The sequence below is a fragment of the Plantibacter sp. MMLR14_011 genome (assembly GCF_001865025.1).
GTDB classification, from domain to species: Bacteria; Actinomycetota; Actinomycetes; order Actinomycetales; family Microbacteriaceae; genus Plantibacter; species Plantibacter flavus_A.
The window spans coordinates 339,905-396,540 of sequence record NZ_MJGW01000017.1 but is presented as its reverse complement, the minus strand read 5'-3'; the positions used below and the strand labels follow the sequence as shown (position 1 = coordinate 396,540).

General features: G+C 69.3%; 52 protein-coding genes and 1 riboswitch (1 of these 53 cut by a window edge). Of the genes, 24 read left to right on the top strand and 28 right to left on the bottom strand.

The window, feature by feature from the left end:
- Window positions 1-51 precede the first annotated feature (51 nt).
- Window positions 52-564, bottom strand: a complete 513-nt coding sequence (locus BIU99_RS10260) for a hypothetical protein (RefSeq protein WP_071261057.1) — start codon at window positions 562-564, stop codon at window positions 52-54.
- A gap of 136 nt (window positions 565-700) precedes the next feature.
- On the opposite strand from BIU99_RS10260, the gene BIU99_RS10255 reads away from it, so the two are divergent.
- Window positions 701-1,870 carry a hypothetical protein gene (locus BIU99_RS10255; protein ID WP_071261056.1) on the top strand — a complete coding sequence of 390 codons (1,170 nt, stop codon included), beginning with the start codon at window positions 701-703 and terminating at the stop codon, window positions 1,868-1,870.
- 13 nt (window positions 1,871-1,883) lie between these two features.
- Here BIU99_RS10255 and BIU99_RS10250 read toward each other — a convergent pair whose 3' ends face one another.
- Both BIU99_RS10250 and BIU99_RS10245 read right to left on the bottom strand, forming a co-directional pair.
- Complete coding sequence (locus BIU99_RS10250) at window positions 1,884-2,231, bottom strand: LysR family transcriptional regulator (RefSeq protein ID WP_071261055.1); 348 nt, start codon at window positions 2,229-2,231, stop codon at window positions 1,884-1,886.
- Window positions 2,232-2,277: 46 nt separating this feature from the next.
- Window positions 2,278-3,504, bottom strand: a complete 1,227-nt coding sequence (locus BIU99_RS10245) for an ice-binding family protein (protein WP_071261054.1) — start codon at window positions 3,502-3,504, stop codon at window positions 2,278-2,280.
- A 210-nt stretch (window positions 3,505-3,714) separates the two neighbouring features.
- On the opposite strand from BIU99_RS10245, the gene BIU99_RS10240 reads away from it, so the two are divergent.
- The gene (locus tag BIU99_RS10240) at window positions 3,715-5,370 is read left to right on the top strand and encodes an ABC-F family ATP-binding cassette domain-containing protein (RefSeq protein ID WP_071261053.1); all 1,656 of its coding nucleotides are present in this window, start codon (window positions 3,715-3,717) and stop codon (window positions 5,368-5,370) included.
- Between the two features lie 100 nt (window positions 5,371-5,470).
- Here the strand turns inward: BIU99_RS10240 and BIU99_RS10235 are convergent, their stop codons facing one another.
- The 7 genes from BIU99_RS10235 to BIU99_RS10205 all read right to left on the bottom strand — a co-directional run bounded on the left by BIU99_RS10235 (window position 5,471) and on the right by BIU99_RS10205 (window position 11,811).
- Window positions 5,471-5,686, bottom strand: coding sequence for a hypothetical protein (locus BIU99_RS10235; RefSeq protein WP_064296430.1), 216 nt, complete (start codon window positions 5,684-5,686; stop codon window positions 5,471-5,473).
- 116 nt (window positions 5,687-5,802) lie between these two features.
- Window positions 5,803-6,003 carry a hypothetical protein gene (locus BIU99_RS10230; RefSeq protein ID WP_064296429.1) on the bottom strand — a complete coding sequence of 67 codons (201 nt, stop codon included), beginning with the start codon at window positions 6,001-6,003 and terminating at the stop codon, window positions 5,803-5,805.
- 102 nt (window positions 6,004-6,105) lie between these two features.
- The gene (locus tag BIU99_RS10225; protein ID WP_071261052.1) at window positions 6,106-7,248 is read right to left on the bottom strand and encodes a cysteine desulfurase family protein; all 1,143 of its coding nucleotides are present in this window, start codon (window positions 7,246-7,248) and stop codon (window positions 6,106-6,108) included.
- 1 nt (window position 7,249) lies between these two features.
- A complete protein-coding gene (gene nadC, locus BIU99_RS10220; RefSeq protein ID WP_071261051.1) occupies window positions 7,250-8,101 on the bottom strand; it encodes a carboxylating nicotinate-nucleotide diphosphorylase in 852 nt (283 codons plus the stop codon).
- A complete protein-coding gene (gene nadB / locus BIU99_RS10215; protein ID WP_071261050.1) occupies window positions 8,095-9,720 on the bottom strand; it encodes an L-aspartate oxidase in 1,626 nt (541 codons plus the stop codon). Before nadB ends, nadC begins: the two co-directional genes overlap by 7 nt.
- A gap of 1 nt (window position 9,721) precedes the next feature.
- Window positions 9,722-11,029, bottom strand: a complete 1,308-nt coding sequence (gene nadA, locus BIU99_RS10210; RefSeq protein WP_064296425.1) for a quinolinate synthase NadA — start codon at window positions 11,027-11,029, stop codon at window positions 9,722-9,724.
- Window positions 11,026-11,811 carry an NUDIX domain-containing protein gene (locus BIU99_RS10205; RefSeq protein WP_071261049.1) on the bottom strand — a complete coding sequence of 262 codons (786 nt, stop codon included), beginning with the start codon at window positions 11,809-11,811 and terminating at the stop codon, window positions 11,026-11,028. The genes nadA and BIU99_RS10205 overlap by 4 nt, the downstream gene beginning before the upstream one ends.
- A gap of 151 nt (window positions 11,812-11,962) precedes the next feature.
- Window positions 11,963-12,048, top strand: a riboswitch (glycine riboswitch).
- A 161-nt stretch (window positions 12,049-12,209) separates the two neighbouring features.
- On the opposite strand from BIU99_RS10205, the gene gcvT reads away from it, so the two are divergent.
- The 3 genes from gcvT to gcvP are packed head-to-tail and all read left to right on the top strand — an operon-like array spanning window position 12,210 to window position 16,633.
- Window positions 12,210-13,334 (top strand): glycine cleavage system aminomethyltransferase GcvT, encoded by a 1,125-nt coding sequence (gene gcvT, locus BIU99_RS10200; RefSeq protein ID WP_071261048.1) that lies wholly within the window; start codon window positions 12,210-12,212, stop codon window positions 13,332-13,334.
- Window positions 13,335-13,337: 3 nt separating this feature from the next.
- Window positions 13,338-13,712, top strand: a complete 375-nt coding sequence (gcvH, locus tag BIU99_RS10195) for a glycine cleavage system protein GcvH (protein WP_064296422.1) — start codon at window positions 13,338-13,340, stop codon at window positions 13,710-13,712.
- Window positions 13,712-16,633, top strand: a complete 2,922-nt coding sequence (gcvP, locus tag BIU99_RS10190) for an aminomethyl-transferring glycine dehydrogenase (protein WP_071261047.1) — start codon at window positions 13,712-13,714, stop codon at window positions 16,631-16,633. The genes gcvH and gcvP overlap by 1 nt, the downstream gene beginning before the upstream one ends.
- Before the next feature lie 75 nt (window positions 16,634-16,708).
- Here gcvP and BIU99_RS10185 read toward each other — a convergent pair whose 3' ends face one another.
- A complete protein-coding gene (locus tag BIU99_RS10185) occupies window positions 16,709-17,521 on the bottom strand; it encodes a CPBP family intramembrane glutamic endopeptidase (RefSeq protein WP_071261046.1) in 813 nt (270 codons plus the stop codon).
- Window positions 17,522-17,857: 336 nt separating this feature from the next.
- Here BIU99_RS10185 and BIU99_RS10180 point away from each other — a divergent pair, with 336 nt between their 5' ends.
- From BIU99_RS10180 to BIU99_RS10165, 4 genes are all read left to right on the top strand, one after another.
- Entirely contained in the window at window positions 17,858-19,468 is a 1,611-nt protein-coding gene (locus BIU99_RS10180) for an ABC transporter substrate-binding protein (RefSeq protein WP_231884406.1), read from the top strand.
- A 75-nt stretch (window positions 19,469-19,543) separates the two neighbouring features.
- On the top strand, window positions 19,544-20,473 hold the full coding sequence (locus BIU99_RS10175) for an ABC transporter permease (RefSeq protein ID WP_064296418.1): 930 nt from the start codon (window positions 19,544-19,546) through the stop codon (window positions 20,471-20,473).
- Entirely contained in the window at window positions 20,463-21,431 is a 969-nt protein-coding gene (locus tag BIU99_RS10170; protein WP_064296417.1) for an ABC transporter permease, read from the top strand. The genes BIU99_RS10175 and BIU99_RS10170 overlap by 11 nt, the downstream gene beginning before the upstream one ends.
- An 11-nt stretch (window positions 21,432-21,442) precedes the next feature.
- A complete protein-coding gene (locus tag BIU99_RS10165; RefSeq protein WP_064296416.1) occupies window positions 21,443-23,167 on the top strand; it encodes an ABC transporter ATP-binding protein in 1,725 nt (574 codons plus the stop codon).
- An 86-nt stretch (window positions 23,168-23,253) separates the two neighbouring features.
- Here BIU99_RS10165 and BIU99_RS10160 read toward each other — a convergent pair whose 3' ends face one another.
- From BIU99_RS10160 to BIU99_RS10145, 4 genes are read right to left on the bottom strand one after another with little or no spacing between them, the layout of a single operon-like run.
- Window positions 23,254-23,871, bottom strand: a complete 618-nt coding sequence (locus BIU99_RS10160) for a hypothetical protein (RefSeq protein WP_071261044.1) — start codon at window positions 23,869-23,871, stop codon at window positions 23,254-23,256.
- A 48-nt stretch (window positions 23,872-23,919) separates the two neighbouring features.
- Window positions 23,920-26,025: an ABC transporter ATP-binding protein gene (locus tag BIU99_RS10155; protein ID WP_071261043.1), complete on the bottom strand. Its 2,106-nt coding sequence runs from the start codon at window positions 26,023-26,025 to the stop codon at window positions 23,920-23,922.
- Window positions 26,018-26,941, bottom strand: a complete 924-nt coding sequence (locus BIU99_RS10150; RefSeq protein ID WP_079002099.1) for an ABC transporter permease — start codon at window positions 26,939-26,941, stop codon at window positions 26,018-26,020. The genes BIU99_RS10155 and BIU99_RS10150 overlap by 8 nt, the downstream gene beginning before the upstream one ends.
- A gap of 4 nt (window positions 26,942-26,945) precedes the next feature.
- Window positions 26,946-27,929 (bottom strand): ABC transporter permease, encoded by a 984-nt coding sequence (locus BIU99_RS10145; RefSeq protein ID WP_064296413.1) that lies wholly within the window; start codon window positions 27,927-27,929, stop codon window positions 26,946-26,948.
- 297 nt (window positions 27,930-28,226) lie between these two features.
- Between BIU99_RS10145 and BIU99_RS10140 the strand changes: the two genes are divergently transcribed.
- From BIU99_RS10140 to BIU99_RS10130, 3 genes are all read left to right on the top strand, one after another.
- The gene (locus tag BIU99_RS10140) at window positions 28,227-29,951 is read left to right on the top strand and encodes an ABC transporter family substrate-binding protein (RefSeq protein ID WP_158596550.1); all 1,725 of its coding nucleotides are present in this window, start codon (window positions 28,227-28,229) and stop codon (window positions 29,949-29,951) included.
- Window positions 29,952-30,111: 160 nt separating this feature from the next.
- The gene (gene typA, locus BIU99_RS10135; protein ID WP_064296411.1) at window positions 30,112-32,019 is read left to right on the top strand and encodes a translational GTPase TypA; all 1,908 of its coding nucleotides are present in this window, start codon (window positions 30,112-30,114) and stop codon (window positions 32,017-32,019) included.
- Window positions 32,020-32,089: 70 nt separating this feature from the next.
- On the top strand, window positions 32,090-32,521 hold the full coding sequence (locus BIU99_RS10130; RefSeq protein ID WP_071261041.1) for a hypothetical protein: 432 nt from the start codon (window positions 32,090-32,092) through the stop codon (window positions 32,519-32,521).
- 67 nt (window positions 32,522-32,588) lie between these two features.
- Here the strand turns inward: BIU99_RS10130 and efeB are convergent, their stop codons facing one another.
- From efeB to efeU, 3 genes are all read right to left on the bottom strand, one after another.
- Complete coding sequence (gene efeB / locus BIU99_RS10125) at window positions 32,589-33,953, bottom strand: iron uptake transporter deferrochelatase/peroxidase subunit (protein ID WP_071261040.1); 1,365 nt, start codon at window positions 33,951-33,953, stop codon at window positions 32,589-32,591.
- Window positions 33,954-34,066: 113 nt separating this feature from the next.
- Window positions 34,067-35,278 carry an iron uptake system protein EfeO gene (gene efeO / locus BIU99_RS10120; protein WP_071261039.1) on the bottom strand — a complete coding sequence of 404 codons (1,212 nt, stop codon included), beginning with the start codon at window positions 35,276-35,278 and terminating at the stop codon, window positions 34,067-34,069.
- Between the two features lie 83 nt (window positions 35,279-35,361).
- The gene (gene efeU / locus BIU99_RS10115) at window positions 35,362-36,210 is read right to left on the bottom strand and encodes an iron uptake transporter permease EfeU (protein ID WP_071261037.1); all 849 of its coding nucleotides are present in this window, start codon (window positions 36,208-36,210) and stop codon (window positions 35,362-35,364) included.
- Window positions 36,211-36,413: 203 nt separating this feature from the next.
- Here efeU and BIU99_RS10110 point away from each other — a divergent pair, with 203 nt between their 5' ends.
- The 4 genes from BIU99_RS10110 (at window position 36,414) to BIU99_RS10095 (ending at window position 39,875) form a co-directional block, all read left to right on the top strand.
- Window positions 36,414-36,947 (top strand): hypothetical protein, encoded by a 534-nt coding sequence (locus BIU99_RS10110; protein WP_082916169.1) that lies wholly within the window; start codon window positions 36,414-36,416, stop codon window positions 36,945-36,947.
- 39 nt (window positions 36,948-36,986) lie between these two features.
- A complete protein-coding gene (fdxA, locus tag BIU99_RS10105; RefSeq protein ID WP_071261035.1) occupies window positions 36,987-37,310 on the top strand; it encodes a ferredoxin in 324 nt (107 codons plus the stop codon).
- Window positions 37,311-37,314: 4 nt separating this feature from the next.
- Complete coding sequence (dapC, locus tag BIU99_RS10100; RefSeq protein ID WP_071261033.1) at window positions 37,315-38,436, top strand: succinyldiaminopimelate transaminase; 1,122 nt, start codon at window positions 37,315-37,317, stop codon at window positions 38,434-38,436.
- A gap of 179 nt (window positions 38,437-38,615) precedes the next feature.
- Window positions 38,616-39,875 carry a citrate synthase gene (locus BIU99_RS10095; RefSeq protein ID WP_064296340.1) on the top strand — a complete coding sequence of 420 codons (1,260 nt, stop codon included), beginning with the start codon at window positions 38,616-38,618 and terminating at the stop codon, window positions 39,873-39,875.
- A gap of 105 nt (window positions 39,876-39,980) precedes the next feature.
- On the opposite strand, the gene dapD is transcribed toward BIU99_RS10095, so the two are convergent.
- A complete protein-coding gene (gene dapD, locus BIU99_RS10090) occupies window positions 39,981-40,958 on the bottom strand; it encodes a 2,3,4,5-tetrahydropyridine-2,6-dicarboxylate N-succinyltransferase (RefSeq protein ID WP_071261031.1) in 978 nt (325 codons plus the stop codon).
- 51 nt (window positions 40,959-41,009) lie between these two features.
- Here dapD and dapE point away from each other — a divergent pair, with 51 nt between their 5' ends.
- The 3 genes from dapE (at window position 41,010) to BIU99_RS19365 (ending at window position 43,597) form a co-directional block, all read left to right on the top strand.
- Window positions 41,010-42,107 (top strand): succinyl-diaminopimelate desuccinylase, encoded by a 1,098-nt coding sequence (gene dapE, locus BIU99_RS10085; protein ID WP_071261029.1) that lies wholly within the window; start codon window positions 41,010-41,012, stop codon window positions 42,105-42,107.
- On the top strand, window positions 42,097-43,320 hold the full coding sequence (locus BIU99_RS10080) for a hypothetical protein (protein ID WP_254773609.1): 1,224 nt from the start codon (window positions 42,097-42,099) through the stop codon (window positions 43,318-43,320). The genes dapE and BIU99_RS10080 overlap by 11 nt, the downstream gene beginning before the upstream one ends.
- A gap of 103 nt (window positions 43,321-43,423) precedes the next feature.
- Window positions 43,424-43,597, top strand: coding sequence for a DUF3117 domain-containing protein (locus tag BIU99_RS19365; protein ID WP_079002123.1), 174 nt, complete (start codon window positions 43,424-43,426; stop codon window positions 43,595-43,597).
- A gap of 92 nt (window positions 43,598-43,689) precedes the next feature.
- On the opposite strand, the gene BIU99_RS10075 is transcribed toward BIU99_RS19365, so the two are convergent.
- Complete coding sequence (locus tag BIU99_RS10075; protein ID WP_064296167.1) at window positions 43,690-44,322, bottom strand: O-methyltransferase; 633 nt, start codon at window positions 44,320-44,322, stop codon at window positions 43,690-43,692.
- 71 nt (window positions 44,323-44,393) lie between these two features.
- Between BIU99_RS10075 and BIU99_RS10070 the strand changes: the two genes are divergently transcribed.
- Entirely contained in the window at window positions 44,394-44,828 is a 435-nt protein-coding gene (locus BIU99_RS10070; RefSeq protein WP_064296168.1) for a hypothetical protein, read from the top strand.
- 35 nt (window positions 44,829-44,863) lie between these two features.
- Here the strand turns inward: BIU99_RS10070 and BIU99_RS10065 are convergent, their stop codons facing one another.
- The 3 genes from BIU99_RS10065 to BIU99_RS10055 are packed head-to-tail and all read right to left on the bottom strand — an operon-like array spanning window position 44,864 to window position 47,865.
- Window positions 44,864-46,039 carry an Mrp/NBP35 family ATP-binding protein gene (locus BIU99_RS10065; RefSeq protein ID WP_071261027.1) on the bottom strand — a complete coding sequence of 392 codons (1,176 nt, stop codon included), beginning with the start codon at window positions 46,037-46,039 and terminating at the stop codon, window positions 44,864-44,866.
- Window positions 46,032-46,574, bottom strand: a complete 543-nt coding sequence (locus tag BIU99_RS10060) for a DUF1003 domain-containing protein (protein ID WP_071261025.1) — start codon at window positions 46,572-46,574, stop codon at window positions 46,032-46,034. The genes BIU99_RS10065 and BIU99_RS10060 overlap by 8 nt, the downstream gene beginning before the upstream one ends.
- Complete coding sequence (locus BIU99_RS10055; RefSeq protein ID WP_071261023.1) at window positions 46,552-47,865, bottom strand: magnesium transporter MgtE N-terminal domain-containing protein; 1,314 nt, start codon at window positions 47,863-47,865, stop codon at window positions 46,552-46,554. Before BIU99_RS10055 ends, BIU99_RS10060 begins: the two co-directional genes overlap by 23 nt.
- A gap of 68 nt (window positions 47,866-47,933) precedes the next feature.
- On the opposite strand from BIU99_RS10055, the gene BIU99_RS10050 reads away from it, so the two are divergent.
- Window positions 47,934-48,437, top strand: coding sequence for a general stress protein (locus BIU99_RS10050; RefSeq protein ID WP_071261021.1), 504 nt, complete (start codon window positions 47,934-47,936; stop codon window positions 48,435-48,437).
- A gap of 42 nt (window positions 48,438-48,479) precedes the next feature.
- Here the strand turns inward: BIU99_RS10050 and BIU99_RS10045 are convergent, their stop codons facing one another.
- Window positions 48,480-49,877 carry an aminopeptidase P family protein gene (locus tag BIU99_RS10045; protein WP_064296173.1) on the bottom strand — a complete coding sequence of 466 codons (1,398 nt, stop codon included), beginning with the start codon at window positions 49,875-49,877 and terminating at the stop codon, window positions 48,480-48,482.
- A gap of 41 nt (window positions 49,878-49,918) precedes the next feature.
- A complete protein-coding gene (locus BIU99_RS10040) occupies window positions 49,919-50,956 on the bottom strand; it encodes an endonuclease/exonuclease/phosphatase family protein (RefSeq protein WP_071261019.1) in 1,038 nt (345 codons plus the stop codon).
- 82 nt (window positions 50,957-51,038) lie between these two features.
- Between BIU99_RS10040 and BIU99_RS10035 the strand changes: the two genes are divergently transcribed.
- The gene (locus BIU99_RS10035; RefSeq protein WP_064296175.1) at window positions 51,039-51,893 is read left to right on the top strand and encodes a PHP domain-containing protein; all 855 of its coding nucleotides are present in this window, start codon (window positions 51,039-51,041) and stop codon (window positions 51,891-51,893) included.
- A gap of 217 nt (window positions 51,894-52,110) precedes the next feature.
- Here BIU99_RS10035 and BIU99_RS10030 read toward each other — a convergent pair whose 3' ends face one another.
- On the bottom strand, window positions 52,111-53,670 hold the full coding sequence (locus BIU99_RS10030; protein ID WP_175484377.1) for a DEAD/DEAH box helicase: 1,560 nt from the start codon (window positions 53,668-53,670) through the stop codon (window positions 52,111-52,113).
- A 136-nt stretch (window positions 53,671-53,806) separates the two neighbouring features.
- Here BIU99_RS10030 and BIU99_RS10025 point away from each other — a divergent pair, with 136 nt between their 5' ends.
- Entirely contained in the window at window positions 53,807-54,526 is a 720-nt protein-coding gene (locus BIU99_RS10025; protein ID WP_064296177.1) for a ferritin-like fold-containing protein, read from the top strand.
- A 75-nt stretch (window positions 54,527-54,601) separates the two neighbouring features.
- On the opposite strand, the gene BIU99_RS10020 is transcribed toward BIU99_RS10025, so the two are convergent.
- Both BIU99_RS10020 and BIU99_RS10015 read right to left on the bottom strand, forming a co-directional pair.
- Window positions 54,602-54,901 carry a hypothetical protein gene (locus BIU99_RS10020; protein ID WP_064296178.1) on the bottom strand — a complete coding sequence of 100 codons (300 nt, stop codon included), beginning with the start codon at window positions 54,899-54,901 and terminating at the stop codon, window positions 54,602-54,604.
- Window positions 54,902-54,903: 2 nt separating this feature from the next.
- Window positions 54,904-55,128, bottom strand: coding sequence for a DUF3107 domain-containing protein (locus tag BIU99_RS10015; protein WP_064296179.1), 225 nt, complete (start codon window positions 55,126-55,128; stop codon window positions 54,904-54,906).
- 141 nt (window positions 55,129-55,269) lie between these two features.
- Between BIU99_RS10015 and BIU99_RS10010 the strand changes: the two genes are divergently transcribed.
- On the top strand, window positions 55,270-56,636 hold the start of the coding sequence (locus tag BIU99_RS10010; RefSeq protein WP_083397287.1) for a UrvD/REP family ATP-dependent DNA helicase. Its footprint extends 1,819 nt past the window's final position; only the first 1,367 of its 3,186 coding nucleotides appear in the window; it begins with the start codon at window positions 55,270-55,272; its stop codon lies off the right edge, out of view.

Genomic DNA, 56,636 nt, shown 5'->3' with positions numbered 1-56,636 from the left:
GGGGCTGGGGACAACACGCGCACTCCGGGTCGAGGCGATCGACCGCCACCACTAGCGTCTGGCGCGGGGGACCAGGCCCGCGAGGGCGGCGACCCCGACGAGGGCGCTGACCGCCCCGAGGAAGCCCAGAGGGGTGTCGCGGGACGGGCCGATGACGAGCAGGGCACCGAGGCCGAGCGCTGCCACGCCGAACCCGGTGCGCCAGCGTCTCCCGGCCTTCGCCGATGGGCGGCGGTCGGGCAGATCGGTGGGTCGCGGGCGCGCGCGGCGGCGTGCGCTCAGCGGCGGTCCGCCGTCGTCTGGCCCGTCGACGGCACGCCCGAACCCGTCGACCCACGGACCGGCACCGACCTCGGGGCAGCGGTCGTGCACGTTCGTCTCGCGGGTCGAGGTATCCGCCGGGTGGGCAGGCATGGCTGCGGCGAGATCCACGTCGAACCAGACGGAACCGTCCGGCAGGAGGGCGTCGTAGCCGACGAACCGCAGCGGCCGTCGGCGCCATCTCGACGTGCCACGGAACGCCGTCGCGCGGACGGCGACGGGTCGATCGGGCGATTCGCGCATGGGTCGATGGTGGCACAGTGGGTCACCGTCGTTCAGCACCCCGGTGGTTCCGACGCCCCCAGCCGCCAGCGGGGTCGTGCTCCGGCGGTACGCTCGATGAGGCGCCACCCGAACGGGCGCCTGGGGGAGGCCACGGGTGACGATCGATCTGGCGAGCATGCTGGTGGTGGCGGTGATCGTCTGCGCCGCGTGCGGTATCTTCTACGGACTCGACAGCGCGCGAACCCTGGCCGGACGCCACCTGGCAGCATGGATGTCGGGATTCGCCACCACCCTGCTCTCGGCGGTCAGCTATCTCGCCGCCACGCTCAACGGCGACTCGGTGTGGATCGTCGCCGTCGCCAACGCCGCCATGGTCGCTTCGATCGCCGCCTTGTGGGTCGGGTGCCGGCTGTTCAACGGTCGACGCAGCCTCGTGCTGCTCGGCACCCTCTCCGTCGGGGTGACGGCGATCTCCGCCGTCCTCGACCCCACCGACGACCCGGAGTGGGCCGGCACCATCGCCCGGCTCATCTCGCTCATCATGCTGTCGCTGCTCGTCGCGTACGAGGCACGGCGGGGGCGCATGCGGACGGCGCCGGCGTCGCTGGTGCTCGTCGTCGTCATGATCCTGCACGCCGTGTTCACCGCCGTGCGCCTCGCGGTCTACCTCGCGGCGGGTCCTCACTCGGAGATCTTCGAGCGGCTGTTCAGCACGCCCATCGTGACCTACATGAACCTCGTGTTCGTCGTCGCGGTCGCCGTCGGCCTCGTCCTCCTGCGCTCCTGGGAGCGCAAGCAGCGCCTCTCCTCGGAGCGGGTGGGCGTCCGCGCGGTGGGGCGCCGCGCGTTCATCGCCGAGGCGACCCGACTCCGCGACGGGCAACAGTCCGATCGTCGCCTCGCGATCCTCGTCGTGGCCATCGACGGCTACGGCGACCTCCGCCGCGCCTACGGGATGGCGACGGCGGGGGAGCTGGAGGCGCTGCTCGCCGCCGCGGTCTTCCGTGAGTTGCCGGCCGGGTCCGTCTGCACCCGCGTGTGGAGTGGGACGATCCTCGTGGCCACGTCGGTCGAACCGGGGCCGACCGGCCTCTCTGGGCTGCACGACCTCGCGGCACCGATCGCCGCCGGCTACCGGGAGGCCGTGACGCAACAGCTCGACGGTTTCGCCGGTGCTGCGAACCTCGGCGTCGTGGTGGATTCGGCCGCGCCGACCCCTGTCGAGACCCTCGTGTCGATCGCACGGACGGCCCGAGCCGACGCGGAGCGGCGAGGCGAATCGGTGCGGGTCGTCGAGTCCGCGTCGGAGACGCAGGACCGCTGACGGCGCGTACCGCTCAGCGACCCTGGCGCTTCTTGTACGGGAGCGGCTCGCCCTTGACCTTGGGCGCGCGACCCTTGCCCTTGTTCGCCTTGGCCTTACCACCCGGCGCGGGAGCCGACTTCGCTGCCGCTGCCGCAGAGGCGTCGAGTTGGCGACGCGCCTCGATGAGGAACGCGTAGCCGGCGTCCGTCAGCTGCGTGGACTCCACGTCACGGGCGAACAGTTCCGCTCCGACGCTCTCCTCGAGCCTCCGGACGTCGGCGACGACGGTGCTCCTCGGCACACCGAGCGCCTTGGCCGCCTTCGCGAAGTGGAGGGTCTCCGCGGAGGCGACGAAGGAGCGCAGCTGCTTGTGGTCCATGCCCTCAGCCTACGGTCACGGCGTCAGGCTGCCGACCAGTGTCGCGTCAGCCACCCAGCTGGTCGCGTCGACGACGTCGCACGATCACCGAGGCGATACCCGCGAGCAGGCCGAGGCCGAGCAGGGAGCCGGCCACGATCGCGAGCGTGGATCCCTGGAACCCGGTGTCGGGGAGCCTCGTGATGTCTCCGGCCGGAACCGCCGGCTGACCGGGGACCTGCGGAGTGCCCGGCGGGACGGCCTCCGTGATGACGATCGTCGATTCGATGGAGTCGTCGGGTGCGGTGCCGTTGCTCGCGGTGATGGTCACCGTGTAGGTCCCGGGCGTCGTCGGCGTACCGGTCACGCCACCGGTCACGCCGTCGAGGACGAGTCCCGGGGGCAGGGCACCCGAGGTGACGGTGTACGTCGCGTCGGGGCTGCCGGTCGAGGTGACCGTGCTGTCGTACGTCGTGCCGACGGTGCCGCCGGGGAGCGGAGCGGAGGTGATCTCCGGGCTCGTGGTCACGGCGGAGCCGCTGCCGTCGTCGCAGCCGGTCGGCCGGTTGATGACGGTGTTGATGAGCGTCACGGCGCCGGTGGAGGCGAGGAGACGTCCTTCGACGACCGTGCCCGCTCCCGTGGAGATGGACGTGTCGGCGAGGATCGTGCCGACGAAGGGCGCGCCTCCGTCGAGCGTGGCCTCGCTGCCGACACGCCAGAACACGTTGCAGGCGCTTGCGCCGCCGACGAGGGTCACCGAGGAACCGGTGGCGGTCTTCAGCGTGCTCGCAGCCTGGAAGACCCAGACCGACTCCGCGGTACCGGTGAGCGTCACGTTCCCGGTGAGGGAGATCTCTCCACCGGCGTAGACACCGGGAGTGAGGTTGAGGTCGGTGAGGTCGCCGACCTGCTGCGGGGCCGGTGTGAGGCTGGAGGCGACGCCCATCGCGGTGAGGAGGTCGTTCTTGGCGAGGGCGGCGGGCTCGTTCGTCACGTTCTGGGTGCCGTTGACGAGGCCCGGGGGGAAGCCGGTCACGGAGCTCCCCGGGCTGAGCCCGAGGTCGCCGTTGATCGTGGTCACGCCGGTGTTGGTGACGGTCGATGCGGCGAGGACGCCGTAGTCGGCTGCCGTGCCGAGGAAGATCGGGCCGTCGATCGAGGTCGCGGCGTTCGCCGGTCCGGCACCGATGGCCAGGAGTCCGACGGTCACGACTGCCGCTGCGGCGAAGAGCCGTGGGCGAGTGCGACCGGGTCTGGCGCTGTGGTCGAGTGGGGAGAGTTCGAGGCGCATCAGGGCCCCTTCCATGTGGGAGGGGCGCGAAGCCAACGAGAATGGCGACATCAACCGCAACTGTTCCCTGTGTACCACCTTCGGGGGGCGTGCGGTCAGCTAGCGCTCCTGACGTAGCCAATCGTTATCTCGGTGCGATACGCTACTCCGCCGACTCGTGGCGCGGAATGAACGTTCGGTGAAGCCTGCTCCGAATGAGACGATTGCAGCATGACTGCAACGCTCGTGGCCCAAGGCCTGGCCGGAGGACACGGCCACCGCACCCTGTTCGACGGCCTCGACCTGACGGTGGCGCCGGGGGACGTCATCGGGGTCGTCGGGATGAACGGCGCGGGGAAGTCGACGCTGCTGCACCTCCTCGGCGGCTCGCTCGAACCGCAGGCCGGCACGATCACGCTGTCGCCCTCCGACGCCTTCGTGGGCGCGCTCCCGCAAGAACACGAGCGCGTCGTCGGCGAGAGCGTCGCCGCCTACATCGCCCGGCGCACCGGCTGTGCTGCGGCGACCGAGGCGATGGACGCGGCCGCCGCAGCGCTCGCCGAACCCCCGCAGACAGGCGCGGACCCCGCGGACGTCTACTCCGCCGCCCTCGACCGCTGGTTGGCGAGCGGCGCGGCCGACCTCGAGGAGCGGATCCCCGCTGTCCTCGCCGACCTCGGGCTGGACCTCGACGCGGATGTCACGACCACGATGATGACCTCACTGTCCGGTGGGCAGGCCGCTCGCGTCGGACTGGCGGCGCTGCTGCTGTCGCGATTCGACATCGTCCTCCTCGACGAACCGACCAACGACCTCGACCTCGACGGTCTGGAGCGGCTCGAACGCTTCGTGCAGGGATTGCGCGGGGGTGTGGTGCTCGTCAGCCACGACCGTGAGTTCCTCGCCCGCTGCGTCACCCGCGTCCTCGAACTCGACCTCGCGCAGCAGAGCAACCGCGTCTTCGGGGGCGGATACGAGGCCTACCTCGAGGAGCGCGAGGTCGCCAGGCGGCACGCCCGCGACGCCTACGACGAGTTCGCCGACAAGAAGGCCGACCTCATCGGTCGTGCCCGGGTGCAGCGGGAGTGGTCCAGCCAGGGCGTGCGGAACGCGATGAAGAAGGCGCCCGACAACGACAAGATCCGGCGGAAGGCCTCGGCGGAGTCCTCGGAGAAGCAGGCCCAGAAGGTCCGGCAGATGGAGAGCCGCATCGCCCGGCTGGACGAGGTGGAGGAACCGCGCAAGGAGTGGCAGCTGCAGTTCACGATCGGCAGCGCACCGCGCTCGAGCACGGTCGTCGCCACGCTCTCCGAGGCCGTCGTCCGGCAGGGCGACTTCCAGCTCGGCCCCCTGTCCCTCCAGGTGAACGTGGGCGATCGCATCGGCATCACGGGGCCCAACGGTGCCGGCAAGTCCACCCTGCTCGCGACGCTGCTCGGTCGCCGTGAACCCGATGCGGGCAGCGCGAGCCTCGGCTCCAGTGTGCGGATCGGCGAGATCGACCAGGCCCGCTCGCTGCTCGTCGGCTCGGAGCCGCTCGCCGACCGCTTCGAGGCGATCGTGCCCGACCTCAGTCCGGGAGAGGTCAGGACGCTGCTGGCGAAGTTCGGGTTGAAGGCCGACCACGTGAACCGGCCCGTCGACGAGCTGTCGCCGGGGGAGCGCACCCGCGCCGGGCTCGCGGTGCTCCAAGCCACCGGGATCAACCTGCTGGTCTTGGACGAGCCGACGAACCACCTCGACCTCGCCGCCATCGAACAGCTCGAGGAGGCGCTCGAGAGCTACGACGGAACACTCCTGCTCGTCACCCACGACCGCCGCATGCTCGACACCGTTCGGATCGAACGGCGGTGGGTCGTCGAGGCCGGCCAGGTCACCGAGCGCTAGCGGTGATCGTCATCCGGGCCGTCGGTGGAGACCCTCGCCGGACATGAGCGAGGACCCCGCGGCGTTCGCCGGGCGGGGTCCTCGTCGTTCAGGGGGCGCGTCAGTCGCGCAGCTGCTCCTTGTAGTCGTTCTTCGCCTCGGTGGTGTCGCGCTCGGCCTCGGCCTTCTTCACGTCGGCCTCCGCCTGCTTCACCTTGGCGTCGGCCTTGGCCTCGTCCAGCTTGTCGCTGATGCGCTCCTTGGTGTCGTCGACGGCCTCGCCGATCTTCTTGCCCGTCGCCTCAGCAGCGTCCTTGGCGTTGTCCAGGAATCCCATCGTCAACTCCGTCTCTGATCCCGACTGTCGGTCACGGTTCCAGCCTCGCGGACCGATGCCTGCGCGGCAACCACTTGTGTTCCGCTGCGTCGGCGGCTAGAGCGTGCGACGGCCCGTCAGGGGGCTGGGGCGCCACCGTCGGTCGGGGTCGCGTGCGGCAGCCAGTCCTTGAGGATGACCTCCTCCGGGTCGACCAGACGCTCCGTGTGGAGGTCGTACTCCGGGTCTCGCTCGGCGAGGAACCGGGTGACGGCGTCAGCGTCCTCATTGTCGTGTCGACGTCGTGCGCGGTCTGCCGCGTCCTGCTCGGTGCTCATGGATCCCACCGTAGCCCAGCCTCCGACGGTGGGCACCGTCAGACACCCGGACACCCGGCACCGAGCGCGCGGCCGGATCCGTCCGGTCGGTCGTCGTGGGGTTCAGCGGAGACCCGCGACGGCCTCCACCGAGGCGACGACGGCGCTCGCCGTCCGGTCCAGATCGGCCGCGGTGACGGCGGCGGTCCAACTGAAGCGCACAGCGGTCTGCGCGACCTCCGGAGCGATGCCGATCGCGAGGAGGACCGGCGACGGCTCGTCGCTGCCGGCGGCGCACGCGGAGCCGCTCGAGGAGACGACGCCGCGCCGTTCGAGTTCGAGGAGGACCGCCTCGCCCGAGGTCCAGGGGAACACGAACGACGCGATACCCGGCAGCCGTCGTTCGGGGTGGCCCGTCAACCGAGCGCGCGGGACCTCGTTCAGGACCCTCGCGATGAACTCGTCACGCAACCCACTGACACGGTCGACCGCTTCCACCCGATCACGCTCGGCGAGCTCCAGCGCCGTCGCGAGCCCGACGGCGGCGGCCACCTGTTCGGTCCCGCTCCGGCGCCCGCGTTCCTGCCCGCCACCGTGCAGGAGCGGTTCCAGGGGCAGCGACCCGCGAACGGCGAGCAGTCCGACCCCCTTCGGCGCCCCGAGCTTGTGACCGGCGAGGCTCAGCGCGTCCACGCCGAGGCGGTCGAGTCCGAGGGGAAGCCACCCTGCCGCCTGCACGGCGTCGGTGTGGAACGGGACGCCTGCGGCGCGCGTGACGGCCCCGAGCGCCGACAGGTCCTGGACCGTGCCGATCTCGTTGTTGGCCGCCATCACTGAGACGAGCACCGTGTCCGGCCGGAGTGCCGCGGCGAGTTCGGCCGGGTCGACCAGGCCGGTCCCGTCCACCGGGAGGATGGTCGCCTCGACCCCGTGGAACCGCGTGAGGTATGCGACCGATTCCGCGACCGCCTCGTGCTCGATCGGCGAGGTGACGACATGGCGTCCGCGTTCGAGGGCCGCCAGAGTGATGCCCTTGACCGCGAGGTTGTCCGCTTCGGTGCCACCCGAGGTGAACACCACGTCGCCAGGTCGGACGCCCAGCACGGTCGCGACGCGTCGCCGGGCGTCCCGCAACGCTCCGGCCGCCGCCTCGCCGACGGTGTGATGGCTCGACGGGTTGCCGAAGGTGCTCGTCAGGTACGGCCACATCGCCTCGAGCACCTCGGGGCGCACCGGCGTCGTCGCCGCGTTGTCGAGGTAGAGCATCTCAGTCGACCGAGACGTCGAGTCCGAGGTCGAGGGAGCGGACACTGTGCGTGAGGGCACCGGAGGAGATGACGTCCACACCGGTCTCCGCGATGGCCCGCACCGTCGACAGCGTCACGTTCCCGCTCGCCTCCACGATGGCGCGGCCGGCGATCAGCGCGACGCCCTCGCGGAGCTCGTCGACGGTGAAGTTGTCGAGCATGATCGTGTCGACGCCCGCCGCGAGTGCCGCCTCGATCTGGTCCAGGCGGTCGACCTCGACCTCGATGGTCGTCGTGTGCGGGAGCTCCTCGCGGGCCCGCAGCAGCGCCTCGGTGACCGTCAGCCCGCGCTCGAGGAGGACAGCCAGGTGGTTGTCCTTGACCATGACGGCGTCGGAGAGCGAATGGCGGTGGTTGTGTCCGCCGCCCGATCGCACCGCGTGGCGCTCGAAGACGCGCAGGCCCGGGGTCGTCTTCCGGGTGTCGACGATGCGGGCGCGGGTGTCCGACACGGCGTCGACGTAGGCCGCGGTGATGGTCGCGATGCCGCTCATCCGCTGCACGAAGTTCAGAGCGACGCGCTCGGCGGTCAGGACGGCACGCGCCGGACCCGACACCATGGCGATGGTGTCGCCCGCGGCGAACCGTTCGCCGTCGGCGACGAGGAACGCGACCGTGATGCGTGGGTCGGTCAGTCGGAACGCCGCCTCGAAGACGGCAGAGCCGCTGAAGACGCCCGCCTCTCGGGCGGCCAGGGAGGCCGAGGCCGTGGCGTCCTCCGGGATGAGGGTCGCCGCCGTGAGGTCACCCCACGGGGCGTCCTCGACGAGGGCCGCGGTGACGGTGGTGTCGATGAGGTGTGGGGTCAGCATGGTGCGAGCACGGTTCCGTTCACGGATGGGTGGGTGGTGGGCTGGGACGCGGCGGCCGAGGTGGCGAGGACGATCGCGATGGGCGACGCCTGATCGGGATCGACACCGGGATGGTCGTCCCTGGCGTGGGCACCGCGCGACTCGGTGCGGGCGAGGGCAGCGGCGACCACGGCCCGGGCGAGCAGCAGGAGGTTGCGGTCCTCGGCGGCCGCGACCGACCGCGGTGCGGTGACGACGTCGTCGAGTTCGGTCGACCACCGGTCCAGGGTCCGGCGCGCGAGCTCGAGACCACGCGCGTCACGGACCAGCCCGGCATCCCGCCACATCACGGCGTGGAGCGCCGATCGGCTGAAGGGCTCGACGGCATCCGCCGGGAGCCCGGGGTCGCCTTCGGCCGCGCGGGGATCCAGGACGACCCGCTGACCGCCGAGCCTCGGGCGACCGGCGATCGGACCCGGTGCCGCATCGATCGCCGCGACGGCGCGGGCCGCGAAGACGGCACCCTCGAGGAGCGAGTTGGAGGCCAGGCGGTTGGCCCCGTGGACGCCAGTGCGTGCGACCTCGCCCACGGCGAGGAGCCCGGGCAGGGTGGTCCGGCCGTCGAGGTCCGTGGCGATGCCGCCCATCCAATAATGTGCGGCCGGGGCGACGGCGACCGGTGTGCGCGACCAGTCCACACCGGAGGCCCGGAGGTGCTCGTCGATCCCCGGGAACCGCGCGGCGAGGCGGTCCGCACCGAGCGCGGTCGCGTCGAGCGTCACCGGGGCACCGCCCTGCGCGGCCATGGTCCGCGCGATCCCGCGGGCGACCACGTCGCGTGGTGCGAGCTCGGCGTCGGGGTGGAGCGCCCGCATGAAGCGTTCTCCGCGCGCGTCACGGAGGACGGCCCCCTCGCCCCGGACGGCCTCGGAGACGAGGAAGCTTCCGGGTGCGGCGAGCGCGGTCGGGTGGAACTGGACGAATTCCACGTCGGCCAGCGCCGCTCCGGCACGGAGTGCTGCAGCGGCGCCGTCGCCGGTCGCCACCGCCGGGTTGGTCGTGAACGGGTAGAGCTGTCCGACACCGCCGGTGGCGAGGATCACCTGGTCGGCGTCGACGGTGAACGCACCGCGCTCGGAGGACCGGAGGTGTGCACCGGTGACCGTCCCTGCCGTGACCACCAGGTCGACGAGAACGGTGTGCTCCAGCACGGTGACCCGCCGGGCTGCGAGCGTCTCGACGAGCGCCGTCTCGATCGCCGCGCCGGTCGCATCGCCGCCGGCGTGCAGCACCCGGGGGTAGGAGTGGGCCGCTTCGAGGCCCTTCGCGAAGGCGTCGCCGTCTCGGTCGAACGCCACACCGAAGGCGATGAGCTCGCGGATCCGTTCGGGCCCCTCGGTGCAGAGCACCCGGACGGCCTCCTCGTCGCACAGCCCCGCGCCGGCCAGCAGCGTGTCCCGGACGTGGTCCTCGACGCGGTCGTCGTCGAACATGACCCCGGCGATCCCGCCCTGCGCGTAGCGCGTGTTGCTCTGGCCGAGGACGTCCTTGGTGACGACCACCACATCGTGCCGTTCGCTCGCGCGGATCGCGGCCACGAGACCGGCGATCCCGCTCCCGACCACGAGCACCGTCGCCATGTCAGCCGGCCTGGGTTCCGGCGGCGACGGGCGGCTTCGCGGCGAGCATGCGCTCGAGCGACAGCCGCGCCGGGACGGCCACGTCGTCGGACACGGTGATGCGGTTGAGCACCTCGCCCGCGACGAGTCCCTCGAGCACCCAGGCCAGGTAGCCGGGGTGGATGCGGTACATCGTCGAGCAGGGGCAGATCACGTCGTCGAGGCAGAAGATCGTGTGCTGCGGGTACTGCGCGGCGAGGCGCTGCACCATGTTGATCTCGGTGCCGATCGCGAACGTGGTGCCGTCGGGTGCCGCCGCGATGGCCTTCTGGATGTAGTCCGTCGACCCCGCTTCGTCTGCCGCGTCGACGACCGCCATCGGGCACTCGGGATGCACGATGACCCGGACGCCGGGGTGCTGCGCCCGGGCGCGGTCGATCTGATCGACGGTGAACCGCTTGTGCACCGAGCAGAAGCCGTGCCACAGGATGACCTCGGCCTGCTCGAGGTCGGTCGCCTCGTTCCCGCCGAGCGGGCGGTTCGGGTTCCACATCGGCATGTGCTCGAGTGGCACCCCCAGCTTCTTGGCGGTGTTCCGACCCAGGTGCTGATCCGGGAAGAACAGCACCCGCTGTCCCCGCTCGAAGGCCCACCGCAAGACCGTCTCCGCGTTGCTGGACGTGCAGACGATCCCGCCGTGCCGACCGCAGAAGCCCTTGAGCGCCGCCGAGGAGTTCATGTAGGTGACGGGGATGACCGGTACCCGGCCGTCGGCGTCCGGCTCGGTCCCGTAGAGCGCCTCGAGGGCCTCCCACGCCTCCTCGACCTGGTCGATGTCCGCCATGTCGGCCATCGAGCATCCGGCGGCGAGGTTCGGGAGGATCACGGCCTGCTCGGGACCGGACAGCAGGTCGGCGGTCTCGGCCATGAAGTGCACGCCGCAGAACACGATCGCCTCGGCCTCGGTGCGGGCCTTGGCCGCGTTCGCGAGCTGGAAGGAGTCGCCGATGTAGTCGGCGTGCTGGACCACCTCGTCGCGCTGGTAGAAGTGTCCGAGGATCACGACGCGGTCTCCGAGCGTCTGCTTCGCGGCCACGATGCGGCGGTGGAGCTCATCGTTCGAGGCGTCGCGGTAGGCGGCCGGGAGCTGGCCTTGCCGAGGCGAACCGGTCGGGATGACGTCGCCCATCGACGCTCCAGGGCCGTAGCTCGGCGGTTGCAGGTCGAACACCCAAGGCCCGGCCGCGAGTTCGGGCGCGCAGGTCGCGCCGTCGGACGCACCCTCGGTGATCTGCTGGATGGTGTCGTCGACGGATGCGGTGATGGTCATGCTGGCTCCTCGGACTGCTGACGGGTGGTGGTCGGGGTGGACGTCGTGGGTCTGCGGCTCGTCGACCGGCCGGGCGACGGGGTCTCCGGTCGGTTGACGGGCTGGGTCCACCGGTAGAGCCGCGCCGGGCGGTGGCGCCCACCGGTACGGAGTTCGTCGGTCTGCAGGACGAGACCGGAGGACTCGACCTGGCGTCGGAAGTTCGCGGGGTCGAGTTGCTTCTGCAACACCGCCTCGTGCACCTCCCGGAGTTCGGAGAGGGTGAAGGTCTCCCCGAGGAAGGCGTGCGCGATGTGGCTGTACTCCAGCTTGTTGCGGAGCCGCCACAGGGCGTATTCGACGATGTCGCGGTGGTCGAACGCCAACGGGGGGAGTGCGTCGGCCGGGAACCAGCGGACGTTCTGGCCGAGCCGCGTGCGCTTCGCCTCGTCGGACCCGACGAGCGCCCAGTAGACGATCGAGACGACCCGCTCGGCGGGGGAGCGGTCGAGGTCGCCGAACGCGTAGAGCTGCTCGAGGTACCGCGGACGGAGGGAGGTGGTCGTCTCCAGGGTCGACGAGGCCGCGTCCGCGAGGGATTCCGCGGCACCGAGCGGGCCACCCGGCAGTGCCCAGAGGCCGTCGTAGGGCTCACGGATGCGCCGGACGAGCGGGAGCCAGATGCCGGGTGCCGGATCGGTCGCGCCGAACCCGTCGTCGGCCCTGAGCGTGAAGATGACGGTCGAGACCGCGAGGCCGACCTGCGGGTCCGTCTGCTCCACGGGAGTCGTCGGTCGCTGCATGGGGGATCTCCGGATTCCGGAGCACCGGCGGCACTTCAGGTAGAAATGACCTGTACTCGATACAGGCTTAGTGTACACCTGACTCGAACAAGGTCCTGCGCCGAGGCGACCACTCGCGATATGCTGGCGGCTCAATCGAACATCGGGCCGCGAACACGATGCGGGAGAGCCGGTACGCCGGCACCGAAGGAGCAAGCCTCCCCGCCAATCTCTCAGGTCCTGTACCGCATCGGACTGGCCACTCTGGAAAGCAGCGCACGTTCGTGGTGCGCTCGCCGACGGTGAAAGCAGTGTCCGCAGCAGCGGCACTCGTGAAGCTCTCAGGCCAATGACAGAGGGGGAGTTCCCAACGGGCACCGTCTGGTGTCCGCAGCGCACCACGCGACCCCGGAGAACTCGTGACCGACCTCGAACGAACCAGCCCGCTCCATGCCGTCCACGAAGCCGCCGGCGCGAGTTTCACGGACTTCGCCGGATGGCAGATGCCCGTACGGTACTCGAGCGATCTCGCCGAGCACCACGCCGTCCGCACCGCCGCCGGTATCTTCGACATCTCCCACATGGCCGAGATCCAGGTCGTGGGCGACGACGCAGCCGACTTCCTCGACCAGGCGCTCGCGGGCAAGCTGTCCGCCATCGACCTGCTCCAGGCCAAGTACTCCCTGCTGCTGAACGAGGCCGGCGGCATCGTCGACGACCTCGTCGTCTACCGCAACGGCGAGCACGAGTACCTCGTCGTCGCGAACGCGGGCAACCACGACGCCGTCGTCGCAGCGCTCACCGAGCGGGCCGCGGGGTTCGAGCACGTGGTCGTCATGGACCGCAGCGACGAGATCGCGCTCATCGCCGTCCAGGGGCCCGCCTCCCGCGCCATCCTCCAGGCGACCGAGGGGCTCCACATCCTGGACGAGCTGCCCTCCCTCGACGAGGTGAAGTACTACCGCGCGACCGGTGCCTCCTTCGAGAACGGCACGGTCTTCATCGGGCGCACCGGCTACACCGGCGAGGACGGGTTCGAGCTGTACGTCGACGCGGCCGACGCCGTCGAGCTGTGGAACGCCATCGTCGCCGCCGGGACACCGCTCGGGCTGGTCCCCGCCGGCCTCGCCAGTCGCGACACGCTCCGTCTCGAAGCCGGCATGCCGCTCTACGGCCACGAGCTCGGTCCGGACATGCTGCCGGTCCAGGCCGGACTCGGTCGCGTCGTCGCGCTCGGGAAGCACGGCACGTTCGTCGGACGCGACGCCGTCGAGGCAGGCCCGGCGGACGGTGCACCGGTCCTCGTCGCCCTCGTCTCCGAGGGGCGTCGCGCCGGTCGTGCCGGTTACCGCGTCCTCGCCGGCGACACGACGGTCGGCGAGGTGACGAGCGGGGCACTGTCGCCCACCCTCGGGCACCCGATCGCCATGGCCTACGTACACCCCGACCACGCCGAGCCGGGCACCGTGCTCGACATCGACGTCCGCGGCACGCGGATCCCCGCGACCGTCACCACGCTCCCCTTCTATTCGAGAGAGAAGTAACCCATGGCCGACAAGACCACCCTCAAGTACACCGCCGAGCACGAGTGGATCCGCGTCGAGGGCGATCTCGCCGTCATCGGGATCACCGACTACGCCGCCGAGAAGCTCGGTGACGTCGTCTTCGTGGACCTCCCCGCCGTCGGCGCGGCGCTCTCGGCCAGCACCGTGGTCGGCGAGATCGAGTCCACGAAGTCCGTCGGCGAGCTCTTCGCCCCGCTCGACGGCGAGGTCGTCGAGGCCAACGACGCCGTCGTCGACGACCCGTCGCTCGTCAACAGCGACCCGTTCGGTGCCGGCTGGCTCGTCTCCGTCCGGTACGACGCGCTGCCCGACACGCTCCTCAGCTGGGACGACTACGCCGCGCTGGTGGGCGAGTGATGGCGGACCGCTTCGCAGAACGGCATATCGGAACCGACACCGCAGCCCAGGCGACGATGCTCGCCGCCGTCGGATACGACAGCGTCGACGCCCTGCTCGCCGCGGCCGTCCCGTTCGCGATCACTGCCGCCGAACTCGCCTCGTCGAGCATCCCCGACGCCGCGACCGAGCGGGCGGCGCTCGCCGAACTCCGAGAGCTCGCCGGCCGCAACGCGGTGAACCGGAGCCTCATCGGTCTCGGCTACTTCGACACGATCACGCCGGCGGTCATCAAGCGGAACGTGCTCGAGAACCCCTCCTGGTACACGGCCTACACGCCGTACCAGCCCGAGATCTCGCAGGGCCGCCTCGAGGCGCTCATCAACTTCCAGACGATGGTCGCCGACCTCACCGGTCTCGACACGGCCAACGCCTCGATGCTCGACGAGAGCACCGCGGTCGTCGAAGGCATGCTCCTCGCGCGCCGGGCCTCGAAGCTCGCCGACGCGACGTTCATCGTCGACGCCGACGCGTACCCGCAGACGAAGGCGCTCCTCCGGAGTCGCGCCGAAGCGGTCGGCATCGACCTCGTCGAACTGCCGTTGTCGACCACCTCGGCCGAGGACCTCCCGGCGGCGTTCGGCGTCTTCGTGCAGTACCCCGGCGCCTCCGGGCTCGTATGGGACCCGTCGGCGGTCCTCGCGGCGGTCAAGGCGGCCGGCGGCGTGTCGGTCGTCGCGGCCGACCTCCTCGCCCTCACGCTCATCTCCTCGCCCGGTTCCCTCGGCGCGGACATCGCGGTCGGGACGAGCCAGCGCTTCGGTGTGCCGATGGGCTTCGGCGGGCCGCATGCAGGGTACCTCGCGGTCCGCAAGGGCCTCGAACGCCAGATGCCCGGTCGCCTCGTCGGCGTCAGCCAGGACGCGGCGGGTCACCCCGCGTACCGGCTCACGCTGCAGACGCGTGAGCAGCACATCCGCCGCGAGAAGGCCACGAGCAACATCTGCACGGCCCAGGTCCTCTTGGCCGTCATGGCCGCGATGTACGCCGTGTACCACGGGCCCGACGGGCTCAAGCGGATCGCACAGTCGGTGCACGCGACCACCGCGAGTGCAGCCCGTCTGCTGGGGTCGGCGGGTGTCGAGGTGCTCACGGAGCACTACTTCGACACCCTGCAGGTGCGGGTCGCCGACAGCGCGGCGGTGGTGGCGGGCGCGCACGACCGCGGCCTCCTGCTGTGGGCCGTCGACGAGACGACCGTCTCGATGAGCTTCGACGAGGTGAGCGCGGTCGAGAGCGTCGTCCCGACGCTCGTCGAGGTGCTCACGACCGCTGGGACCGCCACCGTCGGAGAGCCGTCGGCATACGTCTTCGACGAAGGGTCGTCCGCCTCGGCGTTCGGACCGAGCGCCGTGTCGGAGTACCCGGCCGCGCTCGCCCGCGAGACCGAGTACCTCACGCACCCGGTGTTCAACACGCACCACTCGGAGACCGCCATGATGCGGTACCTCAAGCAGCTGGCCGACCGCGACTACGCGCTCGACCGCGGGATGATCCCGCTCGGTTCGTGCACGATGAAGCTCAACGCCGCCACCGAGATGGAGGCCGTCACCTGGCCCGAGTTCGCCGGGCTGCACCCGTTCGCCCCGCGCGAGGATGTCGCAGGCTCGCTCGAACTCGTCGACCAGCTCGAGACCTGGCTGGCCGAGGTCACCGGTTACGACTCCGTGTCGCTCCAGCCGAACGCCGGCAGCCAGGGTGAGCTCGCCGGTCTCCTCGCCATCCGCGGCTACCACCGCGCGAACGGCGACGAGCAGCGGACGGTCTGCCTCATCCCGTCGAGCGCGCACGGCACGAACGCGGCCTCGGCCGTCCTCGCCGGCATGCGGGTCGTCGTCGTGGCGTGCGACGAGCAGGGCAACGTCGACCTCGACGACCTCCGGGCGAAGATCGAGGCCAACGCCGAGTCCCTCGCCGCGCTCATGATCACCTACCCGTCCACCCACGGCGTGTACGAGCACGAGGTGAAGACGATCACCCAGGCCGTGCACGACGCCGGCGGCCAGGTCTACGTCGACGGTGCGAACCTCAACGCGTTGCTCGGGTACGCGCGGTTCGGGGAGTTCGGCGGCGACGTCTCGCACTTGAACCTGCACAAGACGTTCTGCATCCCGCACGGCGGTGGCGGCCCCGGTGTCGGGCCGGTCGCGGCGAAGGCGCACCTCGCGCCGTTCCTGCCCGGTCACCCGCTGGCGCAGCGCGCCGAGCACCCGCTGCTCGGCGGCGGGACGGTCGTGCACGCCGGCGGTCCGATCTCGGCGGCTCCCTACGGCAGCCCGAGCATCCTGCCGATCTCGTGGGCGTACGTCCGCATGATGGGTTCGGAAGGGCTCCGCGAGGCGACCGGGGCCGCGGTGCTCGCGGCGAACTACATCGCTGCGCGACTGCGCGACCACTATCCCGTCCTGTACACGGGCGACAGCGACCTCGTGGCGCACGAGTGCATCCTCGACCTCCGTCCGCTCAAGGAGGCGACCGGGATCTCCGTCGACGACGTGGCGAAGCGCCTCGTCGACTACGGCTTCCACGCGCCGACGATGTCGTTCCCCGTCGCGGGGACGCTCATGGTCGAGCCGACCGAGAGCGAGGACCTCACGGAGGTCGACCGCTTCGTCGACGCGATGATCGCGATCAAGGCGGAAGCGGACGCCGTCGCGGCGGGCGAATGGCCTGCCGACGACAACCCGCTCGTCGGGGCGCCGCACACGGCCCAGTCGGTCATCGAGGGGGAGTGGACGCACGCGTATTCGCGCGAGCTCGCCGTCTACCCCGTGCACACGCTCGTGCGCACGAAGTACTGGCCGCCGGTGCGTCGCATCGATCAGGCGTACGGCGACCGCAACCTCGTGTGCGCCTGCCCGCCGCCCGAGGCCTTCGCCTAGCCGGTCCATGAGCACTCCCTCGCCCATTCGTGGGCGAGCGAGTGCTCATTCGCCCACAGATCGGCGAAGGGGTCGTCAGGGCGACGGCGTCGCCGCGAAGATCTCCGGCCACCAGGCCACGGCGAGCGGGAAGCCCGCGAACGAGATGATGTCGATGACCGTGTGTGCCACGACCAACGGCATCACCCGACCCCAGCGCTTGTAGCACCAGCCGAACGCGATCCCCATGGCGACGTTGCCGAAGAACGGCCCGATGCCCTGGTACAGGTGGTAGCTCCCGCGGAGGACGGCGGTCGACAGGATGATCGTCCACCACCCCCACCCGATCTCGCGGAGCCTGGTGTACAGGTAACCGATGATGATGACCTCCTCCTGGAGGCCGGCGCGGAGTGCGGAGAAGACGAGCATCGGGATCGTCCACCAGTACATGGTGTCGGGGAACGTCGAGACCGCGACCGTGACGCCGAGGGCGCGTCCCAACGCGTACACACCGATGCCGGGGACACCGATCGCGGCGACGAGGAGCAGACCGCGGCCGAGGTCGCGTCCGGGGGAGCGGAGGTCGAGTCCCATCCGCGCGAAGCCGGTGCGTCCGGGCTGCCAGAGCAGGTAGATGACGAGGGCGACCGGCGCGAGCTGGAAGAAGAGCCCGAGGAACTGGTAGCTGAAGTCGAGCCACTCCCGGGTGGCCTGCGTGGTGTTGATCGCCGCAGATTGATCGGAGAGCGGCGGCCCCGCGGTGAGCTTCGCGATGAGCGAGATGATCGAGTACACCGCCGACGCACCGAGGCTCAGCGCGAGCACGATGACGATCTCCCACCACCGACGGCTGTCTCCGGCGCCCTCGGGGAGGTGAAGTCCCCGCTCGGTGGTGTTCTGCTCGCTCACCGGTCCATTCTGCTGGCTGGTGGCTCCGAGCGCACCGCATAGCATCTGCGCGTCCACTCGGCTGATGACGGGAGCAAAACGGCTTACGATTCGTATCCAGAAGGTGGATGCGACCGCACGAGTTTTCCGATCACGACCGTTCTCGTGCGTGGCAGGCGGGATCCGTGCACGAAAAAGCATCCGTGAGCAACAATCCGTCGATTGGGTTACCGCTGTGTAACGTTTGGCGTCCCAGTTTGCTCGCCGTCCTGCTTCTGCTTATCGTCAGAGTATTCAAAGAGCGATCCAGCGCACACGATGCGCTGGTTTTGCTTGCCCTTTCCCCAAGGAGGAACTGTGAAGTTCAGTCGGTTCGGCTCTGCCGCCGCCATCATCGCAGCCGGGGCTCTCGTCCTCACCGGATGTTCCGGTGGCGGTTCCAGCAGCGAGAGCACCAGCAGCGCATCATCCATCATCACGACCAACGGCTCCGAGCCGGAGTCGGGCCTCATCCCCAGCGACACCAACGAGGTCGGTGGCGGAAAGATCATCGACGAGGTCTTCGCAGGCCTCCGCTACTACGCGGCCGACGGCAAGCCGGTCGACGACCTGGCCGAGTCGATCGACACCGACGACTCGACCACGTTCACGATCAAGATCAAGGCTGATCAGAAGTTCACCAACGGCGACCCCGTCACTTCGGACTCGTTCGTCATGGCTTGGCAGGACGCCGTCGTCAACCTCCGCAAGAACGCCTCGTTCTTCGCGGACGTCGAGGGCTACAACGAGGACGGCCAGCCCCTCACCGGCCTGAGCGTCGTCGACGACACCACCTTCACGGTGAAGCTGTCCGCACCTGCATCCGACTTCCCGCTGCGCCTCGGCTACTCCGCGTTCTACCCGCTGCCCGCTGCAGCGTTCGACGAGGCCGGCAAGGTCACGGACGAGTTCGGCCAGAACCCGATCGGCAACGGCCCGTACAAGGTCGACGGCGACAAGGCGTGGAAGCACAACGAGTCGATCAAGCTCGTCAAGAACGACGAGTACAAGGGTGGCCGCGAAGCCAAGAACGGTGGCCTGACCATCACGTTCTACAAGGACTTCGACAGCGCCTACGCCGACCTGCTGAGCGGCAACCTCGACGTCCTGGACCAGATCCCGGACTCCGCGCTCTCCACCTACCAGGACGACCTGGGCGACCGTGCGGTCAACCAGCCGGCCGCCGTGTTCCAGTCCTTCACGATCCCGTCCCGACTCCCGCACTTCAGCGGTGAAGAGGGCCAGCTGCGTCGTCAGGCGATCTCGTACGCGATCAACCGTGAAGAGATCACCAAGGTCATCTTCAACGGCACCCGCACGCCGGCGACCGACTTCACCTCGCCGGTCATCGACGGCTACTCGAAGGACATCGAGGGTAACGACGTCCTGAAGTACAACGAGAAGAAGGCCAAGGAACTCTGGGCCGAGGCCGACGCCATCTCCCCGTGGGACGGCTCCTTCCAGATCGCGTACAACGCCGACGGGCCGCACCAGGCCTGGGTCGACGCCGTGACCAACGGCATCAAGAACGTCCTGGGCATCGAGTCCTCGGGCGTCCCGGTCGCCGTCTTCGGTGACTTCCGCGCCGGCATCACCAACCGCTCCATCGAGACGGCGTTCCGCTCCGGATGGCAGGCCGACTACCCGGGTCTGTACAACTTCCTCGCTCCGCTCTACGCGACCGGTGCATCCTCGAACGACGGTGACTACTCGAGCCCCGAGTTCGACAAGCTCCTCGCCGAGGGTTCGTCCGAGACCGACCTGGACGCTGCGAACAAGAAGTTCCAGGACGCTCAGGCGGTCCTCTTCAAGGACCTGCCGGCCATCCCGCTCTGGTACCAGAACGTAAGCGGCGGCTTCGGCGAAGGCGTGCAGAACGTCGAGTTCGGTTGGAACTCGGTGCCGCTGTACTACGAGATCACCAAGTAGTCTTGTAGCGGCATAGCTGGGTGGGTCCGGTTCTTCCGGGCCCACCCAGCTTCACGAGTTCAGGAGTCCCACACCATGGGCGGTTACATTCTTCGTCGTGTCCTGCAGGCTATCCCCGTACTGCTCGGCACGACCTTCCTCATCTATTTCATGGTCTTCGCGTTGCCCGGTGATCCCGTGCTCGCATTGTTCGGCGACAAGACGCCGAGCGCCGCGCAGATCGCTCAACTCAACGCCGAGTACAACCTCGACAAGCCGTTCATCGTGCAGTACTTCCTGTACCTCGGCGGTATCTTCACCGGCGACCTTGGAACGTCCTTCTCCGGGCAGCCGGTCAGCGAGATCCTCGCGCAGGCCTTCCCGGTCACGCTGCGGCTCGCCGTCATCGCCGTCTTCTTCGAGATGGTCGCCGGAATCACCATCGGTCTCATCTCCGGCATCCGCAAGGGCGGCATCTTCGACGCCTCGTTCCTCGTCGTGAGCCTGATCCTCATCTCGCTCCCCGTCTTCGTCATCGCGTTCGTCGCGCAGTACGTGTTCGGGATCCAGCTCGGGTGGTTCAGACCGACGGTCGGCCCGGGCGCGCCGATACAAGACCTCTTACTTCCCGCACTGGTCCTCGCCACCATCAGCTTCGCGCAGATCGTGCGGTTGACCCGGTCCTCGGTCATCGAGACGCAGTCGCTCGACTTCGTCCGTACGGCGTACTCGAAGGGCCTGAGCCGTCGCCGGGTCATCCCCGTGCACATCCTGCGCAACTCCCTGATCCCGGTCGTGACCTACCTCGCGGTGGACTTCGGTGTGCTGATCGTCGGCGCCACGGTGACCGAGGGCATCTTCAACGTCCCCGGTGTCGGCCGCACGCTCTACCAGGCCATCCTCCGAGGAGAAGGCCCGACCGTGGTGTCCTTCGTGACGGTGATGGTGTTGTTCTACCTCATCATCAACCTCGTCATCGACCTCTTCTACGCCGTGCTCGACCCAAGGATCCGCTATGTCAAGTAATGATCAGGAGCCGACGATCAAGCGATCCCCGAATCACTTCGTCGCACCGCTCGAAGAGACCCCCCTCGCGGTCATCGACGCCGTCAAGGTCGATGAGAAGGTCAGCAACCTCTGGACCGACGCGTGGGCGTTCATGCGCCGTCGTCCCATGTTCTGGATCTCGTCCGTCCTCATCCTGCTCGTCGTGGTCGTGGGCCTGTTCCCCTTCCTCTTCACGCAGACGCCCCCGAACAACCAGTGCTTCCTCGAGAACAGCAACGGCGGGCCTGAGGCCGGCCACATCCTCGGCTTCACGAAGCAGGGCTGCGACATCTTCGCGCGGGTCATCTACGGGACCTCCACGTCGCTGTCCGTCGGGCTCATCGTGACGTTGATCACGGCCACGCTCGGCATCGTGTTCGGCGCGTTCGCCGGCTTCTACGGTGGCTGGGTCGACTCGGTGCTGTCCCGCATCGGCGACATCTTCTTCTCCATCCCGTACATCCTCGCGGCCGTCGTCGTCATGTCGGTGCTCGCGAAGTACCGCAGCGTGTGGACGATCTCCCTGGCGATCGGTCTGTTCGCCTGGCCATCCGTCGCCCGAGTGCTTCGAGCGGAGGTGCTCAGGGTCAAGAACGCGGACTACGTCCAAGCGTCCATCGCGCTGGGTGTCTCCCGCTTCAAGATCCTCCTGCGCCACGTGCTGCCGAACGCGATCCCACCGGTGATCGTCGTCATCACGATCTCGCTGGCATCAGCGATCGTCGCCGAGGCGACGCTGTCCTTCCTCGGCGTGGGACTCGGGAGCGAGACCATGTCCTGGGGCAACGACATCAGCCAGGCGCAGCGTGACCTCCGCACGGCCCCGCAGGTGCTGATCTACCCGTCGATCGCGCTGTCGCTCACCGTGCTCAGCTTCATCATGATGGGCGAAGTCCTGCGAGACGCGCTCGACCCGAAGGCGAGGGCCCTGCGTTGAACGCGAGCCAGATGAACACCCAGCAGCCGCTGCTCGAGGTCAAGGACCTCGAAGTCACCTTCCGCACTCAGAGCGGGACGGTCCAGGCCATCCGCAAGACCGGGTTCACCATGATGCCCGGTGAGACCGTCGCGATCGTCGGTGAGTCCGGATCCGGGAAGTCGACGACCGCGCATGCGATCATCAACCTCCTGCCCGGTACCGGCAAGATCAGCGGGGGCGAGATCCTCTTCGAGGGGCGCGACCTCTCGAAGCTGTCCCGCAACGAGATCGAGGACGTCCGCGGACGCCTGATCGGTTTCGTGCCCCAGGACCCGATGTCCAACCTGAACCCGGTGTGGAACATCGGCTTCCAGGTCGAGGAGGCCATCCGTGCCAACGGCATCGCCCAGGGCAAGAAGGCCGTGCGCGCCAAGGCGATCGAGGTGCTCCAGCAGGCCGGTCTCTCCGACGCCGACCGTCGCCTGAAGCAGTTCCCGCACCAGTTCTCCGGCGGTATGCGTCAGCGCGTGCTCATCGGTATCGGTCTGTCGTCGAGTCCGAAGCTGCTCATCGCGGACGAGCCCACCTCGGCGCTCGACGTCACGGTCCAGCGGAAGATCCTCGACCACCTCGAGAGCCTGACCCGCGACAGCGGCACGGCGCTGCTCTTCATCACGCACGACCTCGGCCTCGCCGCCGAGCGCGCTGAGAAGCTCATCGTCATGTACAAGGGGCAGATCGTCGAGGCCGGTCCGTCGGTCGAGATCCTGCAGAACCCGGTGCACCCGTACACGAAGCGGCTCGTCGCAGCGGCACCGAGCCTGGCTTCGCGTCGTATCCAGTCGGCGACCGGATCGCTCGAGACCCTCGACCATGAGGCTCCTGTCGGTTCGGAGGGCATCGACCTCATCGTCGCCGCCGAGCACCGTGCCGCAGCGCAGGCCGCCCAGCCGGACGCGGAAGCCGCGATCGTGGTCAAGGACCTCGAGAAGGTCTACAACATCCGCGGACAGAAGGCGGCTGAGCGTGAGCTCAAGGCCGTCGACGGCGTCTCGTTCGAGATCCCGAGGGGCACCACCATGGCGCTCGTCGGCGAGTCCGGATCCGGGAAGTCCACCGTGGCGAAGCTGCTCCTGCAGCTGGAGACGCCGACGTCCGGCCAGATCCGTATCGGTGGCAAGGCGATGGAGGGGCTCGATCGCAAGGGCCTCCTCGCGCTGCGCCGCAAGATGCAGCCGGTCTTCCAGGACCCCTACGGTTCCCTCGACCCGCTGCGGAACATCGGCAACACGATCGCTGAACCGCTCGTCACGCACAAGGTGGGCGACAAGGCCTCCCGCCGTGCTCGCGTCCTGGAGCTCCTCGACCAGGTCTCGCTGCCGCAGGCCGTCGCGACCCGGTACCCGAACGAGCTCTCCGGTGGACAGCGTCAGCGCATCGCGATCGCCCGTGCACTCGCGTTGAAGCCGGAGATCGTCGTCCTCGACGAGGCGGTGTCCGCGCTCGACGTCCTCGTCCAGGCGCAGATCCTGCAGTTGCTCGCCGACCTCCAGTCGGAGCTGCAGCTGACGTACCTCTTCATCACCCACGACCTCGCGGTCGTGCGCGTGATCGCCGACAACGTCGCGGTCATGCAGAAGGGGAAGATCGTCGAGGCGTCGACCACGGACGACGTCTTCGAGAACCCGAAGCAGCAGTACACGCGCGAACTCCTCGACGCCATCCCCGGCGCCGGGATCGAGCTCGCACTGTAACCCGCGCAGAACGCCGAAGGGCGGTGCCGCGGAGCGATCCGGGGCACCGCCCTTCGGCGTTTCAGGGGGGGGGCGTCCGCCGGCCGCTAGCCGAGGAGCGCCGAGGCGACGCCCCAGGCGAGGAGTGCCGCCGTGACGCCCAGGGCGACGACGTCCCAGCGCGAGGTGGCGAGGCGGTCGTCCTTCGGGTCGATCCGACCCCAGCGTTCGTGGGCACGGTCGATGAGGTCGACGGCAGTCGGACCCTCGTTGCCGGCACGACCGGGTCGGCGGACGCCCGCAGCGCGGTCCTGATGGTCGACCCCGCTTCGTCCGGCACGTCCGCCGATCATCGACGGGCGGTCGAGCCCGGCGCTCGGTGCGCCCCAGCTGGTGATCTTCCGCCCGTCCCGCAGGAGCACCGTGAGCTGGTAGCGGCTCGTCGCCTCCTCCATGCGCGACCAGGGGATGTCGTGGAGACGCCCGACGTTCACGACGGTCAGCTGCGACGGTTCGATGATGATGCACGGACGGACGAGGACGAGGTAGACCAGCCACACGACGAGGAGCTCCCACGGGAGCGCCTGGACCGCGAAGCCCCAGGCTCCACGGCTGACGGCGTCGATGATGAAGAAGACCATGAGCAGGGCGGTGACCCCGAGGATCCAGAAGCCGCTCGTGCTCCGCAGGGTGGTCCGATTGCCGGCGTTCGTCGCGTCGTTCACATCCACCATCCTTCCAGGCCGCCGACCCGCGGGGGCCGTGCTGCTCGATCAGGCGGTGACGAGCCGATCACTCTCCGCGTGGTGGCACGCCACGAGCCGTCCGTCGACCGGGCGCTCTCGTGGATCGTCGCGTTCGCAGACCGCCTGCTTGTCGGCCGGCAGCAGCTGGAACAGTGGGCACCGGCTCCGGAAACTGCAGCCGACCCGGTCGTCACTGGGGGAGGGGAGGTCGCCGTTCAGGAGGATGCGCTGCCGGCTGCGTTCGATCTCGGGGTCCGGGACCGGCACCGCGGAGAGGAGTGCCTGCGTGTACGGGTGCTTCGGGTCGTCGAAGATCGTGGCACTGGGTCCGTACTCGACGATGCGCCCGAGGTACATGACCGCCACGTCGTCGGCGATGTGCCGGACCACGGCGAGGTCGTGGGCGACGAAGAGGTACGAGAGTCCGAGTCGCTGCTTGAGGTCTTCGAGCAGGTTGATGACGCCCGCTTGGACGGAGACGTCGAGCGCGGAGACCGGCTCGTCGAGCACGAGGATCTTCGGTTCGACGACGAGCGCCCGGGCGATGCCGATGCGCTGTCGCTGGCCACCCGAGAACTCGTGCGGGTACCGGCCGGCGAAGGACGGCTCCAGGCCGACGAGTTCGAGCATGGCACCGACGCGGGAGCGGATCTCGGTGGGGGAGACCCCGTGGACGGTCAACGGTTCGCCGATGATGTCCTCGATCGTCATGCGCGGATCGAGCGAGGCCATCGGGTCCTGGAACACCACCTGGATGTCGCTGCGCAGCTTCCGGCGGTCGGGCTTCGACAGCGTCGCGGTGTCGACCCCGTTCACGCGGATGCTGCCGCCCTGCGTTCTGGCGAGTTCGAGGATCTCCATGATCGTCGTCGTCTTCCCGCAGCCGGACTCCCCGACGAGGCCGAGGGTGCGTCCGCGCTGCACACTGAACGAGACGCCGTCGACCGCGCGGACGGTGCCGATGTTGCGACGGAACACGACGCCCTTCGTGAGCGGGAAGGCGCGGGTCAGGTCGCGGACGTCGAGGACGGTCTCCTGGGCGACCTCGGCGACGAGCTCCTCCGGCACCTCGTCCGGCCGAGGGAAGATCTCCGGGCGGCGCAGCGATCCGTCGGCGATCTCGCCGGCGCGGATGCACGCCGCGGTGTGGTCGACCGAGGTCGTCGGGTCCTCGACGGGACCGTCGAGGACGGGGAGCAGCGCCGGTTCACCCTCGAGGCAGGCGGCCACGGCGATCGGGCAACGCGGGGCGAAGGGACAGCCGGTCGGCACGGTCGTCAGCAGCGGTGGGCGTCCCTCGAGTGGGACGAGTCGTTCCTGCTGGTTCGCGGCCATGTTCGGCATGGATCGCAGCAGACCGATCGTGTACGGCATGAGGGGTTCGCGGAACAACGGGACGACGGGTGCCGTCTCGACGATCCGGCCCGCATACATCACGGCGACCCGGTCGGCGTTGCCGGCGACGACACCGAGGTCGTGCGTGATGAGCACCACGGCGGCGCCGGTGATGTCCTTCGCCTTCTGGAGCACCTCGAGGATCTGCGCCTGGATGGTGACGTCGAGCGCGGTGGTCGGCTCGTCGGCGATGATCAGCTGCGGGTCGTTCGCGATGGCGATCGCGATCATGGCCCGCTGACGCATGCCGCCGGAGAACTCGTGCGGGAACGACTTCGCACGCCGCTCCGCGTTCGGGATGCCGACGATCTTCAGTAGTTCGACGGCCCGGGTCTCGGCGGCGCGCTGCGAGAGCGCGGAGTCGTGGAGGCGGAGCCCCTCGGCGATCTGCTGACCGATCGTGTAGACGGGTGTGAGGGCCGAGAGCGGGTCCTGGAAGATCATGGCGATGTCGCGCCCGCGGATCTTCGACAGTTCCTTGTCGGACTGGCCGAGCAGCTCGACGCCGTCGTAGCGGATGCTGCCGCTCACCTGCGCGTTGGTCGGGAGCAGCCCCATGACGGCCATCGAGGAGACGCTCTTGCCGGAGCCCGACTCGCCGACGATGCCGAGGAACTCGCCTCGCCGCACCTCGTAGGAGACACCGCGGACGGCGTGCACGGGCGTGCCGGCGTTGGGGAAGGTGACGGTGAGGTCGTCGACCTTGAGGAGCGGCGCTGTCGCCTGGGGGTCAGTCACGGTTGGCTCCTGAGGTCGGGTCGATGGCGTCGCGGAGGGCGTCGCCGAGGAGGCTCGAGGCGAGCACGGTGATGACGAGGATCGCTGCCGGGAAGACGAACAGCCAGGGCCGCGTCACGGCCGCACTCGCACCGGCGGCGAGCAGGGTGCCGAGCGAGACATCGGGTGCCTGGACGCCGAAGCCGAAGAAGCTCAGCGTCGTCTCCGACAGGATCGCCGCGCCGATGCCGAGCGTCGCGTCGATGATGAGGAGGCTCGCGACGTTCGGGATGATGTGCCGACGGATGATCGTGAACCCGGGGACGCCCATGAACCGGGCCGCTTTGACGTACTCGCGTTCGCGGAGCGACATCGTCTGCCCGCGGATGACGCGGGCGAGCACCATCCAGCCGAACAGGACGAGGAAGACGACGAGGGCGAGCCAGGAGAGCGACTTGAACGCCGGGCTGAGGAGCACGAGGAGGAAGAAGCCGGGGATGACGAGGAGCAGGTCGATGAGCCACACGATCGCCTTGTCCCAGACACCGCCGACGTAGCCGGCGATGGCCCCGACGAGTCCGGCGATGATCGCCGCCCCCGGGCCGACGATCAGGCCGATGACGATGGACTTCTGCAGCCCGACGAGCGTCTGTGCGTACACGTCCTGGCCGATGTTGTTGGTACCGAACCAGTGGTCGAGCGAGGGCGGCTGGCTGAAGGCGAGGCCGTCCTGGTCGGTGAACGACCAGGGGGAGAGCAGCGGGCCGATGAACGCCCAGAGGATGATGAAGAGGAGGACGCCGCCACCGATGCGGGCGCGCTTCGTGGCGAGCACCTTCCGCAGGATCGTGCGCCCGCGGGACTGCGGACGCTTGGGGGCGTCCGCCATCTTCTCCGGGTCGCCGACGGTGAGGGTCGAGGGGTCGGTCAGTGCCATGTCGTTACACCCGCACTCTCGGGTCGAGCGCCGCATAGATCACGTCGGAGAGCGTTCCGGCGATCAGGACGAGGATGGAGGTGAACAGGATGGTCCCGGCGGCGGCGTTGATGTCCGAGTTCGAGACGCTCGTGAGGAGGTACTCGCCCATGCCGTGCCAGCTGAAGACGTTCTCCGTCACACTCGCTCCGGTGAGGATGAGCCCGAAGGAGTAGGCGAAGAACGTCGACATCGGGATGAGCGCGACGCGGACACCGTGCCGGATGATCGCGGAACCGCGGGTCCGGCCCTTCGAACGCGCGGTCCGGATGTAGTCGGCGCTCATCACGTCGAGCATGGCGCTGCGCTGGTACCGCGAGTACGAGGCGACGGCGCCGACGGTGAGGGTGATGGTGGGCAACAGCAGATGCATCGCCCGGTCGCCGAACTGTGTCCAGAACCCGCCCTGGAGGCCGGCGGTGTACTCGCCGGTGAAGTTGATGACGTTCGTGCCGACCGCCTGGTTGAGGGACGTCGCGAGGATCATGAGCACGACGCCGATGACGAAGACGGGCATCGCGAGGATCGTGAACGAGGCGTAGGTGATGATCTGGTCGCTGGCACGGTACTGGCGGACCGCGCCCCACACGCCGAGGGCGACGCCGATGACCGCGCCGAGGATGGTGCCGATGACGAGGAGGCGGAGGCTCGTACCCGAGCGCTCGAAGATGTCGGCGGTGACCTGGGTGCCGCGCGTGCTGATCCCGAGGGAGCCGGTGGTCACCAGTTGCGTGACCCAGTCCCACAGGCGTTCGAGCAGCGGGACCTTCGGGTTCACACCCATCTTGTCCAGCGCCGCATCGATGGACGCCTGGGGGATGGGCGGGTTCTTCCCGAGGAACCGGGCCGACGGCTGGAGCGTCATGCTCACGAGCACGTAGCCCAGCATGGTGGCGATCGCGGAGAGGAACAGGTAGTTGACCAACCGCCGTGCAATGAACCCGATCATGTACCAGCCTTGCGAAGTCGTTGTGCGGGACCGCGTCGTCCCGTCAGCTGTGCTCCCCTCGTGGGGGTGGAGACACTGTAACCCCCAAGTGTCTGGAATCAGAAAACGACGCGTGTTCTCAGGAAACGAAACGTATGTTTCCGGCACGTGTTGCCGATAAATCGAAACGGTAACAATTCATCCCCACTTGTGGGGGATCCCCGGAGCGGGTGCAAGATGGTCCACATTGGCCTGCGCGCCTTCCGCTCCGCATCGGTGCGGCCTTGCGCAGTTACACGTCACGAAAGGTGGATCTCGATGAGTTCCAGAACACAGGGATCGAAGCGGCGCGGCGGGATGATCCTCGCCGGCGTCTCGATCGTCGCCCTCGCATTGACGGCTTGCACCGGAGGCGGTTCAGGCGGTGGCGGCTCGACGTCGAAGCCCGCCGAGCTGTCCGGCACCGGCTGGGAGCGCGCCGACGCCGACCAGATCGCCCAGGGCGGTTCGCTCAACCTCGCCGTCGACGCGATCCCCGCGAACTGGAACCTCTACAACCTCGACAGCGGCACCGTCGACGACCAGTTCCTCAGCAACCTGTACACACCGTCGTTCATCAACATCAAGGAGGACGGCACCTGGGAGGCGAACCCCGACTTCGCGACCTCCGTCGAGCTGAAGACCGAGGACCCGCAGGTCGTCGAGATCAAGATCAACCCGGACGCCGTCTGGTCGGACGGCACCGCCATGAGCGTCGACGATTTCGCCGCGACCTGGAAGTCGCTGAACGGCGTCGACCCCGCCTACGCGCCCACCGCCACGAACGTGTGGAAGGACATCGAGTCCGTCACCGCCGGCGACAGCCCGCAGGACGTCCTCATCACGTTCAAGAACAAGAACGCGGACTGGCCGTCGATCCTCGGCAACATCTGGCCGAAGTGGCTCGGCGCGACGCCGGAGTCCTTCAACACCCTCTGGGCGACCGGACCCTATGCGGCCGACGGCACGACCTACGTCTCCGGCGGTCCGTACATCGTCAGCAAGATCGACCAGACCGGCGCGGTCGTGACCTTCGAGCCCAACCCGAAGTGGTGGGGCGACAAGCCGAAGCTCGACAACATCATCTTCAAGCAGGTGTCCCGCTCGGGTCTCGCGCAGGCGTTCTCGAACAGTGAGATCGACGTCTTCAGCATCGGCTCGAACGCCGACAACTACGAGACGGCCAAGAAGCGCAGTGACGCCGAGATCCAGCGCTCGCGTGGAACGACGTACAACCACATCACCCTGAACGGCACGTCCGAGGTCCTGAGCGACCCCGAGGTCCGCCAGGCGTTCGCCAAGTCGATCAACCGTCAGACCATCGCCGAGGCCCGCCTCGCAGCGATCGACGCACCGACCGACCTGCTGAACAACCTCATCTTCCTCCCCGGCCAGGACGGCTACGAGGACGACGCCTCCAAGGTGCTCGGCTACGACATCGACGCCGCCAAGAAGCAGCTCGACGACGCCGGTTGGAAGGAAGGCAGCGGTGGCATCCGCGAGAAGGACGGCAAGAAGCTGACCGTCCGCTACGTCATCGACTCCGACAACCCGGTCTCGGCAGAGACGTCGCAGCAGGTCCAGGCCATGGTGAAGGAGTCCGGCTTCGACCTCCAGATCGACACCGTCCCGTCCGACGACTTCTTCACGAAGTACGTCACCACCGAGACCCGCGACTTCGACGCCGTGAGCTTCGCGTGGCAGGGCACCGCGTTCCCGATCTCGAGCACCGAGTCGATCTTCTACCCGGCCGACTCCGGGCAGAACTTCCCCGGCGTCACCGACGACTCGCTCGGCGAGCTCTGGGCGAGCGCCAACGCGGAGCTCGACCCCGACAAGCGCCTCGAGATCGCGAAGGAGATCGACAAGAAGATCGTCGCCCTCGCGACCACGCTGCCGCTGTTCCCGGTGCCGTACACCTACGGCGTCAAGACCGGCCTCGTGAACTACGGGCCGACCCAGTTCGAGACCATCGACTGGAAGAACGTGGGCTGGAAGAAGTAAGCATCAGCACGCGTTCGATCTGAACGCAGCCTCGACGGGCATCGGCGGGAAACCGCCGGTGCCCGTCGCCGTTCAGCCCCCGGCCAGGACTCCTGCGGTATGATGGTCCGTCGGCACCATCGTGCCCGAATCCCATCCACTTGAAGGAAGCCACCCTTTTATGGCGCTCGCCACTCGTTCCGATCTGCGCAATGTCGCGATCGTGGCCCACGTTGACCACGGCAAGACGACCCTCGTCGACGCCATGCTGCGACAGACCAACTCTTTCGCCGAACACGCCCACCTCGAAGAACGCGCCATGGACTCGAATGAGCTCGAGCGCGAAAAGGGCATCACCATCCTCGCCAAGAACACGGCGATCTCGTACAAGGGCGAACACGCCACCGACGGCCCGATCACGATCAACGTCATCGACACCCCGGGTCACGCCGACTTCGGTGGAGAGGTCGAGCGCGGCCTGTCCATGGTCGACGGCGTCGTCCTCCTCGTCGACGCGTCCGAGGGCCCCCTCCCGCAGACCCGCTTCGTGCTCCGCAAGGCGCTCGAGGCCAAGCTGCCCGTCATCCTCCTGGTCAACAAGACCGACCGTCCCGATGCGCGCATCGACGAGGTCGTCGTCGAGAGCCAGGACCTCCTCATCGGACTCGCCAGCGACATGGCCGACGACGTCCCCGACCTCGACCTCGACGCCATCCTCGACGTCCCGGTCGTGTACGCCTCGGGTAAGGCCGGCCGTGCGTCGTCCACCAAGCCCGCCAACGGCGAACTGCCCGACAGCGAGAACCTCGAGCCACTCTTCGAGGCCATCCTCGAGCACATCCCGGCTCCGCAGTACGACGACGAGCACCCGCTCCAGGCGCACGTCACGAACCTCGACGCCTCGCCGTTCCTCGGTCGCCTCGCGCTCCTGCGCATCTTCAACGGCACGTTGAAGAAGGGCCAGACGGTCGCCTGGGTCCGCCACGACGGCGACGTCCACAACGTCCGCGTCACCGAGCTCATGATCACGAAGGCGCTCGACCGCTACCCGGCCGAGAGCGCCGGCCCCGGCGACATCGTCGCCGTCGCCGGTTTCGCCGACATCATGATCGGCGACACCCTGGCCGACCCCGAGGACGTCCGCGCGCTGCCGGCCATCACGGTCGACGACCCGGCCATCTCGATGACGATCGGTACCAACACCTCGCCGCTCATGGGCAAGGTCAAGGGCCACAAGCTCACCGCACGCATGGTCAAGGACCGTCTCGACCGCGAGCTCATCGGTAACGTCTCACTCAAGGTCCTCGACATCGGTCGACCCGACGCGTGGGAGGTCCAGGGCCGTGGAGAGCTCGCGCTCGCCATCCTCGTCGAGCAGATGCGTCGCGAAGGCTACGAGCTCACCGTCGGCAAGCCGCAGGTGGTCACGAAGCGTATCGACGGCAAGGTCCACGAGCCGTACGAGCACCTGACCATCGACGCTCCGGAGGAGCACCTCGGCGCGATCACCCAGCTCCTGGCGGCGCGCAAGGGTCGCATGGAGAACATGTCGAACCACGGCACCGGCTGGGTCCGCATGGAGTTCATCGTCCCGTCGCGCGGCCTCATCGGCTTCCGCTCCGAGTTCCTCACCGCCACGCGCGGTACCGGCATCGCCAACGCGCTCGCACACGGCTACGGCGAGTGGGCCGGCGCGATCACGACGCGCAACAACGGCTCGATCGTCGCCGACCGCTCCGGCGTCGTCACCCCCTTCGCGATCATCGCGCTGCAGGAGCGCATGTCGTTCTTCGTGCAGCCGACCGAAGAGGTCTACGAAGGCATGGTCATCGGCGAGAACTCGCGCAACGACGACATGGACGTCAACATCACCAAGGAGAAGAAGCTGACCAACATGCGTCAGTCTTCGGCCGACAACTTCGAATCGATGACGCCGCCGCGCGTCCTCACGCTCGAGGAGAGCCTCGAGTTCGCCCGCGAGGACGAGTGCGTCGAGGTCACGCCCGAGCACGTGCGCATCCGCAAGGTCGAGCTCGACGCTCAGGCCCGCCAGCGCAGCTACTCGCGTCTCAAGAAGCAGTCCGAGTAGGCAGTAGCCGCTCCAACCCGATGCCCGGTCCTCTCAGGAAGACCGGGCATCAGGTCGTTAAGCTGATCGCATGCGCCGACCCGCCTCCCTCGCCCTGCTGGCCGCCCTCGTCCTCGCGCCGACGCTCGCCGGGTGCAGCGTCATCGAGTCGACCGTCAAGGACTCCGTCGAGCAGGGCATCCGCGACGCCACCGGTGGCGACTTCGACGTGAACCTCGACGAGGGGCTGCCGGACGGATACCCCGTCGACGCGGTCCCGGTGGTCGACGGCACGGTCAACGGTGGACGTGGGACGGTCGACGGCAAGGACACCTTCGTCGTCACGGTGCAGGCGACCGACGCCGCCACCGCAGCCAAGGACGCGCTCGTCGTGGCGGGCTTCACGATCGACGGGGAGATCGCGAACGGCGACGGTTCGATCGTGACGCTGTCGACGACGGCCTATGACGTGAAGCTCGTCGCCTCGGCGGACAGCATCCTCTACACGGTGACGGTCAAGTAGCACTTCGACAGGCTCAGTGACCGGTCAGGGAGGGCTCAGTGACCGGGGGTCAGCGACCGGACGTGTCCTACGCGAAGAGCGTCTCGCCGACCCAGCCGTCCTTGCTCGCGCCCGGGGGCACCGCGAAGATCGCCGACCCGACGTGCTTGATGTACTCGTTGAGCGCATCGGTGGCCAGCGCGCGCTGCACGTCGATGAACTGCTTCGGCGATCGCTGGTACGACATGAAGAACAGTCCGGCGTTCAACCGCCCGAGGTCGTCGTTGCCGTCGACGAAGTTGTATCCGCGTCGCAGGAGCTTCGTGCCCTTGAGCTGGGTCGGGTGCGCCAGGCGCACGTGTGAGTGCTTGTCGATGAGCGGCTGATCCGTTGCTCCGACCGCATCGAAGTCGGGCTCGGTGAACTCCTTACCGCCCGACAGCGGTGCGCCCTCGCCCTTGCTCCGACCGATGACGCGCTCCTGCTCCTGGAGCTGCGCGCGGTCCCAGGTCTCGATGATCATGCGGATCTTGCGGACCACGAGGTAGGAACCACCGCTCAGCCAGGCGGCGCTGTCTCCGTCCTGGACCCACACCTGCTCCTCGACCGTCTTGGTCTCCTCGGACTTGACGTTCGCGGTGCCGTCTTTGAACCCGAACAGGTTGCGCGGGGTGACCTGGCTGGTGGAGGTCGACGAGGTGCGACCGAAGCCGAGCTGCGACCAGCGGATGGAGGCACGTCCGAACGCGATGCGGCTCAGGTTGCGGATCGCGTGCACGGCGACCTGCGGGTCGTCGGCACACGCCTGGATGCAGAGGTCGCCGCCGGTGAGGCCCGCCTGGAGGTTGTCGCCCGTGAAGCGGGGGAGCTTCTCCAACTCGGCCGGGCGACGGTCGGCGATGCCGAACCGGTCCGCGCCGTCCTCGGCGGTGAAGAGCGTGGGTCCGAACCCGAAGGTGATCGTGAGCCCGCTGGCGGGCAGCCCGAGCGCTTCTCCGGTGTCGACCGGGGGAGCGAGCGGGGAGCCGTCAACGGCACCGCCGTCGGCGACCTCCTTCCCCTGCGTCATGCGTGCCGCGGCGACACTCCAGTCCTGGAGCAACTCGATGAGCTCCTCCCGGGTGGTCCCAGCCGACACGTCGTACGCGGCGAAGTGCAGGCGGTCCTGCGCCGGCGTCGTGATCCCGCTCTGGTGGGCGCCGTTGAACGGGTAGACCGTCGTGACGCCCGCGGCACTCGCCGAGGCGCTGACGGCGGCGGTGATGGCCGCGGTCGCCCCGGCTCCGGCCGCCAGCCCTGCGGCGCCCGCTCCGGCGAGGCCGAACAGCGCCCGGCGCGATAGCCCGCGCCGCGGGGCGTCGCTCGGCGGTGCGGACGTGGCGCCGGGTCCAGTCGCGGTGGGCGTCGATCCTGCCTCGGGTGCAGGCGTGGCGGGGGGAGTGTGCTCGGTCATCGGACCTCATGCTATTCAGGGATGGCTGGAAGGCCGCAGGGCCGGAACCCCCAGAATGCTCTGAGCGGTTCCGGCCCGGCGCGCCGCGGAGGGGGCGGTGGATCCGTTCGGTGCTACTCGGCGACGCCGAGCACCGTGTGGGTGAGCTGCGACAGCGGCTCGGAGAGGGCGTTCACCTGGTCGGAGAGCTCCTTGCGCTGCTCCTCGGTGACGGTGTCGTAGCTCACGAAGCCGCTGTCGAGGCTGCCGTACTTCGCGAGCAGGTCCTGCAGCGCCGTGAACTCGGTCTCGATCTGGCCGACGAGCTTCGTGCCCGCGTCGCCCTTGCTCGCGGCGATGTCCTTGACGTTGCCGAACGCGACCTCGGCTCCCTGCACGTTGGCCGCGAAGTCGTAGAGGTCGGTGTGGGACCACCAGTCCTCCTCGCCGGAGATCTTGCCGACGGCGACCTCGTCGAGGAGACCGATGGCGCCGTTCGAGATGTCGCCGAGGCTCACGGTGAAGTCCTTCTCGGAGACGAGGTCGAACAGCTGCTGCACGTCGTCGACGAGACCGGTGGCGAACTGCTGGCGCTGTTCCGGCGTCGACGGCGTCCAGTCCGTCAGCGCGCTCGTGCCGTCCGAGTTCAGCGCGTCGGCTGCCGGCGGCCAGAGGTCCTTCTCGATCCGGTGGAAGCCGGTCCAGTCGAGTCCTTCAGCCACGGCGTCGACCTCGCGGTAGTCGATCTTCGGGTCGAGGTCGCCGAACGCCTCGGCCGTCGGCTCGATGCGTTCGTACGAGACGCGCGTCGTCGCGAACAGCTGACGGGCGGTCTCGTCGTCGCCGGCGGCGTACGCGTCGGTGAAGGCCTTCACCTGCGGCACGAGTTCGGCCACCTGCGACTTGATGTAGGCGACGTAGTTCGTCACGGCCTGGTCAGTGAGCGCCTGCTCGTCCTTCGAGACGGCGGCGTTCTCGCCCGTCACGGTGAACTCGGCGAGGCCGACCGGTGCGCCGACGAGCTGGAACTTGCAGGCCGTGTAGTAGGTGCCGGGGTTCAGCTGTGCGACGTAGGACACCGTCTGGCCCGGCGTCACGTTCTCCTTCTCGCCGACGATGCGCAGCTTGTCCGAGGCGAGGATCTCGAACTCGTTGACGTCGGTGCCGTTGTTGGTGATCGAGAAGGTCACGGCACCGGCCGTCGCCTTCGCCACGGACACGGAGCACGAGTCGTCGGTGATGGCGACGGTGAGTGCGTCGCTTCCCGTCTTGTTCGGGACGCATCCCGTGAGGGCGAGGGCGAGGACGCCCGCGCCGGCGAGGCCGGCGATGATGCGGTGCTGCATGGAGACTCCTGTCGGAAGGTGCTGGTGCTGGTGCTGGTGCTGGTGCTGGTGCAGGTGATTGGTTCGTGGTGGGTCGGGGCTGGTCAGACGTTCGTCGTGACCGGTTTCGTGACGGAGGTCGGGCGCCGACGGCCGAGACCCGAGACCCGGATGAAGCAGACGAGCGTGACGACGAGGTACAGCAGCCACGCACCGAACTGCGCCCAGGTCGGGGCAGGGGTGAAGTTGAAGAGCCCGCCGAGGACGGTGCCGTACCAGCTCGTCGGAGGGACGACGGCGCTCAGGTCGAAGGCGGCCTGGCCCCAGCCGGGGATGACGCCCGCCTCCTGGAGGTCGCCGACGCCGTAGGCGAGGACGCCGGCAGCCACGACGACGAGGAAGAGGCCGGTCCACGTGAAGAAGGTCCCGAGGTTGATCCGGACGAACCCGCGGTAGATGAGATACGCGATGACGACGGAGGTGAGGATGCCGAGGAGCGCGCCGATCGAGCCGACGACGGCGTTCTCGCCGGAGTTGACGCTCGCCCAGATGAACAGAGCGGTCTCGATCCCCTCGCGGCCGACGCTGATGAAACCGAGCACGATGATCCCGATCGCCGACCCGGCGACGGCGGCGTCGAGTCGTGACTCGAGGTCGTGCTTGAGCTCTCGGGCGTTGCGCCCCATCCAGAAGATCATCCAGGTGACGAGCCCGACGGCCAGGATGGACAGTCCGCCGCCGAGGATCTCCTGCGCCTGGAAGCTCAGCCCGTACGGTCCCCAGGTGAGGATGGCACCGACGCCGAGCGAGACGACGATCGCGACGGCGACGCCGAGCCACAACCTGGGGAGGACGTCCCGGCGGCCGAGCTTGTTCAGGTAGGCGACGAGGATGCCGACGATGAGGCCGGCTTCGAGGCCTTCGCGGAGGCCGATGAGGTAGTTCGCGAGCACGTGACCGGACTTTCGGGCGTCGAGCAGGCGGTCGCCCGGGGGAGGCCGTCGTCTGCGGGGTGGGGATGCATCCGAGGGCGCGCCGGGCGGGGACCGTGGTCCGGGCGGGGCGCTGCGACTTCGGAACGCGGTTGGGTAAGGCTAACCTTATCCGACGTCGACCATAGCGCCTGACACCGAGGGTGTCCAGATACAATCGGCGGATGACCGATCCGGCCCCCGACCCCAGCCTCCCAGACGGCCGCACGGTCGGCGACGACCGCTGGTTCCCGCCGACACCGCCGCAGCCGGACGCACCGCACGAGCCGTCCACGGCGTCGCGGGTGATCGGGATCGTCCTCGCGTTCCTCGTCGGTCTGGCGTACGGCGCCATCGGCACGGTCGCGCACGCCTGGGCGCCCTCCGTCCTCGGTGTCGCTCTCCCGGTCGGGCTGGTGCTCGGCATCCTCGGTGTGGCCATGCTCCTGGTCGGACTCCGGATCGTCCTGGGAGACCGGCTCGCAGCGTCGGCAGCGGCGCTCGGGGTCATCCTCATGATCGGGATCCTGCTGCTCGAGAGCACCGGTGGCTCCGTCCTCATCCCGCAGAGCGTCTCGGGCCTCGTCTGGACCATCGCCCCCGGCCTCATCGCCGTCCTCGTCGTGGCGTGGCCGAAGCTCCCGGAGCGCGCCCGCAAGCGCGACGACCGTCCCGCGGGACCGACGCCCGAACCGCTCCCCGTCTCGCCGCAGGCGTAGACTGGACAACTCAGTGCTCGTGAAGGGAGCCACCCGCCCGTGACCTACGTGATCGCCCTGCCGTGCGTCGATGTCAAGGACCGCGCCTGCATCGACGAATGCCCCGTCGACTGCATCTACGAGGGTGAACGGTCGCTCTACATCCACCCCGACGAATGCGTCGACTGCGGTGCGTGCGAGCCGGTCTGCCCGGTGGAGGCCATCTACTACGAGGACGACCTTCCCGAGGAGTGGGCGGACTACTACAAGGCCAATGTCGAGTTCTTCGACGAGATCGGTTCCCCGGGTGGGGCCGCGAAGGTCGGCGTGATCCCCTCGGACCACCCGCTCATCGCCGCGATGCCGCCACAAGCCCACGAGTAGTCGCGTGGCACTGCAGCCGCTGCCCGACTACCCCTGGGACCTCATGGTCCCGTATGCGGAGCAGGCCCGTCGGCACCCCGACGGCATCGTCGACCTCTCGATCGGTTCGCCGGTCGATCCCACTCCCGGCCTCATCCGGGATGCGCTCCGGGCGGCAACGGACGCGCATGCGTACCCGACCACGGTCGGCACGCCCGAACTCCGGCAGGCGATCGTCGACTGGTTCGCGCGCCGTCGTGGTGTCGAGGGGCTCACCCTCGACGCCGTCCTCCCGACGATCGGCTCGAAGGAACTCGTCGCGCTGCTCGCCTTCCTCCTCGGCCTGGGCGCCGGCGACACCGTGGTCCACCCCGTGGCCGCCTACCCGAGCTACGCGGTCGGCGCGGCGATCGCCGGAGCCGAGGCGTTCGCGTCCGACGACCCCGCCGAATGGCCGGAGAGCACCCGGCTGGTCTGGCTGAATTCCCCCGGCAACCCCGACGGTCGTGTCCTGTCGGTCGACGAGCTGCGGGCAGCCCGAGCCAGAGCCCGCGAACTGGGCGCCGTCCTCGTGGGCGACGAATGCTACGCGGAACTCGGCTGGGAGGGGGAGTGGTCCGACACGCCGACCCCGTCCGTGCTCGATCCACGCGTGACCGACGGCGACACCGAGGGCGTCCTCGCGATCTACTCCCTGAGCAAGCAGTCCAACCTCGCCGGCTACCGTGCCGCGTTCCTCGCGGGCGACGAGCGCCTGGTGCGTCGGCTGGTCACCGTCCGGAAGCACGCGGGTCTGATGCTGCCGGCCCCGCTGCAGGCCGCCATGGTCGCGGCGCTCGGCGACGACGCCCACGTCGCGGAGCAGAAGGCCCGGTACCGCGCCCGCCGTGAGGTGCTGCTCCCGGCCGTCCGCGAGGCCGGGTTCCGGGTCGATCGCAGCGAGGCGGGACTGTACCTGTGGATCACCGAGGGCCAGGACGCCTGGGTGAGTATCGACCGCTTGGCGTCGATCGGTGTCCTTGCTGGCCCGGGGGTGTTCTACGGCGAGGCCGGGCCGCAGCACGTGCGGCTCTCCCTGACCGCCACCGACGAGCGCATCGCGGCCGCCGCGGCCAGACTTCGGGGCCTCCGCCCGATTTCGGGGTGAACTCCAAGGAAGTCGCCGGATCACTGTGGGAAACAACAGTTGGGTCCGAAGCCGATTAGGCTGTATGTGACACGCCGTCGTATCGGAGGGCGATGTCGAGTCCCTATCGCACGAAGATATGAGGAGGCGCCGTGGGCGACGTCGAGAAACAGGCTTCCACCGAGACGCATCAGGTCACCCTGAACTACCCCGGCGGAACGGCCGAATTCCCGATCCACCAGTCAGCCCAGGGCGCGTCGAGTATCGACATCTCCTCGCTCACGCGGCAGACCGGCCTGACCACACTCGACTACGGGTTCGTCAACACCGCGGCGACCAAGTCGGCCATCACGTACATCGACGGCGATCAGGGCATCCTGCGCTACCGCGGCTACCCGATCGAGCAGCTCGCCAAGCAGTCGACCTTCCTCGAGGTCGCCTGGCTGCTCATCCACGGGGAGCTCCCGACGGCCGACGAACTCGGCGGATTCGACGAGAAGATCCGGCGCCACACGCTCCTCCACGAGGACCTCAAGCGGTTCTTCTCCGCGCTCCCGCACACGGCCCACCCGATGGCCGTCCTGTCGAGCGCCCTGCAGGCCATGTCGACCTACTACGAGTCGGACGCCAATCCGCACGATCCCGACCACGTCGAGCTCACGACCGTCCGCATGCTCGCGAAGCTGCCGGTGATCGCGGCCTACGCGCACAAGAAGTCGGTCGGGCAGGCGTTCCTCTACCCCGACAACTCGCTGAGCTTCGTCGACAACTTCCTCAAGCTGAACTTCGGCAACCTCGCCGAGCCCTACGAGATCGATCCCGTCCTGTCGAAGGCGCTCGACCTCCTGCTCATCCTGCACGAGGACCACGAGCAGAACGCCTCGACTTCCACGGTCCGCCTCGTCGGCTCGACCGGAGCGAACCTCTACGCCTCGGTGTCCGCCGGTATCAACGCCCTGTCGGGTCCGCTGCACGGTGGCGCGAACGAGGCTGTCCTGCAGATGCTCGGCCGGATCCAGGAGTCCGGCGAGGGCGTGCAGCGCTTCGTCGACCGCGTGAAGAACAAGGAAGACGGCGTGAAGCTCATGGGCTTCGGGCACCGCGTCTACAAGAACTACGACCCGCGCGCCAAGCTCGTCAAGGAGAGCGCCGGCGAGGTGCTCCGTGCCCTCGGTATCAACGACCCGCTGCTCGACCTCGCTCAGGAGCTCGAGCAGATCGCCCTCGAGGACGACTACTTCAAGGAGCGCAAGCTCTACCCGAACGTCGACTTCTACACCGGCGTCATCTACAAGGCGATGGGCTTCCCGACGCGGATGTTCACGGTGCTCTTCGCCATCGGACGCCTGCCCGGATGGATCGCCCACTGGCGTGAGATGAACCTCGACCCGCAGACCAAGATCGGGCGCCCGCAGCAGCTGTACACGGGTTCGCCCGAGCGTCCCTTCCCGACGCGCTAGTCCCGTAGGCTCCTGAGCCTGTCGAAGGGTGGTTCCTGAACCTGTCGAAGGGCGGCCCCGCATCCACCTCGGATGCGGGGCCGTTCTGTGTTCGGAGACGCCGGGTCAGGCGTGCAGTGCCGCGTTCAGCTCGACGCCCGAGCCCGAGCGGGGGAGCACTTCGACGGCACCGGTGAGCGAGTTCCGACGGAACAGGAGGTTGGGGACACCCGACAGCTCGACCGCCTTGACCGTGCGCGGCGCGCCCTCGGCCGTGGCCGCAGCACCCGCGAGGACGACCTTGGTGCCCGCGGTCACGTAGAGACCGGCCTCGACCACGGAGTCGTCGCCGATCGAGATGCCGATGCCGGAGTTGGCGCCGAGGAGGGCGCGCTGACCGATCGCCACCCGCTGCGTACCACCGCCGGAGAGCGTCCCCATGATCGACGCACCACCGCCGATGTCGCTGCCGTCGCCGACGACGACGCCCTGCGAGATGCGGCCTTCGACCATCGACGCGCCGAGGGTCCCGGCGTTGAAGTTGACGAAGCCCTCGTGCATGACGGTGGTACCCGGTGCCAGGTGGGCGCCGAGCCGGACGCGCGAGGCGTCGGCGATCCGGACCTTGTCGGGCGTCACGTAGTCGAGGAGTCTCGGGAACTTGTCGATGCCGGTCGCGTGGATGCCGGCGCGGAGGAGTGACGGTCGGAGACGGTCGAAGTCCGCGGGGTGCACGGGGCCGGCGTTGGTCCAGACGACGATCGGGAGGTGCGCGAAGACACCGTCGAGCGAGATCGTGTTCGGCTGGACGAGCAGGTGGCTGAGCAGGTGTAGCCGCAGGTAGGCGTCCGGGGTGCTCTGCGGAGCGGCCTGCAGCTCGATCTCGACGGTGACGATGTCGATGCGGACGGCCCGGCGCTCGTCGTCGGTCGCGAGGGCCTCGAGGTCTGCGGGGGCGATCCAGCGGTCGCGGCCCTCGGGGATCCGTCCGAGCGAGGGCTCGGGGAACCAGGTGTCGAGCACGGTGCCGTCGGCGGCGATGGTCGCGAGGCCGGAGCCCCAGGCGTGAGTCGGAACGGGGGTCTCGGCAGGCGCAGCGGTCATGGCTCCAGGGTACCGGCCAACACTCAGGCCGACGGCCAATACACTGGTGCCATGCCAGCCGAAGTCCCCGTACTCGACCTGTCCGTCTCCTCGGTGGAACTCACCCAGCAGCTGTGCGACATCGCCTCCGTCTCGGGGGACGAGGCCCGCATCGCCGACGCGATCGAGGCGTCGCTCGAGGGTCTCGAGCACCTGACGATCGTGCGCGACGGCGACACGGTGGTCGCTTCCACCTCGCTCGGACGTGCCCAGCGGGTCATCATCGCCGGCCACATCGACACCGTCCCGATCAACGGAAACGTCCCGACCCGGTTCGAGGAGCGCGACGGCGAGGCGGTGCTCTGGGGTCGGGGGACGGTCGACATGAAGGGCGGCGTCGCGGTCCAGCTGAAGCTCGCGGCTGAGCTCACCGATCCCATCGTCGACATCACCTGGATGTGGTACGACAACGAGGAGGTCGCATCCGATCTCAACGGCCTCGGGCGTCTCGCGCGGAACCGTCCCGACCTCTTCATCGGTGACTTCGCGATCCTCGGCGAGCCGAGCAACGCCGGCGTCGAGGGCGGTTGCAACGGAACGCTCCGCGTCCACGTGAGCGCCCACGGCAAGCGGTCGCACGCGGCCAGGAGCTGGGTCGGCGTCAACGCGATCCACGCGATCTCCCCGGTCCTCGCGACACTCGCCTCGTACACGCCACGGGAGGTGGAGGTCGACGGGCTCGTCTACCGCGAGGGCGTCAACGCGGTCGGGATCACCGGCGGCGTCGCCGGGAACGTGATCCCCGACCTCGTCACCGTCGAGGTGAACTACCGCTTCGCTCCGAGCCGGACGGGTGCCGAGGCGCTCGCCCACCTCGAGGAGCTCTTCTCGGGCTTCGAGGTCGTGCAGACGGACGTCGCGGAGGGCGCTCGTCCCGGGCTCGACGCGCCGATCGCGCAGGACTTCCTGGCCGCGGTCGGCGGCACACCCGCCCCGAAGTACGGCTGGACGGACGTCGCACGCTTCTCCGCACTCGGCGTCCCCGCCGTCAACTACGGACCGGGTGACCCGCTCCTCGCCCATGCCGACGACGAGCGCGTCCCGCTCGCGCACATCGAGGACTGCGAGCGCGGGCTCCGCGCCTGGCTGACCGGGCCCGATGGTCGCTGACACGGCCCACTCGACCGAGGTCGAGGAGCGGCCGTCGATGCTCCGGCGCTGGGCCCGCCTGCCCTGGTGGGGGCGGATCGTCATCGTGTACGTGTTGTCCCGCCTGGTGACGACCGTGATGTTCGCGGTCGCGAGTCTGCTGCAGGCGCCGGACTCCCGGTTCGGCGCGTTCCCCTCGCTGGGGACGCTCGCCGCCGGCTGGGACGGACAGTGGTACTGGTGGATCGCGACGTACGGCTACCCGACCCAGCTGCCGCTCGACGACGCCGGCCGGGTCGCGGAGAACGCGTGGGCGTTCATGCCGGTGTATCCAGGGGTCGTCAAGGCGCTCTCGGTCGTCACCTTCCTGCCGTGGCCGGTCATGGCCGTGATCGTTTCGCTGTGCTGTGGCTTGGGGGCGGCCCTGCTGTTCCACCGGCTCCTGCGCATCCGCCTCGGCGATGAACGGGCGATGTTCGCCGTCGTGCTGTTCTGCATCGCCCCGCTCAGCGCCCTGTTCCAGGTCGCCTACGCGGAATCGATGTTCCTGCTGCTGCTGACGCTCGCGCTGCTCCTGCTCGTGACGCGCCGGTACGGCTGGCTCCTCGCGGTCATCCCGGTCATGGCGTTCACCCGCCCCGGAGTCCTGGCCTTCTCGCTCCTGCTGGGCCTCCATCTCATCGTGCGGATCGTCACGCGACACCGCGACCCGCTCGCGCGCCGGGAGGTCGTCCTCATCCTCGCGGGCGGGGCACTCGCCGCCGTCGCCGGATTCGCGTGGATGGTCATCGCCGGCCTCGTCACCGGGACTCCGGAGGCCTACCTCGAGACGGAGCTGGCGTGGCGGGCCGCCTTCATCGGGGAGCAACCCCTCGTCCCGTTCTCCGCCTGGATCCAGGGCGGCCAGTTCTGGTTCGGAGATGGTCCGGGCATTGCCGTCGTCGTAGCGGTCTTCGTCGGCTCCGTCGTGCTCCTGTTCCTCCCGCCGGTGCGTCGGCTCGGAGCCGACCTCCGGTTGTGGGTGGGGTCGTACCTCCTCTACCTCTTCGCGGTGTTCTTCCCGCAGACGAGTGTCTTCCGGCTGCTCGTCCCGGTCTTCCCGCTCCTCGGTGCGGTCGCCGTCCCACGGAACCGCTGGTACCGCGGCGGCGTCGTCATCGTCTCGCTGGCGTTGCAATGGTGTTGGATCTTCGTCATGTACGGCCTCGCGAACGCGTATTGGACCATTCCCTGAGCGCGGATCCGGCGTCATCCTGCGCCTCGCCGCGCTCAGGATTATCACGAGCCCCCGTGATACGAGATAATAGGGGTCAGTCGAACAACGAGAGGGGACTCGCATGGCCGCAATGAAGCCACGCACCGGAGACGGGCCAATGGAGGCCGTGAAGGAGGGTCGGCTCATCATCGTGCGAGTGCCTCTTGAAGGGGGAGGGCGTCTCGTCGTGTCGGTCAACGACGCAGAGGCTCAAGAACTGCATGATGCACTCGCGGGTGTGGTGAGCGCGGGCTGATCCCCGTCACCGACGCCGCATGAGTCGAGAACCGGCCGTCATCACTACTCTCAGAGTCAGGATGGCGGCCGGTTCGTCGTCGTGCGGAGGGCTCAGAGGTTCGGTTTGGTGATCTGCAGGAGGCCGTCGCCGGCGGGGGACAGGGCGCTGACGACCGCGTCGGACGCGGAGATCTCCTGGACGAGCGAGCGGAAGAGTCCTGTGGTCTCGTCCCGCTGAGCCGGATCGGCCACGCGGCCCCGCCAGAGCGCGTGCGGGACGAGCACGGTGCCGCCGGGACGCACCAGACGGAGTCCGTGCTCGACGTACTCGATGACCGATCCCGGGTCGCCGTCGACGAGGACGAGGTCGTAGGAGTTCTCGTTCATCCGCGGCAGGACGTCGAGCGCGCTGCCGGTGATGAGGCGGATGCGATTGGTCGTGATGCCGGCCTCCGTGAACGCCGCGCGTGCCTGCTGCTGGTGCACGATCTCGGTGTCGATGGACGTCAGCACCGCGCTCGTGGCACCGCGGAGCAGCCAGAGCCCGGAGACGCCGGTGCCGGTCCCCACCTCGACGATGGACTCCGCGCGGGTGGCCGCGGCCACCACCGCGATCTGCGCGCCGATCGCCGGAGAGATCGGTTCGACACCCAGTTCGTGCGCGTGAGCGCGCGCCGTGAGCATCGCCGCGCTCTCGACGACCACGTCGCCCGCGTACTTCCAATTGAGATTGTGTTCTGACACCTTGCCTCCGGATCCCAGCGTATGGCCTGCAACTGCTCCGACAGCTGAGGCTCGCGCGGTAGTCTGATGTCGTGTTCGGTCTGACCTTCGACAAACTCCTCATCATCGGGGTCATCGCCGTGTTCCTGCTGGGTCCGGAACGGCTGCCGTACTACGCGTCCCAGCTGGCGCGACTCGTCCGCACCCTCCGAGACCTCGCCTCCGGCGCCAAGGACCGGATGCGCGAGGAGATGGGGCCGGAGTTCGACGAGGTCGACTGGAAGAAGCTCGACCCACGTCAGTACGATCCGAGACGCATCATCCGCGAGGCGCTCCTCGACGACGAGCCTCCGGTGACGCCGACGGTCGCGACGACCGCTCCGCTCGACGCGGCTCCCGCGGCCGCCGCTGCAGCCGTTCCGTCGCTCGAGAAGCCGAAGTCGATCCAGGCGGCGACCGACGAGCGCCTGCGCCGACTCGCCGCCGGAGAGACCGCCGCGCCCCCGTTCGACCTCGAAGCCACCTGAGCCCGCTTCGGTCGCACGCGTCCGACCCGGACGGCTCAGCTCGTGCTGACGCCGAGGCGACGACCGGCGAGGCCACGCGGTCTCGCAGCGAGCTGACCGGCCAGCCGGAGGATCTCGGCGGCCGCGGGATCCGTCGGATCCGAGAGGACGATCGGCAGCCCGGCGTCTCCGCCCTCCCGAAGCGGGACGCTGAGCGGGACCGAGGCGAGGAGCGGTACCGGGGCGTCCTGGCCGATCGACAGCCGCTCTGCGAGCGCCTCGCCACCCCCTGAGCCGAACAGCTGCAGGACGCTGCCGTCGGGCTGGGGGAGGCCCGCCATGTTCTCGATGACGCCGTAGACGCGCTGCCCGGTCTGCCGCGCCACCACGCCGCTGCGCTCGGCCACCTCGGCGGCGGCCGGCTGCGGTGTCGTGACGACGAGCACCTCGGCGTGGGGGAGCAGCTGGCCGATGGAGATGGCGACGTCCCCGGTGCCGGGCGGGAGGTCGAGGAGCAGCACGTCGAGGTCGCCGAAGAACACGTCGGTCAGGAACTGCTGGATGGTGCGGTGGAGCATCGGTCCGCGCCAGGCGACGGCGACGGCGGTGGTGCCGTCCGTCGGTGGGTCGATGAACATGCCGATCGAGACGACCTTCACGCCGTGGGCGACGGGTGGCAGGATCATGTCGCCGACCTGCGTCGGTTTGACGGCCAGGCCGTCCTCGACCAGGCCGAGGAGCCCCGGGATGGAGAACCCGTGGACGTCCGCGTCGACCAGGCCGACCCGCAGACCGCTGGTGGCGAGTGCGACGGCCAGGTTCGCGGTCACCGTCGACTTCCCGACACCGCCCTTGCCGCTCGTGACGGCGTACACGCGGGTCAGTGAGTCCGGGCCGAACGGGATGCCGCGGGCGCTCCGGCCGCCTCGGAGGCGCTCCGTGAGTGCCTGACGCTCCGCCGTCGTCATCACCTGGACGTCGACCGCGACGCTCGTCACCCCGGGGGTCGCGGCGGTAGCGTCACGGACGTCGCGCTCGATGCTCGCCGCTGCCGGACAGCCGACGATCGTGAGCTTGATCGTGACATCGGCGGCACCGGTGTCGTCCACCGTGATCGGGCCGACCATGTCGAGTTCGGTGATCGGTTTGCGGATCTCGGGGTCGATGACGCGGGCGAGCGCGGTCCTGATCCGCTCGGCGAGGCCGATGTCAGCCGCGCCGGCGTCAGCCACGCCGACGCTCAGGCCCGTCGTGTTCGGGCTGGTCGGTGCGATCCCGATCGAGTTCCTCGAGGAGGGAGCGCAGCTCGGCGCGGATGAAGTCCTTCGACGCCATGTCCTTGAGAGCCAGGCGCAGCGCGACGACCTCACGGGCGAGGTATTCGGTGTCGGCGAGGTTCCGTTCGGACCGCTGCCGGTCCTGCTCGATCTGCACGCGGTCGCGGTCGTCCTGGCGGTTCTGGGCGAGCAGGATGAGCGGAGCGGCGTACGAGGCCTGGAGCGACAGCACGAGCGTCAGCGCCACGAAGCCGATGTCGACCGAGTCGAACCGGAGGGCGAGCGGACCGTAGGTGTTCCAGGCGATCCACAGGATGACGAAGAGGGTGAGGCCGAGGAGGAACCACGGTGTGCCCATCGCCCGGGCGATCCATTCGGTGAACCGGCCGAAGCGGTCGCGCGAGGCCGGGGCACGGCGGATGGAACGGACGGAACTCCGAAGCCCCTTCGGAGCGTCGAGCCGGACCTCATTGCGGGGAGCTCGTGCCACGACCTGCCCTCCTTCCGTTCGATCCGAGCCGCTGTTCCGACGCCGGGAGTTCATCGTTCTCGTCGATGCTGCGCCAGTCGTCCGGGAGCAGGTAGTCGAGGACATCGTCGATCGTCACGACGCCGAGGAGCCGGTGCTGTTCGTCGACGACGGGCACCTGGACGAGGTTGTAGCTCGCGAGGATCCGCGAGACCTCGGCGGCGGAGGTCCGCACGCCCACCGGATCGAGGCTCTGATCGAGCAGGGTCCCGAGGCGCTCGTGCGGCGGGTAGCGGAGCATGCGCTGGAAGTGCACCATCCCGAGGAAGCGTCCCGTCGGCGACTCGTACGGCGGCAGGGTGATGCAGACGCCGGCCGCCAGCGCCGGTGCCAGCTCGGAGCGTCGGATCGACGCGAGGGCCTCCGCGACGGTGGCGTCGGCGGAGAGGATGATCGGCTCGGTCGTCATGAGGCCACCCGCGGTCTCCGGGTCGAACCGGAGCAGCATGCGGACGTCCTCGGCCTCCTCCGGTTCCATGAGCTCGAGGAGGTGCTCTCCGCGATCCTCGGGGAGCTGGGCGATGAGGTCGGCGGCGTCGTCGGGCTGCATCTGGTCGAGGACGTCAGCCGCGCGGTCGTCGTCGAGCTGGCCGAGGATCTGCACCTGGTCGGTCTCGGGCATCTCCTCGAGCACGTCCGCGAGTCGGTCGTCGGACAGCTCCTCAGCGACCTCGATCATCCGGTCGCGCGGGAGGTCGAGGAGCGTGTTCGCGAGGTCGGCCGGTTTCAGGTCGGCGTAGGTCGCGATGAGCTGCTCGGCGGACTGCGCCTCGCCGAGTTCCTGCTCCTCGCGCAGCTCGTTCCAGGTGGCGAAGGTCGTCGGGCCCTTCACGAAGGGGGAGGCGGTGGTCTTCGGGCGGCGGACGAACAGCTGCGACACCTGCCACTCGCCGGGCCCCTGCTCCTCGATGGCGACATCCTCGATCGTCGCCTCCTCGCCGGTGGTCCGGAAGACGACACGTCGGCCGAAGAGTTCGGCGATCACGCGTACCTCGCCACCGCGCTGCTCGAACCGGCGGACGTTGATGAGTCCCGTGGTGATGATCTGCCCGGCACCGATGCTCGTCACGCGGCCGATCGAGACGAACACGCGGCGCTTGCCGGGGATCTCGACGATGAGGCCGACGACCCGCGGTGGTTTGCCGGTGCGGTAGACGACGAGCACGTCCCTGACCTTGCCGACACGATCGCCCGCGGGGTCGAAGACGGTGCACCCGGCGAGCCTGGCGACGAACACTCTGGTTGCACTCACGACTACTAACCTACCCGCCGGTGGTCGGCCTGGAGTGCCCGCTCCGGGCGGGGTGAGAGGATGGAGGTATGAGTGATCCGCGACAGTTCGGCCGGAAGGGCGCCCCGGCGCTCGGCGTCATCCCGCGAGGCGAGACGGTGGCCAGCTACGAGAGCTACGAGTCCGCGCAGGCCGCGATCTCGTCGCTCGCCCACACCGATTTCCCGGTCAAAGAGATCTCGATCGTCGGCAGCGATCTCAAGAGCGTCGAACGCGTCACCGGTCGCCTCAGCTACGGCCGTGCTGCGGGAGCCGGTGCGGTCAGCGGTGCCTGGCTCGGACTGTTCCTCGGGCTCGTCCTCGTCATCTTCAACCCCGAGACGAACCTCATGCTGCTCGGTGCCGCGGTGCTCATGGGTGCTGCGTTCGGCATGCTGTTCGGCATCGTGTCGTACTCGGTGACCCGCAAGCGGCAGGAGTACACCTCGGCCACGCTCGTCGTCGCGACGCGCTACGACCTCATCGTCGGCGGTGAGCTCGCGAACCGTGCACGCAACCTCCTGGAGCGCGGCCCGGAGTCCGACGCGGGCTGATCCAGCCGCGTCAGGCTCCGAGCCGTCGCCCGACGGACGGGCTCAGCGCGCGAGCCAGGCCTCGACCTCGTCCGCGGTGCGCGGGATGCCGGCGGAGAGGTTCTCCGCGCCGTCCTCGGTGACGAGGATGTCGTCCTCGATCCGGACGCCGATGCCGCGGTACTCCTCGGGGACCGTGAGGTCGTCGACCTGGAAGTAGAGGCCGGGCTCGATGGTGAAGACCATGCCTGGCTCGATCACGGCGTCGGCGTACATCTCGCGACGTGCCTGGGCGCAGTCGTGCACGTCGGTGCCGAGGTGGTGGCTCGTCCCGTGCACCATGTACCGCCGGTGCTGCTCGTTCTCCTTCAGGAGGGCTTCCTCAGCGGTGACGGGGAGCAGGCCCCACTCGGCGGTCTTGCGTGCGATGACCGCCATCGCGGCCGCGTGCACCTCGCGGAACCGGATGCCGGGGCGGACGATGGCGAAGGCCTCGTCGGCCGCCTCGCGGACGGCCTCGTAGACCCGGCGCTGGACCTCGGTGAACGTGCCGGACACCGGGAGCGTGCGGGTGATGTCGGCGGTGTAGTAGCTGTCGAGCTCGACGCCGGCGTCGATGAGGATGAGGTCGCCCGGGACGACCCGTCCGTCGTTGCGTGTCCAGTGGAGGATGCAGGCGTGCGGTCCTGCGGCGGCGATGGTCTCGTAACCGACGCCGTTCCCATCGGCGCGAGCCCGCCCGGCGAAGACGCCCTCGACGATGCGCTCGCCGCGCTCGTGAGCGAGGATCTTCGGGAGTTCGGCGATGACGTCGTCGAAGCCGCGCGCGGTCGCGTCGACGGCGAGACGCATCTGCGCGATCTCGTAGGCGTCCTTCACGAGGCGCATCTCCGACACGGCGCGCGTCAGCTCGTCGTCGACGTCGACCGTGAGATCGGCGGCGTCGGCCGTGAACGCCGAGAGGTCGGCGGTCGTGACCGCGAGGTCGGCCGCCACCTGGGCGAGCGACGGACGTGCACCGATCCAGAACTCGCCGATCGCGGCGTTCGTGTAGAACTCGTCGGTGTCGCGGCCCGCTCGCTCTCGGAAGTACAGGGTCGCGGTGTGGCCGGACCCCTCGGGATCGAGCACGAGGACGCTGTCTGGTTCGGTGTCGGCCGCCCAGCCGGTGTAGTACGAGAAGGCGGAGTGCGCCCGGTACAGGTAGTCGGTGTCGTTCGACCGCTGCTTCATCCCGCCCGCGGGGAGGACGAGACGCTGACCGGGGAACTGAGCGGACAGGCGTTCACGACGAGCCGCTGCCAGGCCGGCGGTCTCCCGCGGCTCCGGCAGGACCTCGGGGCGGTCCGCCCACCCGGTGCCGATGAAGGCACGGAAGCCCTCGGACCAGGCGGCCGCCCGGTTGGAGGTCGCCTCGGTCTGGACGGTGTTCGAACTGGATGTGTCTGCGGAAGTCGCCATGCCTCCATTGTCGCACTGCGGTGGCGACAGGTGCCCGTCGCTCAGCCCGCCGTGCGGGGGAGCAGCGTCGCGACCACGGGCCGGTGATCGCTGCCGGTGCCGTCGACGTCGGTGAGGACGCGAGCCGACACGGTGACCCATCCCGGTGACGCCATGACATGGTCGATCGGCGCGCCGAGGACCGCCGGGAGCTCGGTCGGCCAGGTACCGAGCCCGGCTGCCGCGTCGGCCGCGGCGGCGTCGTGGCATGCGCCCAGGTCGCCGACGCCGCGCAATCCGGCGAGGTGGTCGAGCGTCGCGTTGAAGTCACCGGCCATGATCATGTCCGCGTCGTCGGTGCAGCGGTCGGCGAGATCGGCGAGTTCCGAACGCCAGTCGTCGAGCCGACTCGGTAGTGGGGCCGTGGTGTGGACGGCGACGAGGGTCGGTCCGCGACCGAGGACCGGATCGGCGATGAGGGTCTCTGAGCGTTCGATGGCGGTCGGCCCGGTCGCCGTCGGTGCACGGACCGCGTACTCGCCGAGTCCGGTGCTGATGAGGAGGCTCGTCCCTCCTGCGTCGGCGGCGGTCGAATGCGCCACCATCGGCCGTCCGGCGGCGGTCATCGTGGCGGCGACGACCGCCGCGGTGTCGGACGAGGTCTCCGGGAGGGCGACGACGTCGGCGCCCTCACGCACCGCGATCGCCGCGATCGTCCCGGGGTCGACGGCGTCGCCGAGGGTGTTCCAGGCGAGGACCGTGACCTGATCCGCGAGATCGGTCGCCTCACCGGCGACCATCTGATCGTCGACCCCGCGGTTGGCGGTGACGACGGCGCCGGTGACCGAGACCGCGGCGAGGACGACCGCCAGGATGGCGGGGAGCACGCGGCGGGATCCCCGGACCAGGATCGTCGTCACGAGGCAGAGGAGGGCGCCGCCGGCGGCGGCGATCGCCACGACGAGGCGGAACGCGCTCAGTTGGACGACGACCTGGGCCTGTTCGAGACCGAACAGGCCGGGGAGGACGGCCACGACCAGCAGGGCCGTGGTCGCGATCGCGAGCACGGCCGCGATGACGCCACCGACGGTCTTCAGCACCCGCGTCAGCGTAGGCGAGCGGTCTGGGAGTCCTCGGGGCGGGACCTGCGACTAGGGTGGAAGCGTGGTGAGCGCTCGAGACATGCACGGCCCCGCCGATCTGCACACGCACTCGAGCGTCTCGGACGGCACGGAGACGCCGACGCAGCTGATGCGCGCTGCCGGTGCCGCAGGGCTCGGCACGATCGCCCTCACCGACCACGACTCCACCGCCGGCTGGGCCGAGGCGGCCGTCGAGTCGCGTCGCCAGGGCATCACGCTGCTCCCCGGAATGGAACTGAGCACCCGCTACGAGTGGCGGAGCGTGCACCTGCTCGCGTACCTCATCGATCCGCTGAACGGCGACCTGCTCCAGGAGACCGCGAAGATCCGGGAGTCCCGGCTCCGGCGGGCCGAAGGCATCGTGGCACGCATCGGTGACGACTACCCGCTGTCCTGGTCGGACGTCCTCGCGCAGACCCGCGAAGGCGCGACTGTCGGCCGGCCCCACATCGCCGACGCCCTCGTCGCCCTCGGGATCGTGGCCGACCGTGGTGAAGCCTTCGACGGCATCCTGCATCCGCGCACCGGGTACTACGCGCCGCACTACGCGCCCGACCCGCTCACGGCGGTCAAGCTCGTCCGCGCCGCCGGTGGTGTCCCGGTGATCGCCCACCCGGTCCCGGCCGGTCGCGACCGGATGCTGCCCGAGCCGTACTTCCGCGAGCTCGCCGATGCGGGTCTGTTCGGGCTCGAGATCGAGCACCGCGAGAACACCGAGGAGGGCAAGGTCGTCGTGCGCCGGATCGCCTCAGAGCTGGGCCTCGTCGCTACCGGCTCGAGCGACTATCACGGCACCGGTAAGCCGAACCGCCTCGGCGAGAACACCACGGACATCGACGTGGTCCGGCGCATCGTGGGCGAGGCCACCGGCTCGGCGCCCGTCCTGCCCGACTGACCCGCGGCGCGTCGGGAGTTCCCGTCGAACCTCTTCCGGTCACTGAGCCTGTCGACGTGCTCACGGAGACGCAGCGGATCTGAGGGGACGATGGTCGGAACACCCTTCGACACGCTCAGGGACCGGTATCCCTCGGTCACCAACCGTGTCGAGCCCAGCGCTCGCGACATGCGGAACGCCCGCATCCGGAAGGGTGCGGGCGTTCTGCGTGGTGGATCTACGCCGTCGGTGCCGGGGGTGCGGTGCGGCGCGTCCGGCTCCGACGGCGGGGAGCGCTGTTGCCGTCGCGGTGCTCCGGACCGTGGCCGTCGTGTGTGCCTGCCGCAGGCGCGCCGCGGTCGACGGTGTCGGTCGAGGCGGCGTCGTGCGTCCGCGAGTGGGCGCGGGTGCTCGGCTGGGACTCGAGCCGCGTGCTGGTCGGCTGGGTGCGGTCACCTCCTCGTCCGCCGCGCTCACCACCGCGACCGCCGCCGGTCCGCGAACCGTCGCGTCCGCCGCCGGTCCGGGAACCGTCGCGTCCGCCTGCGCTCCGCGAACCCTCGCGTCGCGGAGCGGGCTCGACGGCCTTGGCGGGCTTCAGTCGGCCCTTCGTGCCTTCGGCGATCCCGAGGTCGGTGAACAGGTGCGGGCTCGAGGAGTAGGTCTCCGTCGGCTCCGGCTGGCCGAACTCGAGGGCGCGGTTGATGAGCGCCCACTTGTGGAGGTCGTCCCAGTCGACGAACGTGACGGCGATACCCGTCTTCCCGGCACGACCGGTACGACCGACGCGGTGGAGGTACGTCTTCTCGTCCTCGGGGATCGTGTGGTTGATGACGTGGGTGACGTCGTCGACGTCGATGCCACGGGCGGCGACGTCGGTGGCGATCAGGACGTCGCGTTTGCCGGCCTTGAACGACGCCATCGCCCGCTCGCGCTGCTCCTGGTTGAGGTCGCCGTGCACCGCCGCGGCGTTGAACCCGCGGTCGGTCAGTTCCTCGACGAGCTTCGCGGCGGCACGCTTGGTCCGCGTGAAGATCACGGTCTTGCCGCGTCCTTCGGCCTGCAGGATGCGCGAGATCACCTCGTCCTTGTCGAGCGAGTGCGCGCGGTAGATGAGGTGCTTGATGTTGGCCTGCGTGAGCCCCTCGTCGGGGTCGCTCGCCCGGATGTGGATCGGCTTGCTCATGAAGCGGCGGGCCAGGGCCACGATCGGACCGGGCATGGTCGCCGAGAACAGCATCGTGTGACGCGCGGCGGGGGTCTTGGAGAAGAGCTTCTCGATGTCGGCGAGGAAGCCGAGGTCGAGCATCTTGTCGGCCTCGTCGAGCACCATCTCGGTGATGCCCGAGAGGTCGAGGAGACGCTGGTTGTTGAGGTCGATGAGACGGCCGGGCGTGCCGACGACGATCTGGGCGCCGGCCTTCAGCTGCTCGATCTGCCCCTCGTAGGCCTTGCCGCCGTAGATGGAGACGAGCGTCGTGGACCGGTTCGAGATGAGGATCTCGATGTCCTCGGACACCTGGACGGCGAGTTCGCGGGTCGGGACGACGACGAGGGTCTTGACGCCGGGAGCCGGGTCGAGGCCGAGGCGCTGGACGATCGGGATGCCGAACCCGAAGGTCTTGCCCGTGCCCGTCTTGGCCTGGCCGATGATGTCCTGGCCGGCGAGCCCGAGCGGGATCGTCTGCTCCTGGATGGGGAATGGTTCGATGATGCCCTTGGACGTGAGGGCGTCGACGATGTCCTGGTCGACACCGAGATCAGAGAAAGTCACGGAGATACCTGTCAGTGCAGTCATGGTCTACACCTTCGATTGCACACAGGTGTAGGGCCCCGATCCGACGCCGGGGCACGGCTATTCTACCCGGGAGGTCCCGAGAGGCCGCTGGGCGCGCGGAACACGGCGATCGGCGTGCTGCGGATAGGGTGGTCGCATGGCTCGTTGGTTTGCACGACGTCGGCGTCCCGGCACGCAGACGCCTCGTCTGCGCTCGCGGGAGGACGCCGTCCAGGCGACCCGCGTCGACCTCCACGAGCTCGCGCCCAGCACCGCGGACTACCTCGGTCAGGTGGCGCAGCTGCAGCTCGGGTTCTTCATGACGCTGTCGTTCGCCGTCGAGCACGCTCCGAACGACGCCGATCGGGAGACGCTCGCAGAGGCCGCCGCCACGGCGCTGCGCAAGCACCAGGCGCTGCTCGCGTGGCTCCGGAGGACGAGCGACGACCCCGTCGCCGTGCTCGAACCCTACGCACGCACGCGGGACGAGTTCCAGGCGATCCTGCGAACCGGTACCTGGGACGAACTCCTGCTGGGCGTCCTCGTGGCGCGGGGCTTCCTCGACGAGTTCTTCGCGCAGCTCGCACGCGGCCTGGACGGAGCGGACGCCCGGGATCTGGCTGCCATCGTCGCCCCCGGTCCCGAGGAGGACCCGCTCGTCGGGATCCTGCACCGGGTGATCGCATCGCATCCGGAGCGCGCTTCGACGCTCGCGATGTGGGGCCGCCGGTTGCTCGGCGACACCATGCTCGTCGCCAGGTCGGCCCTCGTGACCGAGAGCAAGGCGCTGCCGGACGACGCCCGGGTCGAACCGGTCTACACGGAGCTCATCGCGAACCACACCAGACGGATGGACGCGCTCGGGCTCACGGCCTGACCGGTCGTCCCCTCCGACACGACGACGCCGCCGCTCCGGCTGGAGCGACGGCGTCGATCGATCGAGCGCCTCGGGTCAGGCGGCGACGCCCTGCTGCAAGCGGGTCAGCATCGCCTCGTCCGACGAGGTGCGGACGCGGACGAGCACGAGGTCGACCACCACACTCACGATGACGGACGCGCCGAAGGCGAGCACCCAGATCCAGCCGCCGTCCCACGCCATGCCGGCCCACGTCGCCGCGACCCAGACCACGGCGGCGACGAGCGTCGCGACCGCCGGGATGAGGGCTGCGCCGTGCTGGTCGCGGCCGGGCAGGAGGTAGCGGACGGCGAGACCGAGGATGGCGCCGCCGAGCACGACGAAGAGGAGTTCCATGGTCAGCCGACGAATCCGATGCGGCGGGACTCCTCGGTTCCGAGCTCGACGTAGCCGATGCCCGCGGTCGGGATGAGGTAGCTGGTGCCCTTGTCGTCCTTGAGTGCGAGCAGCTTGGCGTCCGTCTCGAGCGCGGTCTTGACCGCCTGCTCGATCTCCGACGCCGGCTGCGAGGTCTCGAAGCCGATCTCGCGAGGGCTGTTGAGGATTCCGATGCGAATTTCCACCTTGAGTGCCTTTCGGTTGCGTAGGGCAAGACTACGGGAGTCGTGGTCCTCCGACCGGCGCGGGTCGGCTGCTGTCAGCGAACAGCGGAACGCCGGTCGGCCGTCGCGGTGATGTCGGGAGCCTCCGGTAACGTGCGGACCATGACCGTTCCCGACGCCTCCGACGATCCGACGGGTGCGGTCCGTGACGCGGGCCGCGCGCCCGCCGGCGACCCGGCTGTCGGCACGGGTGTCCGGCTCGACGACTCGCAGGACGCCGTGCTGCGGCTCGCGGACGACCGGTCCGCCGTCGTACTGGGGGCTCCCGGCACGGGCAAGACTACGACGCTCATCGAAGCGGTGGCGGAACGCGTGCACTCGCGCGGCCTGCGCACCGACGAGGTGCTCGTCATCGCCTCCTCCCGGTCGTCGGCGCAGGTCCTCCGCGACCGCCTCGAGGCACGGGTCGCGCGCGCCACACCCGGATCCCTGGCGCGCACCGCCATCTCCCTCGCCCTCGAGGTCATCGCGGGCTCCGGGGCGTTCGCCGGTTCAGGACGACCGCGGTTGCTGACGGGCGGCGAGCAGGACCAGACCATCGCCGAGCGACTCCTCGGCGACGAACAGGACGCGACCGGTCCGCTGTGGCCAGCGGAGCTCGGTCCCGAGGTCAGGCGCCTGCAGGGGTTCCGCACCGAGCTCCGGAACCTCATGGAACGCAGCGTCGAACACGACGTCGCGCCAGCCGAGCTACGTCGGCTCGGTACCAAGCACGGGCGTCCGGAGTGGGTCGCGTCCGCGGGCTTCATCGAGGGGTTCCTCGCCGACGACTGGCGCGGACACCTCACGCCCGCGGCGGCCCTCGCCCGCGCCGTCCGGCTCCTCGACGAACAGGAACCGGGGACGGGCGTGCTCCGCAGCCTGCGGGTGGTCTTCGTGGACGACGCCCAGGAGGCGACCCACGGCGTCCTGCAGCTGTTCGCCGCGCTCGCCCGACACGGGGTCGCGATCGTCGCGTTCGGCGACCCCGACCTCACGACGGGTGCCTTCCACGGTGCCCGTGCCGACGCCCTCGGGCGGTTCGCCGAGGTGCTCGGCCGCCCGGTGGACACGCTCGTGCTCGAGCAGGTCCACCGCGGGACACCGGACATCCGGGCGACGGTCCGCGGCGTCGCCGAGCGCATCGGCACGGCCGGCGCCGGACTCCATCGCACGGCCGCGCCACCGGTCGATGACGCGGAGACGCCCGAGCACTCCGTCGTCACCGTGGCGGCCGGTTCCCCGGCCGAGCAGATCGCGGTCGTCGCACGCTTCCTCCGCGAGCGCCACGTCCTCGACGGTGTCGCGTGGGCCGACATGGCGGTGGTCGTCCGCAGCGGCGGGCTGATCCCGGCGATCGAACGGGGTTTGTCCTCCCTCGAGGTGCCCACCCGGGCGAGCACCGGCGGAGCACCGCTGCGCGACCACCCGTTCGTCAGGTCGGTCCTCCTCGCCATGTCGGTGGCGCTCGGGCGGACGCCGCTCGACGC

Excerpts from the sequence above, each read along its gene's own strand:
- nadA (WP_064296425.1), bottom strand. The coding sequence starts at position 11,029 with ATGACCATCACCGCATCCGTCGACGACACCATCCAGCAGATCACCGAG.
- BIU99_RS10150 (WP_079002099.1), bottom strand. The coding sequence starts at position 26,941 with ATGGCACTGACCGACCCCTCGACCCTCACCGTCGGCGACCCGGAGAAG.
- BIU99_RS10260 (WP_071261057.1), bottom strand. The coding sequence starts at position 564 with ATGCGCGAATCGCCCGATCGACCCGTCGCCGTCCGCGCGACGGCGTTC.
- efeO (WP_071261039.1), bottom strand. The coding sequence starts at position 35,278 with ATGCAGCACCGCATCATCGCCGGCCTCGCCGGCGCGGGCGTCCTCGCC.
- BIU99_RS10045 (WP_064296173.1), bottom strand. The coding sequence starts at position 49,877 with ATGGCGACTTCCGCAGACACATCCAGTTCGAACACCGTCCAGACCGAG.
- BIU99_RS10170 (WP_064296417.1), top strand. The coding sequence starts at position 20,463 with ATGTCAAGTAATGATCAGGAGCCGACGATCAAGCGATCCCCGAATCAC.
- gcvH (WP_064296422.1), top strand. The coding sequence starts at position 13,338 with ATGGCCGACAAGACCACCCTCAAGTACACCGCCGAGCACGAGTGGATC.
- typA (WP_064296411.1), top strand. The coding sequence starts at position 30,112 with ATGGCGCTCGCCACTCGTTCCGATCTGCGCAATGTCGCGATCGTGGCC.
- nadC (WP_071261051.1), bottom strand. The coding sequence starts at position 8,101 with ATGCTGACCCCACACCTCATCGACACCACCGTCACCGCGGCCCTCGTC.
- BIU99_RS10110 (WP_082916169.1), top strand. The coding sequence starts at position 36,414 with ATGACCGATCCGGCCCCCGACCCCAGCCTCCCAGACGGCCGCACGGTC.
- dapE (WP_071261029.1), top strand. The coding sequence starts at position 41,010 with ATGCCAGCCGAAGTCCCCGTACTCGACCTGTCCGTCTCCTCGGTGGAA.
- BIU99_RS10175 (WP_064296418.1), top strand. The coding sequence starts at position 19,544 with ATGGGCGGTTACATTCTTCGTCGTGTCCTGCAGGCTATCCCCGTACTG.
- BIU99_RS19365 (WP_079002123.1), top strand. The coding sequence starts at position 43,424 with ATGGCCGCAATGAAGCCACGCACCGGAGACGGGCCAATGGAGGCCGTG.
- BIU99_RS10250 (WP_071261055.1), bottom strand. The coding sequence starts at position 2,231 with ATGGACCACAAGCAGCTGCGCTCCTTCGTCGCCTCCGCGGAGACCCTC.
- BIU99_RS10025 (WP_064296177.1), top strand. The coding sequence starts at position 53,807 with ATGGCTCGTTGGTTTGCACGACGTCGGCGTCCCGGCACGCAGACGCCT.
- BIU99_RS10140 (WP_158596550.1), top strand. The coding sequence starts at position 28,227 with ATGAGTTCCAGAACACAGGGATCGAAGCGGCGCGGCGGGATGATCCTC.
- BIU99_RS10205 (WP_071261049.1), bottom strand. The coding sequence starts at position 11,811 with ATGCAGCGACCGACGACTCCCGTGGAGCAGACGGACCCGCAGGTCGGC.
- BIU99_RS10235 (WP_064296430.1), bottom strand. The coding sequence starts at position 5,686 with ATGGGATTCCTGGACAACGCCAAGGACGCTGCTGAGGCGACGGGCAAG.
- efeB (WP_071261040.1), bottom strand. The coding sequence starts at position 33,953 with ATGACCGAGCACACTCCCCCCGCCACGCCTGCACCCGAGGCAGGATCG.
- BIU99_RS10230 (WP_064296429.1), bottom strand. The coding sequence starts at position 6,003 with ATGAGCACCGAGCAGGACGCGGCAGACCGCGCACGACGTCGACACGAC.
- BIU99_RS10225 (WP_071261052.1), bottom strand. The coding sequence starts at position 7,248 with ATGCTCTACCTCGACAACGCGGCGACGACGCCGGTGCGCCCCGAGGTG.
- BIU99_RS10145 (WP_064296413.1), bottom strand. The coding sequence starts at position 27,929 with ATGATCGGGTTCATTGCACGGCGGTTGGTCAACTACCTGTTCCTCTCC.
- BIU99_RS10020 (WP_064296178.1), bottom strand. The coding sequence starts at position 54,901 with ATGGAACTCCTCTTCGTCGTGCTCGGCGGCGCCATCCTCGGTCTCGCC.
- BIU99_RS10245 (WP_071261054.1), bottom strand. The coding sequence starts at position 3,504 with ATGCGCCTCGAACTCTCCCCACTCGACCACAGCGCCAGACCCGGTCGC.
- BIU99_RS10080 (WP_254773609.1), top strand. The coding sequence starts at position 42,097 with ATGGTCGCTGACACGGCCCACTCGACCGAGGTCGAGGAGCGGCCGTCG.
- BIU99_RS10165 (WP_064296416.1), top strand. The coding sequence starts at position 21,443 with ATGAACACCCAGCAGCCGCTGCTCGAGGTCAAGGACCTCGAAGTCACC.
- gcvP (WP_071261047.1), top strand. The coding sequence starts at position 13,712 with ATGGCGGACCGCTTCGCAGAACGGCATATCGGAACCGACACCGCAGCC.
- nadB (WP_071261050.1), bottom strand. The coding sequence starts at position 9,720 with ATGGCGACGGTGCTCGTGGTCGGGAGCGGGATCGCCGGTCTCGTGGCC.
- BIU99_RS10050 (WP_071261021.1), top strand. The coding sequence starts at position 47,934 with ATGAGTGATCCGCGACAGTTCGGCCGGAAGGGCGCCCCGGCGCTCGGC.
- dapD (WP_071261031.1), bottom strand. The coding sequence starts at position 40,958 with ATGACCGCTGCGCCTGCCGAGACCCCCGTTCCGACTCACGCCTGGGGC.
- BIU99_RS10035 (WP_064296175.1), top strand. The coding sequence starts at position 51,039 with ATGCACGGCCCCGCCGATCTGCACACGCACTCGAGCGTCTCGGACGGC.
- BIU99_RS10130 (WP_071261041.1), top strand. The coding sequence starts at position 32,090 with ATGCGCCGACCCGCCTCCCTCGCCCTGCTGGCCGCCCTCGTCCTCGCG.
- BIU99_RS10240 (WP_071261053.1), top strand. The coding sequence starts at position 3,715 with ATGACTGCAACGCTCGTGGCCCAAGGCCTGGCCGGAGGACACGGCCAC.
- BIU99_RS10030 (WP_175484377.1), bottom strand. The coding sequence starts at position 53,670 with ATGACTGCACTGACAGGTATCTCCGTGACTTTCTCTGATCTCGGTGTC.